Source organism: Paenibacillus sinopodophylli (assembly GCF_005930355.1).
Lineage (GTDB): Bacteria > Bacillota > Bacilli > Paenibacillales > Paenibacillaceae > Pristimantibacillus > Pristimantibacillus sinopodophylli.
This window is the reverse complement of sequence record NZ_VDBO01000001.1, coordinates 1,663,074-1,720,744: the sequence shown is the minus strand read 5'-3', so window position 1 is coordinate 1,720,744 and position 57,671 is coordinate 1,663,074. Positions and strand designations below refer to the sequence as shown.

Annotated in this window: 43 protein-coding genes and 2 pseudogenes (2 of these 45 cut by a window edge); 28 read left to right on the top strand and 17 right to left on the bottom strand. The window is 44.8% G+C overall.

What is annotated here, in order from left to right; translation table 11 throughout:
• From FGT79_RS07860 to FGT79_RS07845, 5 genes are all read left to right on the top strand, one after another.
• Nucleotides 1-2,767: the 3' portion of a glycoside hydrolase family 2 TIM barrel-domain containing protein gene (locus FGT79_RS07860; protein WP_171056117.1), read on the top strand. Its footprint begins 26 nt before the window's first position; the window shows 2,767 of its 2,793 coding nt (coding positions 27-2,793); its start codon lies beyond the left edge, outside the window; its stop codon occupies nt 2,765-2,767.
• A 121-nt stretch (nt 2,768-2,888) separates the two neighbouring features.
• Nucleotides 2,889-4,955: a glycosyl hydrolase 115 family protein gene (locus FGT79_RS07855; protein ID WP_246096209.1), complete on the top strand. Its 2,067-nt coding sequence runs from the start codon at nt 2,889-2,891 to the stop codon at nt 4,953-4,955.
• 450 nt (nt 4,956-5,405) lie between these two features.
• Complete coding sequence (locus tag FGT79_RS07850; RefSeq protein ID WP_138752144.1) at nt 5,406-7,538, top strand: GMC family oxidoreductase; 2,133 nt, start codon at nt 5,406-5,408, stop codon at nt 7,536-7,538.
• Between the two features lie 304 nt (nt 7,539-7,842).
• Nucleotides 7,843-8,013, top strand: coding sequence for a hypothetical protein (locus FGT79_RS31030; protein WP_171056116.1), 171 nt, complete (start codon nt 7,843-7,845; stop codon nt 8,011-8,013).
• A gap of 41 nt (nt 8,014-8,054) precedes the next feature.
• Nucleotides 8,055-8,594 (top strand): imm11 family protein, encoded by a 540-nt coding sequence (locus FGT79_RS07845; RefSeq protein ID WP_138752143.1) that lies wholly within the window; start codon nt 8,055-8,057, stop codon nt 8,592-8,594.
• Nucleotides 8,595-8,611: 17 nt separating this feature from the next.
• Here FGT79_RS07845 and FGT79_RS07840 read toward each other — a convergent pair whose 3' ends face one another.
• Both FGT79_RS07840 and FGT79_RS07835 read right to left on the bottom strand, forming a co-directional pair.
• Nucleotides 8,612-8,800, bottom strand: a complete 189-nt coding sequence (locus FGT79_RS07840) for a helix-turn-helix domain-containing protein (protein ID WP_138752984.1) — start codon at nt 8,798-8,800, stop codon at nt 8,612-8,614.
• A 37-nt stretch (nt 8,801-8,837) separates the two neighbouring features.
• Nucleotides 8,838-9,029, bottom strand: a pseudogene (locus tag FGT79_RS07835) (DUF2975 domain-containing protein); the annotation flags it as partial.
• A gap of 98 nt (nt 9,030-9,127) precedes the next feature.
• Here FGT79_RS07835 and FGT79_RS07830 point away from each other — a divergent pair.
• From FGT79_RS07830 to FGT79_RS07820, 3 genes are all read left to right on the top strand, one after another.
• A complete protein-coding gene (locus FGT79_RS07830) occupies nt 9,128-9,835 on the top strand; it encodes a response regulator transcription factor (RefSeq protein ID WP_138752142.1) in 708 nt (235 codons plus the stop codon).
• On the top strand, nt 9,813-11,285 hold the full coding sequence (locus tag FGT79_RS07825) for a sensor histidine kinase (RefSeq protein ID WP_171056115.1): 1,473 nt from the start codon (nt 9,813-9,815) through the stop codon (nt 11,283-11,285). The genes FGT79_RS07830 and FGT79_RS07825 overlap by 23 nt, the downstream gene beginning before the upstream one ends.
• Before the next feature lie 93 nt (nt 11,286-11,378).
• Nucleotides 11,379-12,494 carry a TolB family protein gene (locus FGT79_RS07820; protein ID WP_138752140.1) on the top strand — a complete coding sequence of 372 codons (1,116 nt, stop codon included), beginning with the start codon at nt 11,379-11,381 and terminating at the stop codon, nt 12,492-12,494.
• Nucleotides 12,495-12,626: 132 nt separating this feature from the next.
• Here the strand turns inward: FGT79_RS07820 and FGT79_RS07815 are convergent, their stop codons facing one another.
• Both FGT79_RS07815 and FGT79_RS07810 read right to left on the bottom strand, forming a co-directional pair.
• Nucleotides 12,627-12,842 carry a helix-turn-helix domain-containing protein gene (locus tag FGT79_RS07815; protein WP_138752139.1) on the bottom strand — a complete coding sequence of 72 codons (216 nt, stop codon included), beginning with the start codon at nt 12,840-12,842 and terminating at the stop codon, nt 12,627-12,629.
• Nucleotides 12,843-12,852: 10 nt separating this feature from the next.
• Nucleotides 12,853-13,335, bottom strand: coding sequence for a DUF2975 domain-containing protein (locus FGT79_RS07810; protein ID WP_138752138.1), 483 nt, complete (start codon nt 13,333-13,335; stop codon nt 12,853-12,855).
• Nucleotides 13,336-13,686: 351 nt separating this feature from the next.
• On the opposite strand from FGT79_RS07810, the gene FGT79_RS07805 reads away from it, so the two are divergent.
• Both FGT79_RS07805 and FGT79_RS07800 read left to right on the top strand, forming a co-directional pair.
• Nucleotides 13,687-14,622, top strand: a complete 936-nt coding sequence (locus FGT79_RS07805) for an NAD(P)/FAD-dependent oxidoreductase (RefSeq protein ID WP_246096327.1) — start codon at nt 13,687-13,689, stop codon at nt 14,620-14,622.
• Between the two features lie 298 nt (nt 14,623-14,920).
• On the top strand, nt 14,921-15,178 hold the full coding sequence (locus tag FGT79_RS07800; protein WP_138752136.1) for a hypothetical protein: 258 nt from the start codon (nt 14,921-14,923) through the stop codon (nt 15,176-15,178).
• A 15-nt stretch (nt 15,179-15,193) separates the two neighbouring features.
• Here FGT79_RS07800 and FGT79_RS07795 read toward each other — a convergent pair whose 3' ends face one another.
• From FGT79_RS07795 to FGT79_RS07785, 3 genes and pseudogenes are all read right to left on the bottom strand, one after another.
• Entirely contained in the window at nt 15,194-15,859 is a 666-nt protein-coding gene (locus FGT79_RS07795) for a helix-turn-helix transcriptional regulator (RefSeq protein WP_246096207.1), read from the bottom strand.
• A gap of 197 nt (nt 15,860-16,056) precedes the next feature.
• Nucleotides 16,057-16,415, bottom strand: a pseudogene (locus FGT79_RS07790) (GNAT family N-acetyltransferase); the annotation flags it as partial.
• Nucleotides 16,416-16,507: 92 nt separating this feature from the next.
• Nucleotides 16,508-17,104: a TetR/AcrR family transcriptional regulator gene (locus FGT79_RS07785; protein ID WP_138752135.1), complete on the bottom strand. Its 597-nt coding sequence runs from the start codon at nt 17,102-17,104 to the stop codon at nt 16,508-16,510.
• Nucleotides 17,105-17,279: 175 nt separating this feature from the next.
• Between FGT79_RS07785 and FGT79_RS07780 the strand changes: the two genes are divergently transcribed.
• A complete protein-coding gene (locus tag FGT79_RS07780; protein ID WP_138752982.1) occupies nt 17,280-18,038 on the top strand; it encodes an SDR family oxidoreductase in 759 nt (252 codons plus the stop codon).
• 105 nt (nt 18,039-18,143) lie between these two features.
• Here FGT79_RS07780 and FGT79_RS07775 read toward each other — a convergent pair whose 3' ends face one another.
• Nucleotides 18,144-19,472, bottom strand: a complete 1,329-nt coding sequence (locus FGT79_RS07775; RefSeq protein WP_138752134.1) for an IS3 family transposase — start codon at nt 19,470-19,472, stop codon at nt 18,144-18,146.
• Nucleotides 19,473-19,639: 167 nt separating this feature from the next.
• On the bottom strand, nt 19,640-21,130 hold the full coding sequence (locus FGT79_RS07770; RefSeq protein WP_138752981.1) for a DHA2 family efflux MFS transporter permease subunit: 1,491 nt from the start codon (nt 21,128-21,130) through the stop codon (nt 19,640-19,642).
• Nucleotides 21,131-21,367: 237 nt separating this feature from the next.
• Between FGT79_RS07770 and FGT79_RS07765 the strand changes: the two genes are divergently transcribed.
• The 3 genes from FGT79_RS07765 (at nt 21,368) to FGT79_RS07755 (ending at nt 23,841) form a co-directional block, all read left to right on the top strand.
• The gene (locus FGT79_RS07765) at nt 21,368-21,964 is read left to right on the top strand and encodes a TetR/AcrR family transcriptional regulator (RefSeq protein WP_138752133.1); all 597 of its coding nucleotides are present in this window, start codon (nt 21,368-21,370) and stop codon (nt 21,962-21,964) included.
• A 19-nt stretch (nt 21,965-21,983) separates the two neighbouring features.
• A complete protein-coding gene (locus FGT79_RS07760) occupies nt 21,984-22,790 on the top strand; it encodes an AraC family transcriptional regulator (protein ID WP_138752132.1) in 807 nt (268 codons plus the stop codon).
• Nucleotides 22,791-22,869: 79 nt separating this feature from the next.
• Nucleotides 22,870-23,841, top strand: coding sequence for a proline dehydrogenase family protein (locus tag FGT79_RS07755; RefSeq protein ID WP_138752131.1), 972 nt, complete (start codon nt 22,870-22,872; stop codon nt 23,839-23,841).
• A gap of 181 nt (nt 23,842-24,022) precedes the next feature.
• Here the strand turns inward: FGT79_RS07755 and FGT79_RS07750 are convergent, their stop codons facing one another.
• Nucleotides 24,023-24,319, bottom strand: a complete 297-nt coding sequence (locus FGT79_RS07750; RefSeq protein WP_138752130.1) for a response regulator transcription factor — start codon at nt 24,317-24,319, stop codon at nt 24,023-24,025.
• Between the two features lie 819 nt (nt 24,320-25,138).
• Between FGT79_RS07750 and FGT79_RS31025 the strand changes: the two genes are divergently transcribed.
• The 6 genes from FGT79_RS31025 (at nt 25,139) to FGT79_RS07720 (ending at nt 37,642) form a co-directional block, all read left to right on the top strand.
• On the top strand, nt 25,139-25,906 hold the full coding sequence (locus tag FGT79_RS31025; RefSeq protein WP_171056114.1) for a sensor histidine kinase: 768 nt from the start codon (nt 25,139-25,141) through the stop codon (nt 25,904-25,906).
• A complete protein-coding gene (locus FGT79_RS07740) occupies nt 25,899-26,588 on the top strand; it encodes a response regulator transcription factor (protein ID WP_171056113.1) in 690 nt (229 codons plus the stop codon). The genes FGT79_RS31025 and FGT79_RS07740 overlap by 8 nt, the downstream gene beginning before the upstream one ends.
• A gap of 38 nt (nt 26,589-26,626) precedes the next feature.
• The gene (locus FGT79_RS07735; protein ID WP_138752127.1) at nt 26,627-27,088 is read left to right on the top strand and encodes a GNAT family N-acetyltransferase; all 462 of its coding nucleotides are present in this window, start codon (nt 26,627-26,629) and stop codon (nt 27,086-27,088) included.
• Between the two features lie 240 nt (nt 27,089-27,328).
• Nucleotides 27,329-34,006, top strand: a complete 6,678-nt coding sequence (locus FGT79_RS07730) for a glycosyl hydrolase 53 family protein (RefSeq protein WP_138752126.1) — start codon at nt 27,329-27,331, stop codon at nt 34,004-34,006.
• Between the two features lie 243 nt (nt 34,007-34,249).
• The gene (locus tag FGT79_RS07725; protein ID WP_138752125.1) at nt 34,250-36,037 is read left to right on the top strand and encodes a cache domain-containing sensor histidine kinase; all 1,788 of its coding nucleotides are present in this window, start codon (nt 34,250-34,252) and stop codon (nt 36,035-36,037) included.
• Between the two features lie 54 nt (nt 36,038-36,091).
• On the top strand, nt 36,092-37,642 hold the full coding sequence (locus tag FGT79_RS07720; RefSeq protein WP_246096205.1) for an ABC transporter substrate-binding protein: 1,551 nt from the start codon (nt 36,092-36,094) through the stop codon (nt 37,640-37,642).
• 78 nt (nt 37,643-37,720) lie between these two features.
• On the opposite strand, the gene FGT79_RS07715 is transcribed toward FGT79_RS07720, so the two are convergent.
• Nucleotides 37,721-39,241, bottom strand: a complete 1,521-nt coding sequence (locus FGT79_RS07715) for a family 43 glycosylhydrolase (RefSeq protein ID WP_138752123.1) — start codon at nt 39,239-39,241, stop codon at nt 37,721-37,723.
• A 308-nt stretch (nt 39,242-39,549) separates the two neighbouring features.
• Here FGT79_RS07715 and FGT79_RS07710 point away from each other — a divergent pair, with 308 nt between their 5' ends.
• From FGT79_RS07710 to FGT79_RS07695, 4 genes are all read left to right on the top strand, one after another.
• Nucleotides 39,550-40,518 carry an ABC transporter permease gene (locus FGT79_RS07710; protein WP_246096203.1) on the top strand — a complete coding sequence of 323 codons (969 nt, stop codon included), beginning with the start codon at nt 39,550-39,552 and terminating at the stop codon, nt 40,516-40,518.
• Nucleotides 40,519-40,551: 33 nt separating this feature from the next.
• The gene (locus FGT79_RS07705) at nt 40,552-41,448 is read left to right on the top strand and encodes a carbohydrate ABC transporter permease (RefSeq protein WP_138752122.1); all 897 of its coding nucleotides are present in this window, start codon (nt 40,552-40,554) and stop codon (nt 41,446-41,448) included.
• A gap of 66 nt (nt 41,449-41,514) precedes the next feature.
• Nucleotides 41,515-43,122: an extracellular solute-binding protein gene (locus FGT79_RS07700; protein WP_138752121.1), complete on the top strand. Its 1,608-nt coding sequence runs from the start codon at nt 41,515-41,517 to the stop codon at nt 43,120-43,122.
• 191 nt (nt 43,123-43,313) lie between these two features.
• Entirely contained in the window at nt 43,314-44,918 is a 1,605-nt protein-coding gene (locus tag FGT79_RS07695; RefSeq protein ID WP_138752120.1) for a helix-turn-helix domain-containing protein, read from the top strand.
• Between the two features lie 76 nt (nt 44,919-44,994).
• Here FGT79_RS07695 and FGT79_RS07690 read toward each other — a convergent pair whose 3' ends face one another.
• The 4 genes from FGT79_RS07690 to FGT79_RS07675 all read right to left on the bottom strand — a co-directional run bounded on the left by FGT79_RS07690 (nt 44,995) and on the right by FGT79_RS07675 (nt 47,459).
• Complete coding sequence (locus FGT79_RS07690; protein ID WP_138752119.1) at nt 44,995-45,291, bottom strand: putative quinol monooxygenase; 297 nt, start codon at nt 45,289-45,291, stop codon at nt 44,995-44,997.
• Nucleotides 45,292-45,318: 27 nt separating this feature from the next.
• A complete protein-coding gene (locus FGT79_RS07685) occupies nt 45,319-45,957 on the bottom strand; it encodes a nitroreductase family protein (protein ID WP_138752118.1) in 639 nt (212 codons plus the stop codon).
• A gap of 51 nt (nt 45,958-46,008) precedes the next feature.
• Nucleotides 46,009-46,428 carry a MarR family winged helix-turn-helix transcriptional regulator gene (locus FGT79_RS07680; protein ID WP_138752979.1) on the bottom strand — a complete coding sequence of 140 codons (420 nt, stop codon included), beginning with the start codon at nt 46,426-46,428 and terminating at the stop codon, nt 46,009-46,011.
• 113 nt (nt 46,429-46,541) lie between these two features.
• Nucleotides 46,542-47,459, bottom strand: coding sequence for a helix-turn-helix domain-containing protein (locus FGT79_RS07675; RefSeq protein ID WP_246096201.1), 918 nt, complete (start codon nt 47,457-47,459; stop codon nt 46,542-46,544).
• 123 nt (nt 47,460-47,582) lie between these two features.
• Between FGT79_RS07675 and FGT79_RS07670 the strand changes: the two genes are divergently transcribed.
• Nucleotides 47,583-48,317, top strand: coding sequence for a ThuA domain-containing protein (locus FGT79_RS07670; RefSeq protein ID WP_138752116.1), 735 nt, complete (start codon nt 47,583-47,585; stop codon nt 48,315-48,317).
• Nucleotides 48,318-48,375: 58 nt separating this feature from the next.
• On the opposite strand, the gene FGT79_RS07665 is transcribed toward FGT79_RS07670, so the two are convergent.
• Together FGT79_RS07665 and FGT79_RS07660 are read right to left on the bottom strand one after the other, a co-directional pair.
• Entirely contained in the window at nt 48,376-48,786 is a 411-nt protein-coding gene (locus FGT79_RS07665) for a hypothetical protein (RefSeq protein ID WP_138752115.1), read from the bottom strand.
• 109 nt (nt 48,787-48,895) lie between these two features.
• A complete protein-coding gene (locus FGT79_RS07660; RefSeq protein ID WP_138752114.1) occupies nt 48,896-49,849 on the bottom strand; it encodes a toprim domain-containing protein in 954 nt (317 codons plus the stop codon).
• 303 nt (nt 49,850-50,152) lie between these two features.
• On the opposite strand from FGT79_RS07660, the gene FGT79_RS07655 reads away from it, so the two are divergent.
• The 3 genes in view from FGT79_RS07655 to FGT79_RS07645 are tightly spaced (at most 35 nt apart) and all read left to right on the top strand, a layout consistent with a single transcriptional unit that may run on beyond the window.
• The gene (locus FGT79_RS07655) at nt 50,153-51,934 is read left to right on the top strand and encodes a vWA domain-containing protein (RefSeq protein ID WP_138752113.1); all 1,782 of its coding nucleotides are present in this window, start codon (nt 50,153-50,155) and stop codon (nt 51,932-51,934) included.
• Between the two features lie 35 nt (nt 51,935-51,969).
• Nucleotides 51,970-55,359, top strand: a complete 3,390-nt coding sequence (locus FGT79_RS07650) for a tubulin-like doman-containing protein (RefSeq protein WP_138752112.1) — start codon at nt 51,970-51,972, stop codon at nt 55,357-55,359.
• Nucleotides 55,360-55,361: 2 nt separating this feature from the next.
• On the top strand, nt 55,362-57,671 hold the 5' portion of the coding sequence (locus FGT79_RS07645) for a transcription initiation factor TFIID (RefSeq protein ID WP_138752978.1). The gene runs 123 nt beyond the window's last position; only the first 2,310 of its 2,433 coding nucleotides appear in the window; the start codon lies at nt 55,362-55,364; the stop codon falls past the right edge of the window.

The window sequence follows — 57,671 nt, the reverse complement described above, 5'->3', positions numbered from 1 at the left end:
ATCCCTGGACGGCATGTGGAAGGGCTTGCTGGAAAGCTGGAGCGAGCCGGGCAGTACAATCGAAAAGGTGATTGTACTGCCCGGAACTCTTGACGAGCATGGATTAGGACCGAAGCCGGATAGCGCGAGCGATCGCTTGAGCCGAGCCTATGCTTACGAAGGAGTGGCGAGTTATGAACGGTCTGTGGATATACCGGAGAGCTGGAGGGGCAAGTCTATCTTCTTCAGAATGGAGCGAACGCGCGAGACGGAGTTGCGGGTTGACGGCATTTTGGTTGGATCCTCCAACTCCTTGTCAACGTCGCAGGTGTATGATGTCAGCCGTTACCTAGATCCAGGTAAACATCTCATTACCGTGATGGTGGACAATCGTTCCGGCATTATGGCGTGGAACAGCATCCGCAACTCACATATGGCGACTGACCACACGCAGACAAACTGGAACGGGATTGTCGGCGCAATCGAATTGTACGCAGTCGATCCCGTTCATATTGAGCATGTTCGCGTACATGCTCAATCGGCAGGAACGGTTCATGGAAAAGCGTTATTGCGTAAACCAGCAGGCAGCTGCGCCGTGGGGCGAATTTTGATTCAAATGAAGGATCTCAACAGCATGGCAATTGTAGAGACGAAAGAAATACCCTTTTCAATGTATTCGGAGATCGTGGAAGCAGAAATCAATTTCACAATTGAGGCAGATGAAACGCTGCGATTATGGGACGAGTTCGATCCGGCGATGTACAGCTTTCATCTCACATTAGATGGGATTATGGGAGAGCATAGATTTGCTGATGAACAGATCGTTCCACTAGGCATTCGCAATTTCATTGCTGGAGGAACCCAATTCGAGGTAAACGGCAAGAAGACGCTGCTGAGGGGCAAACACGATGCATGTGTATTCCCATTGACTGGCTACGCGCCTATGGATGTCGACTCATGGCTGGACGTATTCCGAACGGCCAAGGCATATGGGATCAACCATTATCGCTTCCATTCTTGGTGCCCCCCCGAAGCTGCGTTCGAAGCTGCCGACCGAATCGGTATCTACTTGCAGCCTGAACTCCCGCTATGGAATCCAGGCACAGCGTTCGAGGACGATGAAGAGTGGCAATATTTTTCAGATGAAGCTTTCCGAATTCTGAAGGCATACGGCAATCATCCTTCATTTGTTATGTTTGCCTGGGGCAATGAATTGGCTGGTTCGATCGAGCGTATGGAGCTGCTCGTCGAAGAGGCGCGTAAGTATGATCCAAGCAAACTTTACGCAATTGGCTCCAACAACTTCTTCATACATGCGCGGGCACCGCGTAATTCCGATTATTGGACGACGTTCTGGACCGAAGGCAATTGGAATGTGAAGAAATCCGGCTACGGCGGGAAACATGTGCGCGGGGCTACCCCGCATTCCACGCGTGGATTTATTAACAACAATCCTCCTTCGAGCAGGAAGGATTACCAGGAAGAAATTAAGGATATACCGTTCCCAATCATCGGACATGAGGTGGGGCAATTTCAGATCCATCCGAGCTTTAATGAGATCAATAAGTATAAGGGTGTACTGGAACCGGAACTTCTTACACGTTTCCGGGCTCATGCCGCAGCATCGGGTCTATTAAGTCAAGCGGACGATTTCCAAGCTGCCTCTGGGAGACTCGCTTGTCTTTGCTATCGCGAGGAAATTGAAGCTGTATTGCGAACGCCGGGTATGGCGGGGTTCCAATTGCTGGATTTGCAGGACTTTCCGGGTCAAGGTGGTGCATTCGTTGGAATTTTGGATTCCTTTATGGATTCCAAAGGGATTATTGAACCGGAGGAATGGAGACGGTTCTGCAGTGAAGTCGTTCCTCTTGTACGGATTAAAAGGTATGTATGGTCAGAAGGAGAACGTATAGATGCGCAGATAGAGGTGGCGAATTACGGTCCATCTTCATTAGAGGATAGAGCAGTGACATGGTCGATTATGAACGAAAATGGAAGGCAGGTTGCGGAGGGGAGCTTTCCGAACGTCGTGATTTCGCAAGGGGATGTGGGGTTGGTCGGGACGCTGGAATTCGAGATTCCGCCCATCGCTGAACCGGAGAGATGGAAGCTCTGGATTAAGATCGAGCAGACTACTTACTGCAACGAATACGCGCTTTGGGTGTATCCAAGCAGAGGTGAAGTGTCGATTCCGTCTGCCGTCTTCATCTCCGACGCTTTCGATACATGGACGCAGGAGGCGCTGCACGAGGGCAAGAATGTACTTCTGCTTCCTTCCGCACATCGTTCATTCGGACATGGTCCGCAGGGAACGTTTATCCCCGATTTTTGGTGTTATCCGATGTTTAAGAAATATGATCCGCCTGGAACGCTGGGCATTCTGTGCGATCCTGCTCATCCGGCGTTGTCTGACTTCCCCACTTCATCGCATGCCGAATGGCAATGGTGGCATCTGATGAAAAACTCACGAGCGATGGTACTGGATGAAGCCGGAGCAGATTACAGACCAATTGTACAAGTGATAGACAATGTGGCAAGGCAGCAGAAGCTAGGAATTCTTTTCGAAGCGAAGGTAGGCAAAGGGAAGCTAATGATTTGCTCCATCGATCTTTGGAGCCAGCAGGATCGACCTGAAGCACAGCAATTGCTCCATTCATTGCTGAATTACTGTAAGTCCGACAAGTTTGTTCCTGAAGCGATATGGACGGAAGAATACGTGGAAAAAATATTTGCTAATCAGATGATGTCGGAGGTTATTTCGAATCCGAATGCGGATACTTACGGATAAATGAGAACTACAACAGAACAGCCTGTCGGAGGTAGTGAAGCCGACAGGCATTTTTATCAGGTTAATAGGCATTGGTTAACAAGCATAAGCTGATAGCTTATGAATGAGGAGGACGCTTACATTGACATTTATCATCGATAATAATACGACATACCGCATTCCTAACAATCCGGCTTCGCCAATCCAGCATGCTTGGGAAATGATCAAGCGGGATCATTTAGAGGTTTTTGGCGATGCTCCTGTCATTGCTCTGAGTGAGGAGGAACGGGGCGACGTCGTTTTCCGTTATGCCGTACCTGAGGATGGTTGTCCGGAACGACCGGAGGCATTTTGCTTTCGTTTCATCAAGGTCGGCATGAGAATGGAGCTTCACATTGCTGCAGTAGACGATCTTGGGCTCGTATACGGCATGCTCGAGTACAGTGGTCGATATCTTGGTGTCGACCCGTTCTGGTTCTGGGCGGACCTTCCCCCGAAGAAACGTAGCCAAATTGAGGTTATTGCTGGCGATTATCATTCACCTGAACCAGTGGTTCGCTTCCGCGGCTGGTTCGTGAACGACGAGGTATGCTTAATCGGATGGAAGGAAGCGTACCCGCCGACCCAAGACGTATGGCAGCCTGTCTTCGAAGCTTTGCTGCGCTGCGGAGGTAATATGGTTATACCAGGTACGGATCTCCCTAAGCATGGCATTCATGCTGAGCTGGCGGCAGAAATGGGCTTATGGGTAACACATCACCATGCAGAGCCGCTAGGCGCCGAAATGTTTCTAAGAGCCTATCCCGGAAAAAAAGCAAGCTATCATGAAAATTCGGAGCTGTTCGAAGCCTTGTGGGAAGAAGCGATTGAGAAACAAAAGAACATGAATATTGTTTGGGTACTTTCGTTCCGCGGTCAAGGCGACGAGCCTTTCTGGATACAGGATCCCGCATTCGATACGCCTGCGAAGCGAGGAGAAATGATTAGCCGCGTCGTCCGTAAACAATACGATATGGTCCGCAGCAAGGTCGCTGATCCGAAATGCTGTGTGGCGCTGTACGGTGAGATTTCAGAATTGTATAAAGCAGGGCATATTGATATTTCAAAGGATATTATTAAGGTTTGGGCGGACAACGGTTACGGCAAAATGGTTTCCCGACGAAATGGCAATGAAAATCGGCGTATTCCAGCTTTACCGGAGCTTCAAGACGAAGGCAAGCATGGCATTTACTATCATGTAACGTTTCACGATCTTCAGGCTTCGAATCATTTAACGATGTTTCCAGCTTCGGCCGATTTAATCAAAGGAGAAATAGATGGTGCATTTCGTCTTGGCGCCAAGGATTATCTTCTCGTCAATAGCGGCAACATCCGTCCTCACGTCTATACGCTGGATTTAATACGCGAGCTGTGGATGCATGGTGAAGTGAAGGTGGAGGATCATCTGCAAGGTTTTGTCAGGCGCATGTACTCTGCTGCTAATAAGGAAATCTCCGAACTCTATCGTGATTATGCGCGTAATACGATTTCCTACGGTCCGAACGAAGACGATCGTGCCGGCGATGAGTTTTATCATCATCCAGCTCGCAAAATTGTCGGACATTGGCTTCAAGGGAAAACGGATCATCAGTCGCAGTCCCAGTTGTATTGGGCGACAGGGAATGTTGATTTTCCGGAGCAAGTCGAATGGTTTAGCAGGAAGTGTACCGATGCAGTTCCCGGCTGGCTTGACCTAAAGACGAGAATAGAAAGGCTGCTGCCGGAGCTGGCGGAATCGGAGCGACTTCGGGTGAGGGATCACTTGCAGCTGCACATAGAGCTTCATTTGTCGGGATGCGAAGGGTTTGACAGACTGGGAAAAGCATATTCCGCGTACCTTCATGGGAACTACCCGTTGGCGTTCGTTTATGCTTCTCAGGCCATGTGGAAGTATCAGGAGGGTGTTATTGTTCTGCATGAAGCGGAGCATGGGAAATGGAAGCATTTTTATCAGGCGGATTGGCTAACGAATATTACAAGTACAGTACAGAACATGGACACGCTGCGGCGCTGGCTTCGCATGCATGGCGACAGCCCTGATTTCTTCCTATGGTACAAACAATTTCTGATGCCGGAAACAGAGAAATATATATACTTGGAGAATACGCACCGGAACCCTCTCTCGGATGATGAACTGGCGATAGGATTAGCGGCTAAGTTCGGTGTGTGAGCGGTAATAAGCAATCCGCGTATCAGTCAAGAAATTATGTGCAAGGAATAAGGAGATATGCTGTGGTCACTCGTGATCGGCAGCATTCTCCTTTATTTATATTCTAGTACTGTAGAAGAAACTAGGATTATTGTGAGTATCGCGAAACTCGCAATGATCGAAGTTATTTTGAATCCATAAATAGATCAGCTAAAAACATTTCTTATGTATATTCCAAAAGAATAGATAAGCAATCTGGATCGTACAGTTTCTTATTCATTAAGAGACGGAGAGGACGTTATCTGATATGGGGATTAAAAAAATAACATCGTTACGTCTAATATTGTATGGCTTTCTTTTCTTCACTTAAGTGAAGAAAGAATAGAAAGTACTTGAACAACTCGCTGAAAAGTATAATATAGATATAAATCAATAGGATATCATCAATGGTCATTGTGAGGTGGGAATTAGATGAGGATTAGCGATCAGCATATTTTTTCGAGGGATTTCCGTCACGTTTTGGAAGCGGTTACCGACCGGATGATTCCCGAAGATGAATGGCCGTCAGCAACTGGTGGGGGAGTGCTGTCATACCTAGAACGTCGTGCCGCCGAAGATGCTGCTACCTGGACAGACGTCATAGAGCCTGGGCTTCGTGCATTGGAAGCGGAAGCAATCGAAATTCATGGGCAATCATTCTCGGAATTATCGGCTCATCAGAAAGATAGCTTGCTCCACAAGGTCGAGCAGGACTCTGTTCGAGAATGGCCGATTTCGTCTAAACGATTTTTTGACACGCTGCTAAGCTTGGTTATTGAAGGTTATTATGGAAGTCCTGAAGCGGGCGGGAATCATGGGGGCAAGTCATGGGATATGATGGGGTTTCGTCCAGGACCTGTTCCTGAGAGTAGTGAATCGGCCCCTGAGATCGATCTGCCGCAGAAGACCTTCGATCAGCTTCGAGATCAGTATGATGTCATTATCATAGGAGCTGGGGCAGGAGGCTCGGTAGCTGCAGCGGTATTAGCTGAAGCGGGACTGTACGTTCTTGTCGTTGAGCGCGGAAGCTGGCTTCTATACAGCCAGATAGGCAATGATCATTTGCGCAATCATCGGTTTAGCAAGTACGGACATAACACAGGTCCAGAGCTAGTAGGCAACCCGCGTACGATTGTATTGGCAGGCGGAGAAGAGCGGATTACAGCACCGTTTGACGGCGATTATCATAATAATGCGATGACGGTGGGTGGAGGAACACGGATTTACGGTGCGCAAGCATGGCGATTTCATCCGGATGATTTCCGTATGGCTAGTCGTTATGGGATACCCGAGGGGAGCTCGCTCAGCGATTGGCCAATTGGCTATGACGAGCTCGAGCCTTATTACGCTCGGGCTGAGTGGGAAGTCGGTGTCTCTGGTGATGGGAATGCCCATTCCGGGCGGGGGAAGCGGCAACGCTCCTACCCCATGCCGCCGTTGTCGCGCACGCTGGAAGCAGAACGCCTCGCGCTTGGAGCGGAGAAGCTAGGCTGGGAAGTCGGTTCTGTGCCTCTGCTCATCAACTCCATTGAACGGGATGGTCGACCAGCCTGTGGACGGTGCGGCCAATGTGTCGGATTCGCGTGCCCGACTAATAGTAAGAATGGCGGACACAATACAATGCTGGTGAAGGCTATTGCTACAGGTAATTGTGATCTGATCTGCGATACGACGGTGGAGCGCATCGATACTGAGGGAGGCAGGCATGCCACTGGCGTTCGTCTAGTGCAGCAATTAGGAGATACTATCCAGCGACGTCAAGTGCGGGCGGGGCATGTTGTGGTTGCAGCAGGAGCGATTGAAAGCGCACGTCTCCTTCTTAACTCTTCAACGGATTCAGAACCGAATGGAATAGGCAATCGGAGTGGACAAGTAGGCAGAAGCCTTCAAGGCCATGTCTATTCGGGTGCTTATGGGCTCTTCGATGATCCGATTCAAGACGGTCTTGGTCCGGGCGTTAGTATTGCAACCTTCCGTTTTGACCATCGTGATGAAGGAGGTATTATAGGAGGAGGGTTGCTGGCTAACGAGTTCACTCGGCTGCCGCTCCTCCATTGGTATCGAGCGCTTGCGCCAGGTGCTCCGCGCTGGGGCAGTGCTGGCAAGGAAGTGATGCGTGAGAGTTACTTGCGTACCAGTCAAATTCAAGGACCGATTCAAGAAATACCGAGTCCAGAGTCCAGAGTTCGGTTGTCTAGCACGGTCAAAGATCGCTTCGGCATGCCAGTCGCTCAGCTGTCTGGAAGTGTGCATCCCGAGTCGCTACGCTCGGCTTCCGTATTGGGAGAGCAAGCGGAGAAGTGGCTCTGGGCTGCGGGTGCGCGTGAGGTATGGCGAACGCAGCCTGGTGGAGGGCTAAGTGGTGGTCAGCATCAGGCAGGCACACTACGGATGGGGAATGACCCTGCTACATCTGTCACGGACCCATTAGGCCGCGTTCACGGATATGATAATCTATGGGTGAGCGACGGCTCTGTGCATGTGACGAACGGGGGCGTTAACCCAGTGTTAACGATTCTTGCTCTGGCATTCCGTACAGCAGATCATTTAGTGAAACAAGGATAGTGAATGGATTAATTTCCATTTATGGAAACTTGAACAATGCTGAATGGCGATTACCTTATGGATCGCAGTTCAGAACACTTTTACGCAATAGGCTATTCGTAGTGTCTATCCAGACTTTTCGAATGGTCTTTTGTGTTTTTTCAGAGCTCATTGCAGATGAAGTAATGGGTATTTCGACTGAAGGTAACAATGATAGGTATAAAGCTGCAGATATAGGAGTGCGCTCTAATTGTATTAAGAACACTACCAATATGTGTTAACAACTAACTAAATGTTCATATGGTGGAGATGGGAGGACTGCGTTATGAAAGTTTGGGAATTAGGATACAGTTATAGCGGTAAAGAAACACGAATAGGGTTGAAAAGTAAAGATTTTAAAGATATTCCTTTTACGGGTGAGGTAATCGTCGATCATTCAAAACTAGAGTTTATACGCTTGAAAAAAGGAAGGTATAAAGACTTTCTATCTTCCTAACGTATATTCCAATTGTTTCTGTAAAAGTGATGAATTTTCTATTGCCAATATTAAAAGATAAAGCTCAGTTTGTACCGATTATTTACGATGAACCCTATTATATCCTGAGTGTATTAAATGTAGTTGATGCCTTAGATCATAATAGAACGATTATTACGAATACAACTATTAGGAAAGCATACTTTAAAGAAGATATAGTGAAAAATCAGCTCATATTTCAAGTTCCAGAGGGTAGATCAGGTACTATCTACGTAACAGATGAATTGAAAAATAGGATAGGAAACTCAAAGTTTAAGGGGCATGAGTTTACTGAAGTATGGAACTCAGAAGATACGATAGAAGCTGAGCTCGAATCGAAACTGCTTTTTGACAAAAAAATAAAGGAAATAGAAAACTCTAATGTGCTTCCCATGAAATGGGGAATTGCTTATAGCTTGGTTGAGTCTGGAAAAGCAGTCGCAAGTGGTAAGTGGAAGATTCAAAAAAGCATTAATGGTAACATATTACTTGGTCAATTGACTAATGATCTAGCATACGAATGGACAGACCCGTCATATTGGCCTCCCATTCTAATTGCCTAAAAAATGAACCACATAACTCATGTGTTCTCTTCGATTTTGTATTCTAAAATATCTCCAGGCTGACATTCTAATGCTTTGCAAATCGCCTCCAAAGTGGAGATTCGAATGGCTTTTGTCTTTCTATTTTTCAATATAGAAAGGTTAGCCATCGGTATTCCAACCCTCTCGGAAAGCTCGGTTACACCCATTTTCCTTTTAGCTAACATCACATCAATATTGATTATTATAGCCGTGTTATTCACCTCAGAAAATTATGTCGTTTTCTGATTTTATATCGACAGCCTCTTTCAACAGCCTTTGGAGAACAGAAGCAAAAACGGAAATGACCATAGATGCAAAAACCATGACCAGCCCGATTACGATAATGCCCGGTGCATCGTCTTTTTCTGCGATGAGATAAAAGAGAGGCAAGCCTAATACAAACAAGCTGCCGATTAGAGTGCCCGTTAGCCCCGGTTTTGATAGGAGAGCCTATTGTGTTAGATTTAAGAAAGATAGACTGGTTATATATAGTAAGAAGGATTGGTGAATTCATGAACGAAAAAATTATGGTCATTGAAGATGAAAGAAAAATTGCGGACGCCATTGCCTACGCTTTAAGACGAGAAGGATATGTAATCGAGATTGTTGATCATGGATCAGCAGCTATGGATCGTATTTATGCGTTTCGTCCGGATGCCATCATTCTGGATGTAATGCTTCCTGGTATGGATGGCTATGATATTCTAAAGAACCTTCAAGCTAAAGGACGTATCGGCGTAATCATGCTAACGGCCAAAGAAGATATCGTTAACAAAATTCTAGGACTCGAACTGGGAGCAGACGATTATATCACGAAGCCTTTCGATATGCGGGAGCTGCTTGCGCGATTAAAGTCATTATTGAGAAGAATACAGGCCGCAGGTGAAAAACAAGAGGTAAACGAGATTCGGCTGGGTGAAATTATGCTGCATATAAGTAAACGAACGGCTATGGCTGGCGATAAAAAGCTGGATTTGACACCTAAAGAATATGATCTGCTCGCTCTCTTAGCATCCAGTCCAGATAGGGTTTATACAAGGGAGCAGCTTTTGGATTTGGTCTGGGGAATGGATTATATAGGCGGTACGCGTACCGTGGATATTCATGTACAAAGGGTGAGAAAAAAGCTGGGGCCGGAAATCAGCGAAATGATACAAACCGTTCATGGTATCGGTTATAAAGTATTGGGAGGTTACAGTGAGAATCAGCATAAAAATTAAATTCAGTATATTTTTGGCGGCCCTTTTGCTTCTTACTGTATTCGTACTAAGCGTGCTCGTACTGGAAGGCATTAAAAAAAACCAGCAGGTAGAGATTGAGCAGTATTTGGCCCAGCAAGCGACAACGGCAAACGTATATTTTATCCAGACTCTAATGTCCGAGTCCAATAAGGTGCCTCAAACTTTTTTGGCATTGAAAGGCAAGGAGTTTGCAGCGCAACTGGAATTGATTAGTGGACAATCGGTCGTGTTGTATGATCAGCAAGGAGCAATCGTTAATAAAGAAAGAGCGAGTATGACATCCGATGGGATTAAAAAAACGTTAGCATTCGCGTTAAATAATAAAACAGCTTTTTTGACGGCAGAAGAATCGTTGTATTATATGACTCCATTACGAACAGGAAATGAGCAAGTAGGCGTTGTACAGTTCAACTACTCTCTGTCGAATAACCTTGCCTTTTATAATCAGATTAAACAAATGTTTGTTTATATAGGCACGGGCGTATTTATGCTCAGCTTTATTTTGGCTTATTTTTATTTCAATTCGTTTGCCACTGGCATCATCAGGCTTAATGGTACGGTGGACAGGATTCGGGAAGGACATTTTGAGACAAATACGCTCAGACGAAAGGATGAGATTGGTGAATTAAGTGAAGGTATTCGCGTGATGAGCGAGCAAATGATGAAGACGTTGCAGGATAAGGATCAAGAACGAGAAAAACTAACACAGGCGGTTCATAAATTATCTCTGCTTGATCAGCAGCAAAAGCAGTTTATAGGCAACGTAACTCACGAATTTAAAACACCGTTAACTTCAATCAAAGCCTATATCGATTTGCTCGAAATGTATCCGGATGATGAGAAGCTATTGGAAACGGCAAAAATAAATATCCAAAGTGAAACGCAGCGGTTATATGAAATGGTTGAAAAGGTTTTGCAATTGGCTGCTCTGGACAAATATGATTTTGAATATAACAAGGAAAAGGTCGATATAGAGCAGACTATCCGATGGGTGTTGAATAGCTTAAAAGGTAAAATGGATAAGTTCGGTATACAACTAGAAACGGATTTAATTGAAGCCTATGTGGAAGCTGACAAAGACTGTATAGCCATTGTTCTTATTAACCTGATGGATAATGCTATTAAGTATAACAAAGCAAGGGGACATATTTTTGTGAAAAATGACTTGAAGGACGGTCAGGTTATCATTGAAATTTCCAATACAGGTATTGGCATTCCCGAAGAAGTAGTCCACAAAATTTTTGACCCGTTCTATACCGTTGATAAAAACAGATCCCGTGAAAATGGCGGGGCAGGGCTTGGACTTTCACTAGCTAAACAGTATGCAGAAACACAAGGAGGTTCTATCGCTCTTGTGAGCACAGATGAGGCAGGAACCGTATTCAGAATTACTTTTCCAACATATGAGCCAACAGAAATGAGATCTTAATGAACAATTTCGATGCTTTTGTTTACATCTTGGAAACATTCGTTTGTATTTCTGGAACAATTTCTTGATATTGTAGGTATCGAGGAGGCGAACATGATGAAGAAAACAAAAATAGCAGTTATATGTTTTGTTACAGCGTTGCTTATATTCATTACAGCATGCAGCGAAGAAGAGAATGTTAACAGAGTGATCATCAAAGAGCCGGGAGAAACGATAACGGTCATTGATGATGCAGCTACGGAGGCGGGGGAGCCTATTGTATCCGTAGAAAAAATGGATGTTTACGAAAATATGGAGATTACCGACTGGTTGGACGAGGAAACGGTTATCGTTTCGAAAGAAAATACGTCGCTAGACAAAATGAAGCTGGAAGAATTGTCGGATTCTTATCCTAGAAGCCTGTATTTGTACAACCTTACGACCAAACAATATAAGCTGCTAAAAGAACAGGATAATGTGTTTTTGGGAGGCGCGGCGTTGTCTCCTGATAAAAAGCATTTACTTTACCATGAATTCGATTTAGGTGATCCTGTCTATTATGTGTTGAACCTGGATACGCTCCATTCATTCGGCATTATCGGCAATCATATTGGCGGAGCCCTTAGTGCCAAGTGGGCTGATGAAGGAACGATTATTGGTGCAGCTTACAGCGGTGGCGCATATACGGCAAGTACCACAGGGAGCATCGCGCGATTAGCCGAATTAAATGAGGAAGCATTGGTTATCGTTGAAAAAATGAAGGATAAGGTTTATTACAATACGAATTCCGATGAGTCCTTACATGTTCTGAATCTGATGAACAAGGAAAAGGCTAGATTGAATATCGACCATGTTCACGGCGTGGCCCCCTCGCCAGATCGGAACCAAATGCTGGTGATGCAATCTACCGGCTCCAAAAGTGTTGTGATATTATGTGACGCGGATGGGGGGAATCAAAAAACGATTGCAGAAGGTACGGAGCTTGGCGGAGTTTCTTGGTCGCCTGATCAGCGGATGATCGCATACAGCAAGAAGGCTGATGTGAACGGAGTTACCGTGAATGGGATCTATCTTTACGATATGTTAACCGGCAAGACTACTCAGTTAGCGGTAGATGTCCAGCATGCAATAACTGCTTGGAGTCCTTCCGGCAAAACACTAGTGTATACAGAATGGAACGGCAAGCAATACAATAGCAATATCGTCTCCTTGAGCTACTCGATACAGTAACGATGAGTCATTTGGTGGAAATCATTCGTACAGTCGCCATTAGGCGGACATAAATAAAATAAACAGCGGCAATCCTGGGCGAATAGAAAGTCCGGGGTCGTCGCTGTTTGAACAATCTTTACTTTTGTATTCTTAGCTATCCACTTCGCTCTTATATTCTAAAATATCTCCAGGCTGACAGTCTAAAGCTTTGCAAATCGCCTCCAAGGTGGAGATTCGAATGGCTTTTGCCTTTCCATTTTTTAAGATAGAAAGGTTAGCCATCGTAATGCCAACCCTCTCCGAAAGCTCGGTTACGCTCATCTTCCGTTTAGCCAGCATCACATCTATGTTTATTATAATGGCCATATCATTCACCTCAGACGATTAAGTCGTTTTCAGATTTGATGTCGACAGCCTCTTTTAACAGCCTCTGAAGAACAGCGGCGAACACGGCAATCACCATAGAAGCAAAAACCATAACCAACCCAATGACGATAATGCCTGGAGCGTCGTCTTTCTCCGCAATGAGATAAAACAGAGGCAAGCCTAGCACGAACAAGCTGCTGAATCCAATTGCACAGTATTTAATTTTTTTCAAAGCACGCACGGACAATTCTGAGAAGGCGACGTTCTTATCAATGTAGCTTAACACTTTAAAGGCTTGATACAGCGCAAGGTAAAAGGGTATTGCCGTTGCATACAAGTCAATATAGATCAAATATTTCAGATAAGCCATATCAGGATACAGCTCATGTGCGAAATTACCGATCTCCGGCATCAAAAAGATGTACAGCGCAAGAGCTGGGATTCCAATAATTATAACAGCCAGCTTTAAAAAAAGTGTGGTTCCTCGTTTCATGATAAAGCACCTCTCTTCGTTATTTTCATTTTGATTCTAACCTATAATTTATCGTTTTACAATATGTAGTTATTGATTTTAAATATATTATTGTTGAATCATAGTATTGTAAATAGAAAGGCACGTCGTATGCATGCTTTGATTATTCACATAGTCTGCATAACATTCGGGGGGGATTTCTCACCTGATTATGCGCTGCTTGCTTTCGGGACGCTAGAGATTTTTCTGGTAATTATATTTATTATACATTAATATATAATAAATATAATAAAGGAAGGAGCGAGCAATTTGTCGTCAGAGCATACAGAATCATATACAGATATTACAATCATCGGTGGGGGACCAGCGGGAATGTTCGCAGCTTTCTATGCGGGTATGCGCCAAGCTAGTGTGAAAATAATCGACAGTATGCCGCAATTAGGTGGTCAGCCGCTCGCGCTGTATCCTGAAAAGTATATTTATGATGTAGCGGGTTTTCCGAAAATTACGGCAGCGCAGCTTACGCAAAATGTAATGGAGCAGATGAAGCTGTTTCCGACAGATATTTGTTTGGAGGAAAAAGTCCAGCAAGTTGTAAAAAAGGGAGAGCGACAATTCGAGATTAGAACGGACAAGTCCGTTCACTACAGCAAGTCCGTCATTGTTACGGCTGGAATCGGGGCATTCGAGCCGCGTCGATTGGATGTTGAGAATGCGCGTAACTATGAGCAATCCAATCTCTATTATTTTATAAAAGACTTAAAGCAGTTCACCAACCAGCGAGTTGTCATTAATGGAGGCGGAGATTCCGCTGTAGATTGGGCACTTATGCTTGAACCGATCGCCAAAGAGGTGATTCTGATTCACAGAAGAGACAAATTCCGTGCTCATGAGCATAGTGTTGAGAAGCTGATGGCCTCCAAGGTTGTTATCGTAACACCAGCTGAAATTATCGGGCTGCATGGCGAGGATCGAATTATGGAAGTTACGATTACATTCGATAAATCTGGAGAAACCAAATCGATTGCATGTGATGCGCTTATCGTAAACTTTGGCTTCATTTCGTCTCTTGGGCCTATCGATCAATGGGGGCTGGAGGTTAAGAACGGTTCAATTGCGGTTGATACACGCATGGAAACGAATATACCGGGGATATTTGCCGCGGGTGATATTACCTCTTATCCTGGAAAAGTAAAACTGATAGCGGTAGGCTTCGGAGAAGCTCCAACCGCGATCAATAACGCTAAAGTATATATTGATCCGACAGCCAGACTGTCACCAGGTCATAGCAGCAATATGAAGCTATAAAACTTGATTTAAGCGGGAGTCGATCATGAGGAGTGTTCGTCATGAGCTCGAATAGTCGACAAGAAGGAATCGAATCATCTATTTACGGCCTGAAATAACTCATTGCCCGCATTGTGAGAAAAAACTTAATGAACAGGGGATTCCGATTATAGCTATAGTATTGGAGGGTGATTACAGGCTTCGACTAGCCTTTCAAGACTTGCTTCAAGGCTTGCCTTATCGCTATAGTCCTTATCGATATTTCAATACACCAGTAAAGAAGGATGGTCGCGAGCTGAGGAAATGTTGGAGAAAGAAAATGCGGTTCATACGTATTGTTGACAGGAAAATCATACATTTGGAACAGCGCATAAATAAGCAGCTAGATGAAGCTTCTGCTTTATCTAGCGAGCTGCTTGAGCTATCTTTGGCCAAGAAGTGTGTTGCAGCATCTAAGGCTCTGTTGATAGAGAAGGGAGGCCGCCCTTTCAATCTTCCTGGGATGTTGAGCTACGATCAAGCACAAGCCATTCAAGCCTCGGTTCATCAATACTTGAATAGCTCAGCGACCCGCTGAATTCAGCAGCTAAGCTTAAGATTCAGCAGGCTCTTGTTTTCTATTCTTTTTGATTGAGTAAGTGCACCGCTGACCTCCGTCGGCTAAGCATTCCTTCCTCGTCACATCGGCATCTGTTAGTAGCGATCTGAACATTTTTAATTCGCATTGACAAGCATTTTTATATTGTAGAGCCACATTCTCAATGGGACAGTTGTGTTCTATCAATACATATTCCTCATCGTTAACGGTTTCCAGTTCGACCATATAGCCGTTTTCGTTTTGAATTTTTGCTAGCATTTCGACTTGCTCGCTGATGTCCTTGTCTTTCATGCTTTCGTAGTATTTCTTAATCAATTTATTTTTTCGGCCTTCAAATAACGTATCAACGGCCTCTTTACCAAAATGATCCTCCAGCTCCACTAGCAAATCAAGTGTCAATGCATGATAGTTATTGGGGAAAAAGCTTTTTGATTGATCCGTCAAGCAGTATACCGCTGTTGGCCTTCCCAGTGATTGCCGCAGCATTTTGGAAGTAATAAGACTGTCGCGTTCAAGTGACTGGATATGACGGCGGACACCCATAATCGTTATACCCAGCTCAACTGTAAGCTGCTTAATACTCATATTGCCTTTCGTTTTAAGAAGCTGCAGAATGACTTCTCTAGTTGGAAGCTGCTGCATCAGGTCTGGATTAGTCATCTATCGTCACTCCCTTAAATCAGGTTCATATCCATAATAGCATGTTCAAACAATGCGTGTACCTTAAGAGGATGCAATCTAATTGTATACTATTATATATATTATATATAATAAGTTCAAATCAATTCATTATTTCCATATTAATATGAGGAGCGATTGAAATGATAGAAATTAAAGAGAAGGCTGAACAGGCGATTTCACACACGTTCATATTGATTTTTAAGCATGGAATAGACATAGGTATCGTGCGGTTCCCCATTCTGATACATATAGTCTCTTAGTATGCCTTCTCTTTGAAATCCAGCTTTATCTAGCAGGTGATTGGAGGCGTGATTATTTAAAAACACACTGCCCCAATTCGGGTTAGCCCCAGTTCATCAAACCCATATTGCACGACTTTAGCTAGTGCTTCGGAGGTGTAGCCTTTTCTCCAATAGTCAGGATGGATTTCATACCCAATTTCTGCACGTTTATGCTTGGGAGACCAGAGATTAAATCCAATCGTACCTATAATATTTTGCTCTCCTCGTGGCATGATTCCCCATCGCAGCCCTCTCACTTGTGATTTCTCTGAGCAGCAATCATGCTGTCTCCAAGCTCGGGAACATATGGCTATCACCTTGCCTTATTAGTAGTATGTCGCACGGATTAGGATTTAACAGACAGCTTCGTCGTTGTTGGACGCTGGTTTATAATTTTGACAAGCTGCTCCTGCATATAGAAAGGAGAATGGACAAACCCGCTGTCAATCCAGTGAAAGATCAGCCCGAGAAGCGCATGAAGGGAATAGACGGCTAGCAGCTCCTGATCAACATCATCAACCTCGAAAACTAATTCTTCTCTTATTATTTGTTTCAAGGAAATAAACATTTTTTCTCTAAGCATAGGGAGCACATCGCTTCTGGCAAGAACGCTATAGTTGTTAGAGTGCTGGGCAATATGTTCAAAGATCATAATCGAGTGTGCATGCAGCTCATGCGGGGATAATGTTTTTTCTTGCTCATAGGGTGCACGGAAGGATTGAAGCAAATCCTTGATCAAAGCTGTAATAATATCATCTAACAGATCATCCTTATTAACATAATTAGCATAAAAGGTTCCTCTATTGTAACCAGCAAGCTTGACAATATCTGTTATCGAGATAGAAGCAAATGATTGTTTGTCCATGAGATGGAGCAAGGCTTCTCTTAAGGCTGCTTTGCTTCGGATGATTCTGGGATCAGTGTGAGTGACAGGTATATCCATAATAAAAAACCTCCACATAAACTTAATTTACAAAACCCATTCTATTTGTTGTTTAGTCAGCAATTTTATGTTTTTTAATGATTGATAACATTTCTATTGAACTTTATAGTAAACCTAACAGATGTTTATTAGTGAACATGTGTTCATTCTATCACATAATATGGAGGCATGAATGATGAAACTTTCCGGAAAAGTAGCGGTAGTGACAGGAGCAGCATCGGGGATGGGGAAGGCTATTGCGGAACTCTTTGCTCAAGAAGGAGCAAAGGTCGTTCTATCCGATCTTAATCTAGAGAACGCAAGCAAAGTGGTACAAGGTATCCAGGAAAAAGGCGGCACTGCCATTGCGGTTGTTTCCAATGTTGCTGTTGAGGCGGATGTTCAAAATTTGATCGATACTGCGGTCAACGAATTTGGAACGGTGGATATTTTGGTCAACAACGCCGGAATTATGGATAATTTCGTTCCAGCTGGAGATATTACGGATGAGCTTTGGGAGAGAGTATTTGCCGTAAATACGACTGGACCTATGCGCACCACACGCAAGGTGCTGCCAATCTTCTTGGAGAAGCAAGGGGGTAGCATTGTGAATATTGCATCGAACGGAGGACTATTCGGTTCTCGCGCGGGAGCGGCGTATACGGCTTCGAAACATGCCGTTATCGGGTTTACAAAAAATGTTGGCTTTCAGTATGCTAAGCTAGGCATTCGTTGTAACGCCATTGCACCGGGTGCTGTGAAAACAAATATAAGCGCATCCATTACGGAGCCGAATCCGTTTGGTGCAGAGCGTTCAATGAGCGGAATGGGCATTAACCCTCGTTTGGGTGAGCCGGAAGAGGTTGCCAAAATTGCTTTGTTCCTCGCTTCCGATGAGTCCAGCTTTGTTAATGGGACTACAATTGTTGCAGATGCTGGTTGGTCGTCCTACTAATAATCAGTAATCCATTTATGCAGACTATGCCAACATAGGATAATAAAACAAGACTACGCACCTTGATCTGGACCCCTTGTCAAGGACACTTGAAAAAGAGAAGACTTAGGCAGCAGACAATAGATGATTCCTGTACTGAACAGGGGTCATCTTTTTTAATCCCCATTGATACCTGTGATGGTTGTAATATCTAATATAGCGGTCTATTTCGTCTTGCAACTCTTGAAACGAAATGCAACCGCGATTATCTACATGGTCTTTCATATGGCCAAAAAATGACTCCTGCGGAGCGTTGTCCCAACAGTTTCCGCGTCTGGACATGGACTGACCTAAACCTTTCTGCTTCAATAGTTTTTGGTACGTGGGGCTTGTATAATGGCTTCCCTGATCGGAATGAATGAAAACCGCTTTATGCAATTTCACGCGTCTTTGTTTCATGAGTTTATCTATGGTTTGAGTGGCAATGGATAAGTCGATTCGCTTCGAAAGGTGATAGGCGAGCAGTTCCCCGCTGGAAGCATCCAAGATAGTTGACAAATACCCTACCTCCGTGCGGTTGTAGGGAAGATATGTAATGTCAGTAAGCAAGACGAGCCCTGGAATACCCTTCTTGAAATCCCTCTGTAACTTATTAGGAAGGGTGCGATGCTCTAAGGTTGCTTTAGCCATACGTATATAAGGATTTGGTTTTCTGTGCGGGCACACAAGGTTTAGTTTTTTCATAAGCCGGCGGATTCTCTTTAGGTTATAGATGATTCCAAATTTATTCTGAAGAACCATCTTTATGGAGCGTGAGCCTTTTTTGAACCCTTTCCAATAAAATGCTTTCTTAATCCATTCACCTGCCACGACATCGAGTCTCGCACGTTCTAAGCGGGCGTCAGCGGCCTTTACATAGTTGTAGTATCCCGAACGAGATACGTCAAGGAGCTCACAAAGATAGCGGGTCATACGCCCAAGTCCTTGGTCTACGGCTTCTGCAATTAACTCGAATAATTTACTTTTTCGCAGATTCATTCCTTTTGCTACCAGCAACCTTTCGTTCGAGTCTAGCTTTTTTAGTAATTCAAGTTGGGACTCTAGGAGTTTGATCCGAACATCCTGCTTGGCAATGACCTCTTCTTGCGTCATTTCCCGCTGCAAGGGACGCCCAGAGCTACCTTTACGCGAATCGGTTAAGCCAACAATCCCATCGCGTTTATATGCCCTCCTCCAACGATCAGCACACTGTTTTACACGACTCATCCCTATAACGTTTACATCAAATCCATTGGCCTCAAAAATCTCCCTAGGCGTTTTTTGTAACATATTTTGATCGATGAATAGCTGCTTAAATTCATCTGAATAGGTGATAGCTTTTTCACTTACGTTCACCACGAACTTGTTTCGTAACAGGATCTCACAGTCCTTTTCGGTAAATCTCTTCTTACTCATGCCATTCCCTCCGATACTTACTCCAGTATACAAAAAGGTACCCACAGCCTAAACACCTTTTTTTCAAAGTGTCCAGACTATGGGTACCAGTTTACCTTTTAGAATTAGGCGTGTAGTCTTGTTTTTGGTAAGACATAGAACGATTGCATATCGTTACAAATGATTCATCAAACTTCTTTAACTACCTTTAGTTTCACCGCGGACGTGGAAGTGGACTCCTCCACAGCGGGTTGATCAGCACGCTTGATAAAGAAGGAAAGCAGCAAGCCGATTACGCCAATGCCAACGATAACGAGATAGGCGTCATTGATTCCATTGATGGAAGCAGCGGTAACCATTTCTGCTTGAGTTGCTCCTTCAGTTCCGCCTGATGTCATAAGCTCTTGCATATGAGTTGTGGTACGACTTGTCATGATGGTCACGAGCAGCGAAGTTCCTACAGCACCTGCTACTTGTTTGATGGTGTTGGAAATGGCTGTACCATGTGCGTTAAGCCTAGCTGGAAGCTGGTTTAAGCCTGCTGTAGTGATTGGCATTAGCAGCATGGCCATACCGAAGCGACGACCTGTAGACATAAGAACGAGATAGGTATAGCTTGTTGTGTCTGTTAAGTTAATAAAGCCTAAGGTGGTGATAATGGTAATCGCCATTCCAATGATGGAAAGCCATTTGGCACCGTACTTATCGAATAGCTTACCTGTAATAGGCATCATAACACCCATAAGCAGCGAGCCTGGGAACATCAATAAGCCAGATTCCAGCGCTGTGAACCCTCGGGAGTTTTGCAAATAAAGAGGAAGCAGCATCATATCCGCATACATGACCATAGTCACTGCGATATTAATAACGGTGGTGAGTGAGAACATATTGTATTTGAAAGCACGTAGATCTAAGAGCGGGCTGTCAGATTTTAACTGCCGCCAAGTAAACAGAACTAGTGAAAGGATTCCCACTATAAGAAACGTGATGACTTCGGCACTCGACCAACCCAATTTGCCAGCGCGGCTGAAGCCGTACATAACCGCACCGAATCCAACGGTAGAGAGAATGACACTGAGTACGTCAATTTTTGCATGAATCCGCTCCGAAACATTCCTTAGATAAATAAATCCGCAAATAATGACAATCGCAACTAACGGAATCATGCCATAGAACATCGTTTCCCATCGGTAGTTTTCCAAGATGTAGCCAGCAAGCGTTGGCCCAATAGCTGGGGCGAAAATAATAGCGAATCCAACCATCCCCATTGCGGCTCCCCGCTTATTCGGAGGAAAGAGCGTTAATATAACCGTCATAAGCAGCGGCATAATAATGCCCGCGCCGGCTGCCTGAATCAAACGGCCTGTTAACAGAACTGGAAAGCTAGAAGCGAGCGCCGATACAATCGTTCCTGTGAGAAAGATAAACATAGAAGCCTGGAAAAGCTCACGTGTCGTAAATCGCTGCATCAAATAAGCTGTGATCGGAATCAATACACCATTTACCAACATATACCCTGTAGTCAACCACTGAGCAGTTGCAGCCGAAATGTTAAAATCAATCATTAATTCCGGGGTAGCAACGCTCATAATGGTTTGATTCAGCGTCGCAAGAAAGGCACCCAAAATCATCACAAACAAAATCGGTCCTTTTTTTATCGAACTGCTGTTTTCTGCCATACTTTTACTCAACCTACTCCATCCTTTCAATACTTATCTCTGTGTGTACTTAATTTACACTGTGTTATATAATAAACAATGTATAAATTAGATTATAAGCAGAATTGTTCGGTTTACAAGCGACAGTAATGAGTGAAAGTGTAAATTAGTTTACAACTAAAGGATATGTGTTGATTATGTATTAGAAGTTATACGAAATGGCTGGAAGTGTAGTTTGTACAAAGAAAGGAGCAGAATATGAATCATGCAACGCCGCGAACAGATCCTCGTATCTTACGAACGCGACAATTGCTTAGAGATGCCTTTATTGAGCTGCTGCAGGAAATAGATATTGAGAAAATTTCGGTCAATCGGCTGGCCGAACGCGCCACGATAAACCGTGTTACCTTTTATCTGCACTACCGGGATATTCCAGATATGCTGGAGAAGATGGCGGATGATATGGTGGTAGATATTCAGAAGGTTTTGGACGGAACCCCGCCGCATCCGGATGCGAAAGAAGGGGAGTCTTGGCCGAAGCTCGTGAGCCTGCTTGAGCATCTTGCCAAACATGAGAAGTTCTATAAAGTCATTCTAGCGACGCATCGAATGACAATTTTCTCTGACCGTCTGCTGAAGCTGCTTGCGAAACTAGTAAGCGAAAGAATAGAAACAAGGGAAAGCGATCCAGATCGTTCATCAGCCGTGATTCAGAAGGATATTGCCATCTGGTATAGCTCATCTGCCTTGATCGGTACGATTATTTCATGGCTCCGTTATGATATGCCGTATACGCCGCTCTTTCTCGCTAAACAATTTGCTCTGATTTCTTCAAGAACAAACGATAAAGCTTAAAGACATAGGAGGCCTCAGCATGTCGGCAGTAGCCTTTCACCGGAATCCATTGCTGCCTTTCTTGGAAGCCAAACAATGTGTAAGCAATGAACTTGCCTATCATAAGCATTTTCATGAGGAATATTCGATTGGACTAATTGACAGGGGCGTAACTGATGCTTGGTGTGATGGGAAATCGCTTCAAGTAGAAGCGGGAAGGATAATCAGCTTTCCGCCTGCAATGATTCATGCTTGCCGCCCTCAAGAGGATATGCAGTGGCAGTATAAGATGCTGTATATCAAGCCTGAATGGTTTCAAGGCCTTAAACAACGAGAGATTGACCAGCTTTATATCCCTTATTTATTGGAAGATGGTAAAAATAAAGCTTGTCGTTTGCGATTAAACGAAACGATGGATGCGATCTCTAGAAAAAGTACCCCCCTTGAGATTGAAACGGCTTTAATCGAGCTCGTGCAAGCCCTCGTAAGCGAGAATACCTCCGATCTTGAGCATGAAGGACCAAGTAATCAGGATCAGAAGTATGTCATAGGCATCAAGGAATATCTGCATGCACATTTTGCTGAATCTATTACGCTTCAGCAGCTTGAGATTGAAACGGGAATTAGCAAGTTTCATCTCGTACGGCTTTTTAAGAAGTGGAGTCATATTCCTCCTCATGCTTACCAAATCCTGCTGCGAATCAATCATGCGAAGATCGAGCTGGCGAAGCAGCGGCCAATTGCAGATATAGCGGCAGAATTAGGCTTTTATGATCAAAGTCACTTCACGAAGGCATTCTTGAGGATAGTGGGGGCAACTCCACATAAATATGCGTTATCGATTTGAGATGGAGCAATATTTTACAATACCGATTTCGTTCTAGCCTGTAAACTTGATTTACTTGATAGAAGGAGAGGTAAGAACGATGCATCTAGAATCAGATTTGGAGAAACCATTCGCAGCAGCTCTTAAAACAATCGCTCGCCGTGCAGATCTAAAGTCTTTTGTGGAGAATACCCCACATCTAAAGCACATGCTGCAGCTTGCGGCTGCGCGGTATGTTGCAGGAGAAACACGTCAAGACGGACTCGAAGCAGCACAGAAGCTTATAGCTAGAGGTTACGCAACATCTCTTGAGTATATCGGAGAAAATACGAGCCTCGTCTCGGAATGCGAGGCAGCAGCTGTTGAGCTGTTAGCTTTGATTCATGAAGCTGGACGGAGCAGTATCTCATCACGAGTGTCATTCGATCTATCGCATATTGGGCTATTGCTGGATACCGAACTTGCTTATTCGCACCTGATGAATCTAGCCGCCCACGCACAGAAGCTCGGTGTTCAGTTATTCATCAGTATGGAAGAGTCCGCCAAGACGGATAGGATTCTCTCTATATATCATCGAGCCGTTGCCAAGTATTCGAATATCGGCATTACGCTGCAGGCCCAGTTGAATAGAACACCTAAGGATTTGGCTGCATTATGTGATTCACCTGGTCGTATCCGCATCGTCAAAGGAGCTTATCAAGAGCCCGATGACTGTATGATTCCTCGTTCATCAGAGCTTAATCTTCGATATCTTGAACTTGTCGAATCCGCCATTCGTCAAGGACATCATGTGTCCATTGCAACTCATGATGAATCGATTATTGAGGAGCTGCTTGGTCGACCATTGCAAAACAATGCAAGTGTAGAATTCGAAATGTTGTATGGCATACGTCCAGATTTGAGCAGTAAACTCAGGGCAGAGGGATTTCCCGTACGGATTTATGTTACGTATGGACATGAATGGTATTTGTATTTATGCCACCGCATTGCGGAGTACCCACCGAATCTGTTTCAAGCAGTGATTGACACGGTGAGCAATGAGAAAGTGGAGTCTGTGCAGGCGTATACGTGATATTTCAACAGTTTTAAAAAAAGAAGCCTTCCTTGCACATGTTGGTTGTACTTACATGTGAACGAGGAAAGGCTTCTTTAACGTGGAATCCCTGAACAACAGCGAGCGGAGAAACATTCTACTGCGCAGTGTATGCTGTAACCTATGAATGTCTGTCCGCTTTAACATCGCAATTAATTGTTTAGGAAGATAGCGTATAGCGGAGTAGAACGGAGAACAATTGCCGCATCGAGTGAACACCGATTTTGTTCATTAGATTGGCGAGATGATTTTTGACCGTTTTTTCACTTATGATACATAACTCGGAAATTTCACGATTGGAATAACCATTAACAACGGATAGGAACAGCATCTCTGATTCACGCTGAGTAAGTTGGTAGAGGGTTGAGAAATCTACCATAGCAGACTTCATTCTTTGAGAGAGGAGTGGATCCAACGCTTCTTGAGATCGTTTCCTGTCTTCATAGGTCAGTTTCATCTAGTTATTCTTACTTCCCATCATTAGACGAATGGAGAAAAACAAACTTGCGGCAAGTAGGAAGCAACCCAATACGTTCCAAAGTATCCATAGCATGTTGATTGGTCTCCCTTGAAGTTTTATTCTCATCTGCAGAAGATAAGTGAATCGAGTCTATCATTGTTATTCATGAATCGTTTCTGATTCTTTTGGCTTATATCAAATGTGTTGATTTTTAATTAATTGGTACTTTTGGCTTATGTAACCTAACTTATCTCATTATAATTAATGAGTAACACTTATACTAGATGAAGAAGCTCACTAAAAATAAAAGTGTTTGTGTCATTTTTCAGCAAAATCCTCTAATACGTATGACTAAAGTCATGTTTGTGATAAAATAATGGTAAATCTATCATGTCATGCGAGGACGTAATTATGGATGCACCAATAAACCAAAAAATGATGCACACCTTGTTCGTTATCATAATAGGAGCGACGATCTGCTTATTGTTACATACCAATCAGTTTTCTCTGGGATTATTATTATTAATATGCACGTATATCATTGTCGTCTGCATTCGGTATTACATGATCAAGATCAAGCTGCAGGGACTATCAGGCATATTATGCCTCACTTTTCAACTAGCATTAGCTTCTATGATTTCAATCATGTCGGAAAGCTTTTTTGCACAAATTTATATTTTGGTTCTTGTTGGCGAGTTCAGCTTACATCACAGCCGAAATCATTCTTTGATCTTTACTATAGTGAGCTACTTGAGCTGTGTGCTGGGCCTTATGATTTATCGTCAGTTTCCACCATTTGAAGAGATATTTTATCTAGTGCCTCGAATAATTGAGTACTTTGCTATATGCGCAATAAGCCTGCTTGCAAAAACGGCCTTTCAGCAAAAGAATCAGCTGGCAAGAGACAATGAGCAGCTGCAAATCGCATCTATTGAATTAGCGAAAAAAGCCCAGTTACAGGAGCGAACCAGAATATCACGTGAAATTCATGATTCGGTTGGGCATACGCTGACAGCAGCATTAACCGGTTTGCAAACAGCAGCGCATGCGATAGAGAAAAATAATTATCCCATTGCTAAAGACATGATCGATAGAACGAAAGATTATATTCTCAGAGGTTTGGATGATGTTCGCAGTTCGGTGCACTTACTGCATGAAAATAGACTGGAACAGTCGTTTCTACCTGAGCTTATCAGGCTGATTGATGAGACCAAGAAACAAACACAAATACAAATTTCATACGAAATAGACAAGGCTATGCCTGAGCTGTTGCCCATGATTGAGTTAACCCTATACCGCGCGTTGCAAGAAGGTTTAACAAATGGTATTCGGCACGGCTCCAGTACCTTTTTTCACTTCGTGTTGAATTATCATGCAGGGCATATACAGTTTTTATTATCCAATAATGGCAAAGCGCCTTCGGAGCTTGTTCTTGGCTTTGGTCTGAAAGCGATGAACGAGAGAGTGAAGGAAATCGGCGGAGTGCTGAAGATTAGGAATGATGCCTCAGGGAGCGGTTTAACGCTGGATATATGTATCCCATTTCCGATGACAATGATAGAGCGGAGTGATCCATTTGTCTAAAAGAACAATTCTAATAGCAGACGATCAACCATTGATTCGTGACGGTTTGGCAGCTATCCTCAACATGGAGGATGACTTTGCCGTAGTGGCTACTACCGGCGATGGACTCTCGACAATTGCCCAGGTACGGGCGCATCGTCCAGAGCTCGTGCTGATGGACATTCATATGCCTAAGCTGGACGGCTTGGAAGCAACCAAACAGATTCAAGCAGAGTTTCCGGATACGAAAGTGTTGATACTGACAACATTCGAGGATGAAGAGTACATTTGGGAAGCGATACGTCATGGCGCTAGCGGGTTTTTAGTTAAAGGTGTAGAGACGCAGAAGCTGTTCGCTATTGTGAAGGACTGTCTAGAGGGGAGAATCAACTATCCTTCCCGTATTCAGTCCCGTCTTGTACAAGCTCTCCATTCCTCCGAACAATATAAACAACAATCGTTGCAAGAAATAATCGATTCTAATAACCCCGAATCACAGTATGATGACAGATTGAATGTTTTGTCCGCACAGGAACGGAACATTATGACGAAATTGAAACAAGGGAAATCGAATCAAGTCATTGCTGCTGAATTGTTTCTAACAACAGGTACAGTGAAAAACTATTTAAGTTCGATTTATAAAAAGCTAAACGTTGCAAGTCGAACAGAAGCGATTGCTTATCTCCATGATGTAAGGTCCTAATTGTCCGATTGATTAATTCGTATATTCGGAGGTGCAAGATGCTACTCAGAATTGAGAATGTTGCTAATAGACAGAATGATATAGCTATCATTAGAAATTGGATCAGTGTTTCTCCAGCAGACGAAGCATTGTCCAACTATTTGAAGCATATAACGGAGAACGATGTTAATAAATATGCTGTTCCGATGATGCTAATTGCACTTTTGGATGAGGAGCCAGTTGGCGTCATATCACTGATGAACGAGAATGGATGTATGGATAGCAGCTTTACCCCATGGATTGCTCATTTTTTTGTTGTAGAGGAGCAAAGAAGTAGAGGAATTGGGACTTATATGCACAACTATTTGTTAGAAGAGGCATTAACTATGGGGTATGAGAAGGTATATATAGCCGTTGACCAAGCTGATTATTTGGAAGAACGGGGTTGGAACTACTTGGAATCGAAAAAAACGAAAAATGGAAGTACGATGTTGATTTACGTGAAGGAAATCGAAGTATAGTGGGTTTATCTTGGTTTTAAACTTCTGAGTACTGTTAATATAAAGAAGAAAAAGCTGATTTTCGGAGTACTCCGAATCAGCTTTTTTTTGTCGGCTTCACTGAATAATAGTCAAAAAATAAAAAGATTAAGCTAAGATTATCAAAGCTAATAGAAAGTTTTCACCGTATGATTTCGTATTCTCCTGCCCTAGAATCAAAGGGTATAGCACAGATAATGAACAAAAAGAGGAGGGTATTAAATGATTAAGACGACAAACCGAAAGAAAATAGCAGTCCTATTGAGCTTTATGCTGCTAACCAGCTTACTAGCTTATTTAGGGCCCAATAACCAAACGGTATTCGGGGCGGTATCCAATCTGGCAGTGAATGCCGGTTTTGAACAGGATGGTGCTGTAACGACTACACCTGCTGGATGGCAGGTTAATCAATCCGATGGCACTGTAACGACGCAGAACGGTGGAAGCGAAGGTAATTACTCAGCGAAGTTGACATCAACCAAGCGAACGGGCAGTTTCTCTGCTCCAAGCACAGGTATTTATCAGATACACACGAATTTGGTGCAAGGAACCTATACGTTATCAGCTAAGATACGTACTTCTACACCGAATCCATCGAATGCAACGCAGCAGCAAGCAGCATTCCTTGAAGCAAAGGACACAGGCAGCCCAGAGATGCGCGCATTCGTCAATCTGTTCGCAATGAGTTCTGGCGAGTGGGCCCATGTGGTCCTGCGAAATGTACTTGTATACAACGGTCAAGCAACGATCGGCATTTACTTACAGAATGCGGATGTTGGCGCAACGCTTGAAGTCGATGACGTTTCATTTTACTTGGAGCATTCAGATCATAATCCGTTAAAGAACTGGAGTTTTGAAAGCGGAAACATTTCGGATTGGACAAAAACAGGAGCAGCTGAAGCTGAAGCGGTAACGGGTCATGCCGATGCAGGTTCCTATGCCCTAAGACTAGGAAGAGGAGCAAAGGTAACTCAGACGGTTGCTGTGAAGCCAAACACAGATTACATTGTTTCCGCAAGAGCGAAAGTAGAGAGCAGCAATGATCGCATTCACATCGGCGTTGAAGGTATTGAGGAGAGTCGCTATGCACCTTCTGCGACAACGAATTATACGCTTCTGCCGCTTTCTTTCCGCACAGGGCCTGCTGAAACGACTGCGTCAATCTATGTAGAGCGGAGCCTTGATGGAACAGGCTATGGATATGCGGACAGTCTTGATTTGTTCGAGATCGACAACACCATTGTGAAAGGTGTTGATGTCTCGTTCTTGAAGGTCGTTGAAGACTATGGCGGCACCTATAAGGCAAACGGTGTTACTCAAGATTTTTTCGACATTATTCGGAATAGAGGGGTCAATGCCGTTACCTCGATGTTTTTTGTAGAAGCAGGCAATTACATTTATGATGAGCAGCAATGGAAAGATTATCAGGCTGGTATTCGAGAGGATCTGCCTAAACAAACGTATGACATCACTTATGTGAATGACCTTGCTCATTTGGGTACGGTATCCGCTCCACTACAGATGATTCCGGGCTATTTCGGCAAGGATCAAGCTTTGGAAATAGGCAAACGCGCGAAGCAGAATCATATGAAATTTGAAGTATCGTTACATTACAGCGATAACTGGATGAGTCAAGCCAAGGCTTGGAAGCCGCTGGCATGGTTTAATCAGAATTTACAGCAGCTGCAAACGACAATGTACAACTATACGTATGATTTTATCAAAACACTTGCCGATGAAGGAGTGGCTCCTCACTCTGTCAAGCTGGGCAATGAAGAAAACTCAGGCATCGTTTGGCCTGAAGGGAGACTCTATTCTAATGATCGTGTAGGTTTTGGGAAATTAGTAAACGCTTCCTATCAAGCTGTGAAGGATGCATCGCCAACTACACAAGGCTTTCTCCATCTAAACAATGGCTATGATGTGGATTATACGAATACTTGGTATGACCGTAATGAGCAAAATAATATTACATGGGATGGCGAGGCGTATTCGCTGTACGGCGGGCGAGAGATTGGCAGTATTATTAGCATGCTGAACAATAACCTCAATCGCTGGAAGGGTAAGGCTGTTATATTCTCAGAAACAGCGCTTGCACATACAAGAGAAAATATTTCTCCGGTTGCCAATGGCTCCGCGATGAGCAATAAATATTACGAGGTTTCGCAGCGAGGACAATACAACTGGCTTATCGAATATATGCAGGCATTCCGAGATGTTCCTAATCCATACAGCTCTGAGATCGGCTTTTTCTATTGGGCCGCTGAGTGGATAAGCAAAGGAGAAGGACATAGTGAATGGTACAGCCCTTGGATACCAGGCGGCAGTACATCTGAGTATGGGAATACAATCGACAAAAGGACGTTATTCACTTATGACGGACATGCATCTGACGGATTATATGCGTACTTGTGGCGTGGGAAGGCAGCAGCGAAACCTTTGACAGGCAAGCTGTCACATAGCGGCGTATCCGATACTTATGCAGTTGAGCCGACACCAGTAAGCGGTATTGAGCTTGCGGCGGAAGATTTGCTGCTAACGGCTGGAAAGAGTGGGAAGATGATTCCTACAGTGAAGCCGATTAATCAATTTGCTTATACGAACATCACCTGGACATCAAGTGATGCCTCGGTAGCTGTCGTGGATAAATCGGGTATAGTTACCGCGTTGAAAGCAGGCGAAGCCACGATAACTGCTGTAACAAAAGATGGTGGTTTTGCAGCCACACGAAAGGTTGTTGTTTCCGCACCTACACTTGCGGGCAGTATCAACATTGCTGCTCCTAGCCTATCTGGAAATACGCCCTTGGCTGCGATTGTCGGTGAACGTATTAAAATACAAGCGGGTTTAACGAATAGCCCTTCCGATAACAGACTGATCTATACATCATCTAATCCGTCTGTTGCAAGCTTCCTCGGTGAGGCAGCAGAGAAACAGCATTCGGGGGTATTAATTCAACAGCTGGGTGTCACAACGGATGTAACCTTAATGGTGCATCAGGATGGCGAATCTACGATTACCATTGCTTCTGCTGATGGAGAGTCTGTACGAACATTCGTACTTAGTTCGACCAAAATTGCAGTTACAGGCGTACAAATTCAATCTAATGATAGTGAGCTTGGAGTTGGACGTTCCAAGCTGCTGGAGTCTGTCGTATTGCCTCAGAATGCCTCATTCCCGGGCGTTACTTGGAAGTCCAGCGACAATGCGATCGCTAAAGTAGATGAGAAAGGTCTTGTAACCGCTATAGGTGAAGGAACAGCCGTTATAACGGTGACGACGGATGAAGGTAGTCTTACGGATACAGTGAATGTGACCGTTGTTCCGGTGAAGTCGGAATCGTTGAAGCTCAATACCTCACTGATTCGTCTTCGTGCAGGCGACATTCAGACCATTACTGCAAGTGTCCTGCCGCTTGATGCAGCAGATAAGTCGGTAAGTTGGCAATCAAGCGATCCATCTGTTTTTACAGTGACAGGTGGCACGGTTACAGCGGTTGCTGACGGTGAAGCTATCCTAACGGCAAGCACTTCGGATGGCGGAGCATCAATCTCTGTAGACGTAATTGTGGCAGATAACCTTCCTGTAACCGCAATTGAACTAGATCATGCGGCAATCACGGTCACAGCTGGTGAATATGCGAAACTGGAGACACAGATTAAGCCGGCAGCAGCGGATAATCAAGGCGTATCTTGGACATCTTCGGATGAAAGTGTTGCAACGGTAACCGGGATTGGTGAAGTTATCGCGCATAAGCAGGGGAGTGCTGTTATTACTGTAATAACCGATGATGGCGGCTTTACAGCACAAGCTACGATAACAGTTGATGATCGTCTTCAACTTGGCAAGACAACGGGTGCGAGCCGACTCCGAGCAGCTAATCCTGTAGAGTTTGCTATTGATGGGTTGTCTAATACAGCTTGGTCACCTGGAGCTGGACGGGTTAATCAATCCGATTCTTGGTGGATTAATTTAGGGAAGTCAGCTGTCGTTAATCAGATTGATGTGGAGTTCTGGGGGGCTTCCAAATATGTGATTGAGGTATCTCAGGATGGCATTTCCTATCAATCTGTTATTAATCAAACGCAAAGCTTTAGCGCAACTAACAAAGTATCGCATGTGCTGCCTGAAGGCACGCAGGCTAAATTCGTGAGAGTAGTCATTTATGAAACTTCTCAAGCAGCCGGTACAACTTGGCCAGGCATTGTAGAATTTAATGCTAGAGGCAAATTTGTCGAACAAGCAAAGGAAATTGTACTAAGCGAAACAAGCAAAACGGTCATTATGTCAGATCAATTAAATCTAACAGCATCGTTAAAGCCTTCTTTCATTAACGAACCAATTACATGGACTTCTAGCGACACTAATTTGGCTGAGGTAGTTGCGGTTGGAAATTCGGCTCAAGTGACGACGAAGGTGCATAACGGAGAAGGCGGGGAAGTCAAGCAAGCTACGATTACAGCGAAAACGGCTAGCGGTCTATCAGCGAGCGCAGTAATTGGTATTAAGGTGCCTATTATTGTAGAAGCCATTGAAATGTACCGTAAAGATTCGATCAGCATCCCTAATGATGGGAAGATTGATTTAGTTGAAGGAGCAGGCTTGGCACTTGGAGTTAGCGTATTTCAAGGCGATGCCGATTACAGGCCGATAACATGGGTGAGCAACACACCTGAAGTAGCGTCGGTTGATTCTGTAACGGGACAAGTGACGGCACATCAGCCAGGAATTGCGGAGATTACCGTCATTGTAGATTCCTATGGAAATCTAGCGGGAGGCTTTTCCTTTACTCAAACGATAGAACTAACCGTCAAGAGTAAACCGGTCATTCCAGCAATACCGGATGGTGTTGCAGCAGTTGCAAGCGGTTTAGCAATTGCGGTTAGCTGGTCTCACGTAGAGGGAGCAGACGGTTATCATGTATTCCGAAGCGGCGAGGATGGGGAATACGTGCAAGTAACCCAGACACCAATTGTGAGGAGCAGCTATCAGGATACAGAACTTGCAGCCGGCACGACATATTCATACGTCGTTACTGCTATAAACAGTGCAGGGGAGTCTGCTGGCTCGTCACCTGTATCAGCAACAACCGAATTAGTAGAGGTGATTCCTGCCATTCCGGATGGAATAGCTGCAAACAGTAAAGGAAGCAACGCGATCGAAGTAACTTGGAACGCGGTTCCTGGTGCTTCTTATTATCAAGTATATCGTTCAGATGCGGAGGAAGGTCCGTTCGTTCAGCTTGATCCAACGGAAGTACGGGATACGGTTTTGTTTGATTCCGAGTTGCCACCTGCAACGACATTCTACTACAAGGTCAGTGCAAGAAATGGTGCAGGTCAATCCGATCAATCACCTGCTGTATATGCTGCTACTTTGCCAGAAGTCATAGCGAATCCGCCGGCTGCTCCTGCTTTGCTTACGGCAAGCACAGGTCTAACAAATTCAATTTCAGTTCAATGGAAATCGGTTGAGGAAGCGGATAACTATCAGGTTTACCGGTCTGACTCCATTGATGGGTCATACGTGAAGCTATCATCCTCGCCTATAACAGGAACGCAATATACGAATGACAGCTTGGCATCTGGAAAAACTTATTTCTATAAGGTGACAGCATGGAATGCAGGTGGAGAGTCGGAGAAATCCGATGCTGTTGAAGGAAGAACAGTATCTGTAACCCCAACCCCAGGCCCTACGACTACTCCGGTTACGGAAGTCAAACCAGACAACCGGTCAACGGAGCTTACGATCAGCGATGGCAAGCTGGAGCTAAAAGCTGAGCAGAATGAACGTGGAGTCGTCGAAGTTAAGCTAACGCAAAAAGATATTGAAGATGCTCTAGCCAAAACGACAGGCAATATCCTACAGATTCATGTAATACCGAATAAAGAAGGGGCAGAGAGTGTCGCATTCCAACTGCCTGTAAATAAGCTGACGGAACAATCCTCACAAGTTGACAAGGTTATATTTGAGGTTAATGGGACAGTATGGATTTTAGACCAGTCCGTGCTTCGTCAATTGGTCGGCAATCGGGATCTCCTTACGCTGAATATAGCGCTAACTTCAACTGCAGAGCTTCCATCTGCGGTACAGGAAGCAATTGGTGATCGTACTGTATACGAGTATGAGGCGGCAATCGATGGGCAAGTTTTCTCATCAGCAGAGGTACAGAAGTTGGCACAGATCGGTTTGCCTTACGCCTTGAGCGGAGATGAAAAAAGCCATCAGGTCGTTGTTTATCAGATCACACAAGATGGTAAACTAGAAGTTGTTAAAAAAGCGAAATATGATGTTGGAACTAATCTCATTAGCTTCGCGCCGACTAAAATCGGCCGTTATGTTGCGGTTAATGTGGAGATTTCATTCGCAGATCTGAGTCAAGCAGCTTGGGCTAGAGATGTGATCGAATCACTGGCTGCCAGACAAATTGTGAATGGAACAGGGAACGGTTTGTTTGAGCCCAATCATTCGGTTACAAGGGCCCAGTTTATTCAGATGCTAATGAATTCATTTGATCTCCCTAATCAGACCTCCGAAAGCACATTTACGGATGTCACCGGCGATGCATGGTATGCAAACGCTGTTGCGGCAGCTGAAAGCTTAGGTATTCTTACGGGAAGAGCAGATGGAAAGTTTGACGGTCAAGCTACCATAACGAGGGAAGAAATGGCTGCCTTGGTCTATCGCGCAGCAAGCAAGCTTCAATTATTGCATGGAACGAATGAAAGCCAGTCCTTCTCTGATGCATCTGCCATCTCCGGTTATGCCCTAGAAGCTGTAAAAGCTATGCAGTCACATGGCTTAATAAAAGGAATGGGTGATGGACGCTTCCAGCCAAAAAGTGTTGCCACAAGGACACAAGCAGCCCAAATCATTTATACCTTCTTATCGCTAGACTAACTCGCACTAATAGACTAGGGGCTGTTTATGGATCGGTACATCCATAAACAGCCTTTACTATTTCATAAATCGCCATTCGAATTAGGCATTTTCTGAACGTATCTATTGCCAATACCGATGATCATTTATTAGTGATATAATTCCTATTGAAAACCGGATGAGCTCAAGTGAAAATCAAATGGCGTTATTCATGAAGGCGCTCTCAGACGAGTAGTAATAGTGGAATTGGAAGGGAAGGGTCGAATGAGTCGAAAAAAAAACTGGTTCTCCAATTTAAGCATTCGTTATAAGCTGTTTGCCTCCTATGTGCTGGTCATCATGATTCCATTTATGCTTCTTCTCATTATTCATATTAACCTCACACAGAACGAGAACAAGGATTCGGCGGTATACGCCTCACATAAGATGCTTGACGAGTCGAAATCCTATTTGGAGTACAAGGCACAGGCCATAACTGAGGTGCTTAACTTCATTGGATTCAACTCCTTAGTGCAAGCGGGAGTTACGGCTGATTCCTTGCCCTATGAGGACATTAACCATTGGCACCAGGATGCACTCCAATTATCGCGGCTAATTAATCAATTCCGATATAACGAAGATATTGATACGATTCAAATTTATATGAGGCAAGGTCTTGCAGGAGCAACAGAGAGTACTGAGTTTTTGAATATTGGCAAGGTGGAGTCCATGAAGTGGTTTAAAGACTTCGCGGCTTCGAAATCCGTATTCGCCTGGCTTCCTTCGACGTTATTAGAAGCGGGTGCAGATCCAAGAGAGCTGACGGTACTGCGCAAAGTGCCTAATGCTCACAACATTCAACAATTTGACGGAATCGTGCGTGCACGTGTGAAGCCGAGTGCGATGCAATCCGTGTTGGATCATGCCATTCTGTTTCCTGAGGCAGCTTCTCTAATGTTTAATGACAGAGGAGATGTTCTCAGTCAATCCGATCAGTTCCCCTATGGGACGGACTTGGTGAGGGAAGTGCGGGATTTATTTTATGAATCGTCTGATGGAGTCAGTTATTTCGATGATAACTACAGCATGGATGGAAAACGATATTTGCTCGGCGTAATGGCGATTCCAAGTACTGAGATGAAGCTTGCCTTAATCGTTCCTTATTCGGATATATTGCTGTCCAGTACGAAGGCTCGTAATCGAATTGTTTCGATCTTCCTGTTAGTGGTGCCTTTCATGCTTCCTTTGTCGTTTTTTGTCGCGGCAACGGCAACGAAACGCATTCGGCGTCTGATCGTCCATGTCCGTAAGGTGAAGCACGGCCAATTCCAGATTGCGCTGCTTCCTGCGAGTGAGGATGAGATAGGCGAGCTTACACACAATTTCAATGTGATGGTCCAGAATATTTCGGGCTTAATGGATGAAACGTACACATTAGGACGAGAAGTGAAAAATAAGGAGCTGGTAGCGCTCCAGGCCCAGATTAACCCTCATTTCTTGTATAATACGCTTGAGCTGATCAATGTAATGGCCATCGAGTCAGGCTCTACCGATATAAAGCGGGTTGTGGATGAACTGGCTGTCTTTTATAAGCTAAGTCTATCTAATGGTAAGGAATTTGTAACGCTAGAGAGCGAGTTGCAGCATATCGAAGCTTACGTTCGGATACAGAACATGAGATTTGGAAATCCCATAACATTGGAGCTCGAAGTCTCGCGGGAGCTATTCTCATGTGAGCTTCCCAAAATCCTTTTGCAGCCGCTTGTAGAAAACGCCATTTTGCATGGTATATTGGAGAAAGATAGTGAGAGAGGTGTGATCCGAGTTTCAGCGTGTGTGGTGAAAGCGGATGTTGTCATAGAGGTGTTTGATGATGGCGTCGGTATGGATGAAGGGAAATTGAATACGATACTCACTGGACAAAATGTAAGCAGCAAGGGCGGAGGTTATGGTGTGCGAAATATTAATGAGCGCTTGCAGCTTTGTTATGGGCCCTTGTACGGTTTGAAATATGAAAGCACAAATGGCGAAGGCACAAGAGTACTCATGCGTGTTCCATTAAGGAAAATATAACGCGATACGGATGAGACAATGTATGAAACGGCGGATGGATAAGGAGGAATGGCATTGGATTTCGTAAGAAGAAACGTGGTTATGTTAATCACACTTACACTGTTTCTAGCAGCTTGTTCTAATCAGGTCACGGAGTCAGATAATAAGGAGGGCAAGGATAAATACGCTCATGAAGTGAAAATTAAAGGATATTTGATCGGCGAGGCTCCAAGCGGCATGTCCAAAGTGCTGCAAGCGCTTAATGAAAAGCTGAAGCATGACATCAATGCGACACTTGAGCTGAACTATATAGGCTGGGGGGATCTCGCAACGAAATATCCCTTTATTCTGTCTTCTGGAAAAGAGATCGATTTTGTATTCGCGGCGGACTGGAACTTTTATGTTTCGGAATCGGCGAAAGGAACATTTCTCCCTCTTGATCCGGATTTGCTCAGAAAGCATATGCCTGTACATATGAATAATATGTCGCCAGAAGCGCTGGAAGCAGCTTACGTGAATGGCATGCCTTATATGATTCCAACCTCTACACCTGATCGGAAGGTCAGCATGGCCCTGTTCCGGAAAGACCTGATGGAGCAGGCGGGTATGACCGAGATTACGAAGTTTTCCGATATCGAGCCTTATTTGGCAGCGGCAAAAATGTTTAGTCCTACCATGATTCCACTTAACCTAGACTCTCAATTCGATCTACCATCTCCTTATATGTATTTATTATCAGAGAAATTTGCATTCGGAGGAGCACCTATCGACTCTGGAGATCCGATGGCGCAGGGGGTAACAACCGACAACGAGGACCCGGCGGGTCAAATTATGAGCATGATTGAAGAGCCTGTTCTCAGCAGTCAAAAGTATGCAGCCAGCATGATGAAGAGTTGGTATGACAAAGGTTATGTCAATCGCAATCCCTTCTCGAACAAAGTTCGCTCCAAGGATGTTTTCTGCGAGGGGCAATCAGCCGTAGCATTCGGAAATTCGTATGATATGATTTCTGTGTTTGATGCCTGTGAACGAAAGGGAATTGAAGTTTATCCATTTCCGTTATTGTTTCCTTCAGGTAAAGTTACGCAGACAAGCTGGCTGAACAACGGCATCGCGATAGCTGCCAATTCTAAAAACCCAGAGCGTACGATGGAAGCACTGGATTTAATAATGGAAGACCCTGATTACGTCAATCTGACCTACTATGGCATAGAAGGCGAGCATTATAAGTTGACAGCTGATGGAACAGTTGCACAGCTAAACTCAGCGCTTCCAGAGGAAGACAGTTATCCGCCGGATGCTTCTGGTTTTTGGTTCGTCAATAAAGACCAATTAAAGCCGATGTCCACATGGACAGATTCCTATATTAATCTGAAAGATCGGATCGACGATTATTTGGAGCCTTCGACCTATTTGGGTTTCTCGTTTAACCCAAGTGAGGTGAAGGAGGAGGTAGCTGCGCTGAAGGCTGCTTCTATGCTCTATGCTCAGCCTCTCTATATTGGGGCAGTGGATGACATAGACGCCTCATTCGAGCAATTAATAAGCAACTTAAAGGCTGCAGGTATCGACACGGTGAAGCAGGAAGTGGAGAAGCAGACTGCGGAGTATCGTGCCAGGCAATAAACCTATACGTTTTACTGAAATAGAAGCCTGCCTGACGTGATTTGTCTGAGCAGGCTTCTATATCGTGCTTAGTAAATATTAATTTTTAATCAACGTCCAATCGTCTACTTTCACCCAATTATTCGCATTTGCCACGGAATAAACACCTACCTGTGCTGTTCCATTTGTTACGACGATATTAGGAATTGTTATTTGCGTCCAACTGCTGAGCGTACTGTTGATTGAATAAATTTTCTCTGCACCGCCGAAGTTTTTCACGAAAATTTGAGCGATTGATTGGCCTCCGCTGCTTTGAACCCAAACCTTCAATGTATAGGTTCCGTTCGGGATATTGTTTACATTCTGGTAGCGGCTGGCGCTATAGGCTGAGGTAGCGTATTGCTGAGCCGCCCATCTGCCTGTACGGCCTCCTGTTATATTGCTATTAGGGTCAGTGGTTGTATTCTTCCAAGTGGACCAGCCGGCTAATGGAATCTGTGAAATACGATCCGCTTCGTAGCTTGGATTAAGAATATAATTATTGCCGCTGCCTACGCTCCAAGTACCCGCTGCAGCATCTAGATTGAATTGACTTAATGAGTTCAGAGTCGGTGTTGTTCCGTTGAATGAGAGAGGCATCCATTGATTGTAACCAATACCATTCCCCGCGAAATTGCTCCATCGATCCCCAGCAAACAAGATCGTCGTTCCGCTGGAGCCCTGAACCGGTATCATCATCCCTGTCTGCGTAACATGAGAGAAATCATTATCTGTTCCTGGCATAACCTGTTCGGCGGAATACGGACCGAACAAACTTGTAGACGTCATATAGTAGGAATGGGAAGCGTTCCAGCCATGCAGATCAGAGGAACAAAAGTAATAAACACCATTGTATTTGAACATGACATTGCCTTCGCGTCCGCCTATCGTACTCCGGTGTATCCGCGTTGCTGGCTCGACATTCAAATAGTCTGAGGACCGCAGCGGTGCAATATACAAATTGTTTCGTCCACTGGTATTGCTAAATACCAAGTAAGCTTTGCCGTCATCATCAATAAATACCGTCTGATCTCCGGACATATTGTTCACAACGTTCGTAATGGCAGTTTGTACATGATGAAAGGTAAACGGTCCAGTAGGTGTACTGCTGGTTGCGAATGCAATTCCGCTTCCTTCTGGCCCTACATATTGAGTGATGAGTACATATTGATTCGTATTGCTGTTATAAGCAACACCGAGCCTGCCCAGCCAATCCGCGTCCCATGTTGATCCATCAGTAGCCCCGGTTATGACGTTTCCTTCGAACGTCCAGTTCACCAGATCCGTAGAGGAATAAGCGGTGACTGCATTAAAGCTCGTATCACTGTTTTTGGAAGTGGGATTGTTGTAGTAGGTTACAGCTCCGTTATATTTGACCCCATACCAATAGTACTTATTCCCAACCTTTAGAATGCCCCCTCCTTGAGAATAGATCGGATTGTTCGAGGTGTCCTTCCAGAATACATCATTCGTAATCGTTTGGCTTGCCGCGCTTGCTGTCGTTGCACCAAAGAGAATAGCCGAAGCAAAAATAAGAAAAAAGCAGTTCATCAGCATGAGAATCCGAGTTGCGGTTTTCATTTACAACATCCTCTCAATATGGGATAGCGGATAAAACGGAACCTTTCTAAACTTCAATCCCTTTCTTATTAATGGCAAAGCGCAGTGCAGGTGCAGTTTTATTGTAAAGCGCTTACATAATTGTGGTAAGCCAATAAACTTATCATTTCCTTTCAAAAGTTATGATTTAAATGAGACAAGTTCGATATTTAACGTTTCTAAGGTTTTCAAAGGTTATCATAACTTTTGCTCGTATCGAGAGGTTCTTAAATTAATTAGGATAGAAATATAAACAACAGCAGAATTAATCGAAACGGAAGGTGATGTAGTTGAACACAGACGTCCAAAAGGGAGATTTGACGAAGGCTCTTCAGAAGAAAAAAACATGGGGTCTTATTAAAGATATAAGCACAAATAAGGTGCTGTATCTTATGTTTGCTCCAATAGCGATCTACTTTATTATCTTCTCCTATATCCCGATGACGGGTATCGTGATGGCATTCCAATCCTATACCGTCAAAGGGGGACTATTCTCTAGTCCTTGGGTGGGACTCGATAACTTTCAATATTTCTTTAACTCAGGCAAAGCGTGGATTGTTACACGAAATACAATTGTCTACAATGTCATTTTTCTTGGCTGCTACACGTTTTTCTCGATTTTAGCAGCGGTGTTCATATCTGAGATTCAGAAGAAATGGTACAAAAAGCTGTCTCAAACCTTAATGTTTCTGCCTTATTTCATTTCATGGGTAACCGTATCGGCATTTGTGTACAATTTCTTGAACTATGAGTATGGCATTGTAAACAAAATTTTAGAAAATTTCCATATGGAAGCGCTAGATATTTACTCAAACTCAGGCTACTGGTATTTGATTCTTCCTTTCATGTACGTATGGAAATGGGTCGGTTACGGCAGCGTGCTCTACTTGGCGGCAATCGTAGGCATCGATCAGGAAATTTATGAAGCGGCAACGATCGACGGTGCTAATCGTTTCCAGAAGATCACCAAAATCACGCTCCCATTGCTCAAGCCTACAATGGTCATATTGCTGCTGCTTGGATTGGGACGGATTATGCGAGGAGAATTCGATATGTTCTATCAGTTGATCGGAAACAATGGTCTTCTTATGGATGCTACGGATATCATTGATACACTCGCTTTCCGATCATTAATGGGAACCGCAGACTTTGGCATGGCCTCGTCTGTGGGCTTATACCAATCGGTACTTACTTTAATCATCATTCTGACAGCGAATTGGCTCGTCCGCAAATATGACCGAGATCAGGCGTTGTTTTAAACATTCAATTCTAACGACAAGAAGGTGAACGCTATGAGCAGTCTAGGTGTCAAAAGTAAAAAAGATTCAACTCCGGTCTATAGCACTATTGCGTATGCCGTGGTTACGATTATTGCTCTTGTATGTGTACTACCTTTTATCGTATTGCTGGCCGGAGCCTTTTCATCGGAAAGCTCCGTTCTCAAGGATGGTTATTGGTTCTGGCCGAGGGAATTTTCACTTGAAGCTTTTCAATTTATTTTCCGTTTTCCTGAGGATGTCCTGTCTGCCTATAGAGTGTCCATTCTGATTACTGTTATTGGAACGGTTGTATCTCTATTTATCTCAACGATGGCTGCTTATGTACTGTGCAGGAAAGAGCTCAGATATCGGAATGCACTGTCATTCTTTCTGTTCTTCACGACGCTTTTTAGCGGAGGCTTAGCGCCTTATTACATCTGGCTGAGTCGCTATTTGCATCTATCGAACACGTATTATGTGCTCATTCTAGGTCCGATGTTCAATGTTATGTATATCTTGATTTTGCGCAGCTTCATCAAAGGTTCCGTTCCAGAGCCGCTGATTGAATCCGGTAAAATAGATGGGGCAGGAGATTTACGTATATTCCTGCAGCTGGTTATTCCGTTATCCAAGCCAGCACTTGCTTCCATAGGCGTGTTCACAGCGCTGGCTTACTGGAATGACTGGTGGACAGCGATGATGTTTACCAGCAAGGATCAACTGATTCCGCTGCAATATTTGCTTTATAAGATGCTCTCAGCCATTAACTTATCTGCTGCGATGTCTGAGCATGTGTCCAGCGTCAACACGCCGAAAGAAACATTCAAGCTGGCCATGACTGTTATTGCGACAGGGCCGATCGTAGTGGTATTCCCTTTCGTACAGCGGTACTTCGTTAGTGGCATTACAATTGGTGCTGTCAAGGGTTGATATGGATTCCGAGTTCCTCGGAATGTATATAAATAGAGCTTGTCCATAATAAAGGGAGGTTTTCAGATGAAAGGATTTAGAAAAAGCAAACTTTCGGTACTCGTTCTTGCAGTCATGCTTGTACTTGCTGCTTGCAGCGGAAATAATGCTAAAGAAACACCAAGTAATTCGCCAGCCAGCACGGATACATCGACGGAGCCGGCAGCTACCAATGAAGGTAAGCCGGATAACTCCAAAGAAGCGAAGCTTGTAGGCTATGTACTTGGGGAAGCTCCAAAAGGTATGCCGGAAGTATTGAAATCGTTGAATGAAAAACTGAAAGCAGATATTAATGCAACGCTAGAGCTGAATTACATTGGTTGGGGAGATGTTGCCTCCAAGTATCCGCTAGTTCTTGCTTCTGGACAAGATGTTGATTTCGTATTCGCAGCAGATTGGAATTTTTATATCTCTGAGGCAAACAAGGGCTCATTCCTGCCATTGGATGAGAGCATGTTGAAAACCTTCATGCCGAAATATTACGCTAAACAGGACCCAGCTGCCTATAAATCTGCTGAAGTTAACGGAAAGCAGTACATGATTCCGACAACAACACCAGACCGTAAAGTAGGCGTAGTTGTTCTTCGCAAAGATATTCTAGATCAAGTTGGATTGTCGAATCCTACTAAAATATCGGAATTGGAGCCTTATTTTGCAGCCATCAAAAAAGACTTCCCAGATATGACACCGCTTAACTTGGATTCGCAGTATGATCTGCCTGCACCTTTCGGTGCGTTGGTTCAAGAGAAGTTCTCATATGCGGGTGCACCAATTGATTCGGGGGATCCTTCAGGCGTAGGCGTGTATACCGATCAGGAAGACGCAAGTGGAAAAATTGTTACGATTACAGATGAACCGATCCAAGGCTCATTCAAATATGCAGCTGAAACGATGAAAAAATGGTATGATGCAGGTTACGTGAATAAAAATCCTTATTCCAACAAAATTCGCTCTAAGGATAATTTCTGTGAAGGCAAATCAGGCGTAGCTTTTGCTAACTCGATCGATGTTCAATCGATGCTTGCAAGCTGCCAAGATAAAGGAATCGAGACGTACATTATGCCGGTACTGTCACCAACAGGTCATGCTCCTTCAAACAGCTGGCTGAACAACGGTGTAGCCTTGGCCGCTAATACGAAAAACGCAGATCGCACATTGCAAGCTCTTGATCTAATTATGCAGGATGAGTCTTATGTATACTTGATGTACTACGGAATTGAAGGTAAAAACTATGCGATTACGGCTGACGATAAATTGACGCTTCCAGAAGGCGTAACGTCAGAGAACAATAGTTACCCAGCAGATGCAGCTGGCTTCTGGTTCGTAGATAAAGATTTGTTCAAGCCGAATGCCGATTGGACGGATTCATACGTCGAGTTGAACGGCAAGATTAAAGATTATCTGCTTCCTGCCACTTATCTCGGCTTCACGTTCAACTCGGAAAGTGTCAAATCGGAAATTGCGAACTTGAAAAACGTTTCATCGCAATACTTCCTGCCGATCGCAATCGGAGCAGTTAAGGATGTTAACGAGTCATTCGATACGCTGGTATCCAAGATGAACGCAGCGGGTATCGAAAAGGTGAAGACGGAAGTAGAAACACAAGCGTCAGCATTCCTGGCTAGCAAAGGCTAAAAGATTAATATCATAGAGGAAAGCCGTTCCCTAATTGAGGGCGCGGCTTTTTATCTACGTATATAAATGTTGTAATGAGATAACAGTATAGTCGAAATAAAAGAAGAAATATCGACAGATACACACTTCATCAGTAATAATAAAGAAAATCTGATACCGTTTGAAGATTTACAGCAAGGGGGTCACAGCGGGTGAAGCTTTTAATCGTCGACGACGAGGAAAGAACAAGAGAGCTATTGAAAAATTATATTCCATGGGCTGAACTGGGCATTGATCAGGTGTTTACAGCTCGTAATGGCATTATGGCTTTGGAGTTGGGTAGAGAAGTGAGACCGGACATCGTGCTCTGTGATGTTCGGATGCCTAAGATGAACGGAATTGAGTTCGCCCAGCAATACCAGACCATTGACCAGACTTCGATATTCATATTTCTAAGCGGATTCTCAGATAAGGAATATTTGAAAGCGGCGATTCATTTGAAAGCTTTGAATTATATTGAGAAGCCCGTTAATCTAGATGAAGTGAAATCTGTCGTTTCAACCGCCATCCAATTGAAACGCGAAGAACGTAAGAAACAATCCGAGGATGAGCAATTGAAGGCTGGATTTGATCATGGTCTTCCTTATTTGAGACAGGAGATGGTACGTAAGCTTATTGCCTTCCCTACATCTGTACATGTTCGACCGGCTTTGCAAAGCAGAGAAACATTTTTATTGCCATCAGAAGGACCATATACGGTGCTTTCTGCCTTGTTGTATTGGAGTCCTATCTATTTGCCTGAAGATCCCGTTATCGTTCAGGAGCAGCTATTGTTTAAACTGAATATGCAGCCGCAATTGGACAAATATCGGGCGTTGTTCGGCTTTGATTCCAATCATTTTTTAATTATCGTTCTAGCCGGAGCCTATAGAAGCTCGTTCCGGGATAATCGAGAAGTTATTGATTCGCTATATGCAGATTTGAAAGCGATTGCTGGGCAAAATATCGAAGTAAGACTTGGGATCGGGACTGTTGTGCAGGATATTGATGAAATTCCGATATCGTATCATGCTGCCCGCCAAGCTGGTTTTATGCAATTTTATGTCGAGGGCTTGAAACCCATATTTGCGAATGAAGTAAGCACGGCTCATTCACCGCTTGAAACGAATTGGGAAGATGTTCGCCTAACGAGAGACGAGCTGCGAAAGGGAAATCTGGATGCCGTCAAACAATCCATAGACCAGTTAACGGAACGTGCACGGCAGCATATGGATATGGATATTGTTCGAGTGAAGGACACGTTCTTCCAGTTGCTGCTTGCGATTCTAGAAGTAGCTGTTCAGCAAGGATTGAAAGAGCTGACGCATGATGCAGAGCGGCGATATATTTGGAAAGAGATTGACAGGATTTCGAACCTAAACCACTTAAGAAGATATTTGCTTTCGTTTCTGCAGCTGTTCTACGAGGCGAAATCAGGCCATGCGGAGCAAGGGCTGAGCAAAATGAGAGAAATCATTCGTTACATCCATTCCCATTTTCATGAAAATGGCTTTAATATTCAACAGATTGCCGATCACGTCAATCTTAGCGAAACCTACTTATGTTCTTACTTTAAGAAGCAGCGCGGAGAGACGATTAAGGAATTCATTACGCATACAAGAGTGGAGAAGGCGAAAGAGCTCCTGCTGGATCGCGAGGTTAAATTGTACGAGGTTGCTATTGCGCTTGGATTTACGGATGCTAACTATTTTTCTACCTTTTTCAAACGATATGCTGGAGTATCGCCCTCTGAATACAGGGAAAGAACGCAGAGCTGATAAGCTCCTAATTGAACATATATACAGAGAGAGGTGAGGGGCACTAATGCCCCTCACCTCTTCCTGTGCTCACATGTTAATAATTGACTTGCTCCCCATTGAACACTCTCAGATCCATTGGAGCAGCAAGGAAAGCTTGTGCACGCTGAACGAAAGCTGTGAAGTGGGCACTTGTGTTATGAATAGTCGTTGCCTCAACGTCTTTCCACAATTCGACCATCGTATATTGTTGTTCTTTTTCTGTAGCCTTCATGAGCTCATAGCTTATATTTCCTTCTTCAGCACGCGTCGCTGCAACAAGCACTTTGGCAGCCTCTAGAAAAGCTTGCTCTTGCTCAGGTTTCACTGTGAGAGTGGCATGAATAATAATCATAGTTGTTCACCGTCCTTTATATTTTCATTATTTCCAAGTTGTAATGGTATCGACAGGCAGTCTATAGGAGGGACGTCCTTCATAATCTTGCTTTCCAATGGAAATCAGCATCACAGGTACATAACGATCCTTGTCCAGGCCGAAGGCTTCGGCAATTTGATCTCTCTCAAAGCCGCCGATTGGATTCGTATCATAGCCATGGGCGCGAGCGACAAGCATGAGCTGCATAGAAACAAGTCCTGCATCAACCATCATGACATCACGCAGGTCAGCATCCGATATATTTTCGTAATAAGGGGTAAAAGCTTTTAGTTGCATATCTTTGATTTCCTGAGGCATATAACCGAGTTCTACAGATTTACCGAAGATTTCCTCCGAATATTGAAAGTGATCCTTGTCGCCGAACACGGCAATTACCGCTGCTGAAGTACTCACTTGATTTTGATTGAATCTGGCGAGTGGAGCGAGCGTTGCTTTGCCTTCGTCACTCTCAATGACGACGAAACGCCAAGGCTGCATGTTAACGGAAGAGGGAGCCGTTGTCGCCTCTGCCAAAATTTCAGTAAGCTCTTCACGGCTGATTTTGACACTAGCATCATATTTTTTAACGGAGCGACGTCCGTATACCACTTCATTGAAATCATTTGTTTTTTGAAATTTACTCATGTTGTTGTAATCTCCTTTATGATGTGAATAGATTGATGATCCTAGCAGGATTTATATATTATTTTGCATACGGTTTAGCAAGTCATCAAGTGTAGCGAGTTCCTCATCTGTGAAATCATTCATCATTTTGCTGACAAAATTAGCTTTTTCTACTTTATACCCAATTATTCGTTCTCTGCCTTCTTGGGTAAGTCTCACGAAAGTAATTCGGTTGTCCGCAGGGTTTCTACGTCTTGAAACCATTCCATCTGCTTCGAGCTGCTTGAGGTGGCGTGTAATAGCTGCGCTGTCAATATTGATCATCTTCTGCAAGGTGGATTGGTTGATCTCATTCGCCTCATAAAGCTCGCATAGAAGCTCATAACGCGAGGAGCTAATACCAGTACAACGTTCAAACTTGGGACTAAGCTTATTGTTAAGTCCTTGGAGCAGATATAGAATGCGCTCTTCCTTCGATTTAAATCGTGTGATAAGCATTTCCTCCCTCCGGAATCATCTGACCCCTCAATGATTGATGCCTCAATCAATATAACATTTCTTTTTTTGAATATCAAGTGGCTGCAATCAAGTCAAGTTGCAGTTGTTCATCTGGACTCGCTTCGCATGAGCAGCTTGAATTCCCGAGGCGAGCATTGGTTATGCCGTTTGAACAGCTTATAGAACTGCGCCATGTTGGATATACCTACCTCAAGGCTCACTTCCATAATACTAAGCTCACTCGTCAGCAATAATAGCTCAGCCTGCTTGATTCTCTTATAGTTGACATATTCAACGAAGGAGATGCCCATTGTTTTCTTAAAATACTTAATGAAATAATGATAACTCAGATTAAGCAGGGCACAGGCGTCCTCGATGCAGAGCTTTTCATTGAAACGGGCATCAATATAATCAAGTACTGGCCGTAATCGATTTAATTCGGCTTCCACAGCATAACGGAGAACATTCCGGCTATCGTTCCTTAACAATAGCAGCAGCATTCTCTTAATCGTGGAGCTAATCGCCATCTCGTAGCCTTTCATTCTCAATTGCGATTCATGGAATACGTCGAGAATGAAGGCAAAACACTCTTGTCTGGCCGATTGATTCGTCTGAAAGATATAGTTAAGCTGATCAAGCGGCTCTGTGAGCTCGGAGAAGCAGTTAAGATAAGGCAAGGTGCTCTGGTCGAAATGCTTGCCCAAATCGATCTGGAACACGATGTAGTGCAGTGTCCCTGTCATTGGTTTATGGGTATGATGAGGCTGTGAAGCGCCTAGAACCATGACATCGCCAGGTCCGAGCATGATATAATCATGCTTGCTTTGTACGCCTAGCTGGCCTTCTAGAATCGCAAGAAATTCAACCTCTTTGTGGAAATGCCAAGGATACTTCTCTAGATTGCTGGTTGTATGAGCTTCAGCAGCAATTTCCCATATTTTCAAAAACAGTAGCGGGTTTTGGTAGATGACCTCTTCATTAATTGCTTCGGAATGGGTATCTGCAAAGGATTTTATGTATGGCAAATGCATGACCTCCTGTTTGGAGTATAACACTTTTGAATACAAAGTCAGCATGATTTACTATTTCGCTGGAAGCTTGAATTTCCTATACTTGGACTATCAATCTCAGTAAGGGGTGTTCTTCAAATGGTCAAGGTAACGGTCTGGAACGAGAATCGTCATGAGAAACAAAATCCGTTAGTCGGCGAAATATATCCGGCAGGTATTCATGGCGCGATTGCTGGTTTTTTGGAGGAAGCAGGTTATACAGCCGGAACGGCAACGCTGGACGAGCCGGAGCACGGTTTAACAGAAGACGTATTGAACCATACGGATGTATTAATATGGTGGGGACATCTTGCACATGGGGATGTGTCAGATGAGGTCGTTCAGAAAGTCAAGCAGCGCGTGCTTGATGGTATGGGTCTTATTGTCCTCCACTCGGGTCATTTCTCGAAAATTTTCAAGCTGCTTATGGGTACGAGCTGTGATCTGAAATGGCGTGAAGCGGACGAGAAAGAGCGTCTATGGGTCGTAGCGCCAAGCCATCCTATCGTGGAAGGCATCGGTGAGTATATCGAGCTGGAGAGAGAAGAGATGTACGGTGAGCATTTCGATATTCCTGCGCCAGATGAACTCATCTTCACCAGTTGGTTTGAGGGTGGGGAAATATTTCGCAGCGGATGTACCTTCACACGCGGGAATGGCAAAGTGTTTTATTTCCGCCCGGGGCATGAAACGTATCCAACGTATTACAACAAAGACATTCAACGTGTTATAGTGAATGCGGTGAAGTGGGCAAAGCAAGTTGACCGCAAACGTCCGCTTTACGGAAACGCCCAGCCACTGGAGACAATTTCGGCAAAAGGAAACGAAGCATAGTGAACCATTAAAAAAGGCTGCATGCACCCATTTGGGGTTTCATGCAGCCTTTTTGCGGTTACGCCTTCTTAGTATGCGGGGCTTGGCATGTCTTTCTTTTCGTAGAAACATGCAGAACAGCTTTATGGCTTGATGAGCGCTTCTGGGCTTTAGCGGCTTTCGGCTTAATCCTGCTGACCGGGATGCCTGACACCAATGCTTTAGGTCCGAGAAGGGAGCCAACCATTCGGAAAGCGGGACGAATTTGTTGGAATATACCGAAAAACTGTTGAACTTTGCCCATCATGGAAAACATGCTGTCGAGTCCTCCGAGCCCCCCAAGCCTGGCGAACGAAGGGCTTTCACGCTCTGGCAGAGACGTGACTGGCAGAGATGTGACTGGCGAGTCAGTAGACAGCGCAACATCAATCAGAGATTCACTCGTAACAGGCAGAATCGCATTGATACGAGCACGTTTTTTTCGTTTCAATGGGCATCAAATTCCTTTCATGATAGATTGCCTGCACTATCATATGCTGGAGCTTCATGCTAGGATTGGATGTTTGTTACCGAGACTTTTATTCTACGTGATTGGCCCGCTAGAAGCGGCGCTGCTTACTAGCTTGCTGGAAATCTTCATCCCATTTGTATTTCTCGTTATAAATACTCGTAACCTCATCATACAGTGGACCAAAGTTCCCTTTGGGGTCCGTTTGAACCAGTGAGTACAGTCTTAGAAAACGGTCCTTCGGAAGCTTTCGCGCATACCGCATAAGCAAATACGGATAAAGCGTAACGTAGCGTTTCATTCGGACAGCGGCACCGGCAACAGCGATGAGAATACTTTCACCGTGCTCCATTTTCAAAATTCGAGCCTCATGCAGCAGGATGTAACGGAATGTATTTTCCTTCAGCAGGTCGCGTCTAATCTTAGCAAGCTCGCCAATATATTCAACAAGATCAGCATGAAATGCGTTCATCAGCAGCGGATCGAGCATCAGGTCCATGTCCTTGCGAAGGACGAAGGATTGGAGCAGCAGAATTTGTTCAATCCGCAGCTGGTCGGTATGAACGAGCGCTCCGATTTCTCGCAGCATCTCGTAAGCCAGCGGTTTATCGCCATCATGGAACACTTTAATGGCTGTTTCTCGGTCATTAGCAAGTCCAGTAATGAGAGGATAGGCCTCTTCACGAAATAATTTCTCAAGCTCTATGCGCAAAAGTGCAGGGGCCGAGCGTCTCTGCATCGTCCATAATAGAGCGAGTAGCGTCGTGCCCCCTATTGCGGCTATCACGGTATGCAGCGGTGACTCGCTCATCGCAATGCCAACTGCGATCAATATCATGGCGATTAGACGTGATCCCCACAATGATTTCTTAAGGGCTGCTAATGCCCGTTTTTCTACAGGCTGCAAGGCGGATTTACTGCAAACGGGGCATTCTGATTCGCCAAGTACAGTAAAGTGGTTGCAGCGGCGGCAAATTTTAAGCTTATTGTAAGGATAGCGTGTTTTAATATAAGGGGTGAGAAGTACAGGTCGTTTTTTTATCATTCGCGATCACGCTGCCCGCTGCTTTTTAGAATAGATAAGACTAACTTATTAATCTGCTCCGGAGATAGGGCTCGTCTCCGCCTTGAGCGATAACGAAAGAAGCTGATCAAGACAAAAAGAAACAATAGCCCGAGACATACGTATGTAATCATGTGCTGTTCCTCTCTTACAGTAAAAGTGATTTCTGGAAATCTATCTTGTATACTTTATTTACAGTATACCATTACAAGGAGAGCTGTGACTAACAGTGACAGCAGGGCTAGCTGATAAGCAACTATTGTCCCATTACAAAGGAGTACAAATATGAACCGACGACTTAAACGATTATCACGACAGCTTCTATTCGCTTCCGCCTTGCTTTTATTGCCATTTGGCAGCTTCTATACCGCGAACGCAGCGCAGGGATCTTCTCAGATCGATGCGGTTCTGGTTCTCGACGTAAGCAACTCCATGAGCACAAGTGATCCAGGTAAAATCGGCAACGAAGCGATGAAAATGTTCATCGATATGCTGTCAACTAAGGGTGACCGAGTTGGCATCGTTGCCTATACCGATGAGATTCAACGCGAGAAAGCGCTGCTTGAAATTCAATCTGCTTCGGATAAAACGAACCTAAAGGGATTTATTGATCAATTGAACCGCGGTGCGTATACCGACGTTTCTGTCGGTGTGACGGAAGCTGTGCAAATTTTGAGTGATGGTGCGGAGCCAGGCCATGAGCCGATGATTATATTGCTTGCGGATGGCAATAACGATTTCAATGATTCGTCCGGTAGAACGCAGGCGGAGTCGGATGCGGACATGGACAAGGCGGTCAAAGAAGCGAATGACAGCGGGGTACCGATTTATACCATCGGGCTGAACGCAGACGGAAAGCTGAATAAGGATGCGCTTGCCGAGCTCTCTGAATTGACCGGAGGCAAATCATTCTCCACCAATTCGGCAGATGATCTGCCGCAAATTTTAAGTGAAATATTCGCAAGCCATCTTGATCTAAACGTAGTTCCAGTCGATTCGATCACTGCCGATGGAAGCTATCAGAACGTCAATATTTCCGTTCCCAACGCCAACGTGCTGGAAGCAAATATATCAATCATGTCTTCAAAGCCAGTGGAGACTAAGCTTATTGATCCATCCGGCAATGAAGTAACGATTCCATCCGATGATATTCTGCTGTCGAAGTCGAAGAGCTATTCCTTGATCAAGCTGCTCTCACCGCTTGAAGGGGATTGGACGCTGCAGGTTAAGGGCGTGAGCCGCGATAAAATCGATATTAATCTGATTTTCAACTACGATCTAACCTTGGCGATGGACCCGCTTGCGAAGTCAGCCTATTCGAAAGGCGACACGGTCAAATTCAGCTCTTATCTGGTAAGCGGGGGACAAAAGCTGAAGGATGACGGGCAGTACAGCAACATGAGCGCGGTTTTGCTCGTTAAAGATGTGGATACCGGTTCGACCAAAGAAATGGCTATGGCGAATGCTGGCGACCATTTCGAAGGGACGTATAAGATTGAAGACGCTCACGACTATGAGATTATGGTGAGGGCAGAGGAGGAGAGCTTCTTCCGTGAAACAGACCCGGTCGCGATTACAGCTAAGTCAGGGGGAGCGGGTCAGACTGCGCCATCGCAGCCAGACGGTGAAGCGAGTAAGCCGTTCCCTGTGGTCCCAGTTGTGCTTGGTGCGTTAGCGCTTGCTGCAGTGCTTGCTGCGGCATTCTTCCTTACACGGCTTATGAAAAAGGCGAATCGTGGTTTTGTCGGCCAGCTTGTCATTGAAATACGTGATGAGAATACGGGTGACAAATCATCTCCGCAATATAAGAAGCTGTCCGCCTTCAAAGGCAAGCTGCTGCTTCATCAGTTGCTGCAGCTGGCGCCTGAGCTGAAAGAAACGGAGAAGGTCATCTTCAAGCCTGGCAGCAATGACCGCATTCTGCTTCAGAATGGCTCAGATTGTACCATCGAGAAGTCAGGAAGGGCAATCGATGCAGCACGTGAATTCGAAATGAAAAGTGGTGACCGCATTACGTTGTCGCTCAAGCAAGTAGACAAAACGATATTCATTGAATATCTCGTATAAATTTCGTACAAATAGAGCTTTGGAGGGAATACCCTATGAAACCGATCGTAAGAGAACATATACAGCAGCTAGACGTTTCGCTTGGCGGAGGCATTGTCAGCGAGAAAATTAGAGTAGACACCATCGACAATCCGATTCTCATTATCGGACTCGGCGGTACAGGCATAGACGCGCTCCTGAGATTGAAATATCAGATTAACCGCCGCTTCAAGCTGCCGGAGGATACTGCTTCCAAGCGCAAGCGGGACAAACCGGACAATGTGGAGTTTCTTGCATTCGAAACGAATGAACAGGATCGCAATAAGAAATATAAAGGCATAGGACTCGATCCGATTAATGAGTTCGTGCTCCTGTCCAATGCGGAGGTAGGAGGGCTGCTGCAGAATCGCAGCATTCTGGAGCCTTACATTACTGATTGGCTGTCACCTGAGCTTAGCATTACAGACGGTATGAATGGCGCAGCAGGCGTACGTCAAGCAGGGCGGCTGCTACTGTTCACCAAGATCAATCAAGTCGTGCAGAGTATAGATAAGAAGATTAAGACGTTGTCTGTTGGCACAAACAAGAAGCTGATGGTATTCCTGCTGACGGGTTTATCCGGTGGTACAGGCAGCGGATGTTTCCTTGATATCTCGTATATCGTTAGAGGAATCATTGAACGCGATCACGGCTCTGCGGGTATTGACCGAGTCAATACGCTCGGCTACTTGTTCACGCCGGACATCAACCTGGCGAATAAAAGCTTGAGTGATCATACGCGCGAATACATTAAGAAAAACGGCTATGCTGCGCTAAAAGAACTGGATTACTGGATGAATGTCGACAGTCGGGGAGAGCGGTTCAAGCAGCAATACGGCAGCATCTTATCGGTTAATTCACCGCTTCCGCCGTTTAATCTCTGTCATCTGATTTCCGCTACGAATGCGGAAGGCAAGCTGCTTGAGAATGCCTACGACTACTGCATGAACGTGACGGCTGAGAATATCACCAACTTTATATCGAGTGAAGAGAAGCAGTCTGGCGAAGAATTCGCTATTCATGACTACATTAGCAATATTCGGACGAATATCGCGCAGATGAATAAGCTGTATCCGGCCAATTACGATTACAATATTATTGGCGCCTCCTCAGCGGTGCTGCCAATCGAGGAAATGACGACATATTTGGCATATCGGTTGTTTAATAAAATGGATAAAATGTTCCAGAAGGCGCCTAGCCAGGATGACGTGGAGAAGTTCGCACGGAAGCTTGGAATCGACCTCGAAACGATGATGAAGACGTTCGATTCGCGTGTACCGGAGCCGCTTCCAGGCTTTGAGAATAGCGAACGCCTTAGCTACAATAACGTCATTAAGCTGCAAGCCGTTAGTATGGATACGGAGCTGGAGCAGAACTTCCTGGCACGTGCTCGTGAAGAATATATTAAAGCAAAAAAACAGCTTCCAGGTGAAATTGCAGGTCAGTTCACTGAACAAATTCGCCGCAGCTTCCTGCATCCGGAGCAGGGGCCGTTCTATGTATCGCGCCTCCTCTACACGGAGAAGGGTTTCTGCTTGCTGAAGATGCTTCTCTCGTACATCGAGACGCTGCGCGAAGGATTGCTGAGGCTGCCGCGTGAAATTGAAACGGCAAGAGAGCAGGCCGAGGAGCGTATGGGCGATGCCAAAAGCGCGTTCGTATCGAAAGATAAGAAGAAAAACAATTATATCGAAGCAAAAATCAATGAATATTGGCTCCATGCAGACGTGGAGCGAATGGAGCAGTTAATCGAATTTTATGAGGATCTGCACCAACTGCTTAGTAACGAGAATAATCGGATCTATAACGTTTTTACTGAAATTTTAAATGTGCTCAATTCGATTTTCACCAAAAATGGCGATCTTCTCATGAATGGGGAGGAGCAAGCCGACCATAAAGGCAATAAAACCTATTATTGGAACCTTGTTGGCGTGCCGGATATTTCGGATGTGATCAGTCGTATGATGGACAAGAAGGATGGCGACGATCTCATCCGCGACTTTACGCAGGAGCTGCTGGATCATTCGAACTTGTGGGTGAAGGAGCAGGAGATTGATATTGTCAGCTCGATCTCGGAGTTTCTAACCGACAAATTCGGCGACCTCATCATGAAGTCGATGGAGGAGTTTCTCGTTATGAAATACGGGAACGACGAGTCGATCGAGAAGTTTGTCGAGAGACATATCGCGAGCAAGCTGGACGAGGAGGCCGTACCGGTATTCCATCTCAGCAACAGCTCAGGCAATTTGCATGTGCCGTCATGGGGCTTCGTATCAGTGCCGGTACAAGCGCCTAGCATACTGCGTGGTATTCGCAACTATCAGAACAACTCGATCGGCAAATCCCATTTCACGATTAAGGAAAGCGAAGTGAAAAATAGAATATTTTGGCTGAATACGAGGAACGGTGTGCCGCTCTTCGTTTATACACCGCTCAAGGTATATGAGGAAAGCTATGAACGCACGATTCTAGACAAGGAAGGCATCGGCCGGCATTTGGTTCAGACTGAACAGAGCAATTGGACCTACTTGCCATCCCCTATTCCGGAGAAGTCATGGGGCGATACGTACGTTAACCCGCGTGTTCAAAGCTATAATGCTAGAGTCCGCGCGGAATTCATTAAAGCCGAGGGCTTCCAGATTATTGCCGAGAAGGGTATCGATCATAACACTAGCAATCGCTATTCGGTTCGATTCACAAAACCATTCCAGCTGTCAGAGCATTTGAAAGGTTTTAACATGCAGTTGGATGCAGCGAAGCCTAATTTGGGAGAAGTAAAACGGGCTTTGAACGAGCTGAAGCGACTGTTGTCTGAAGGGCTGGAGCTGGAAACGACGAAGGATATATTCGGCAGCTTCTCGCTAGAGCTGGCACAAGAGAACCTTATCCGGTCACCAGAGCAGTTAAAACGAGTTCGCGACGAGTTAGCGAAATATGAGCAGATTGAAGTGAAGGCAGTTGAACTCGAGCAGCTGCTTCTTACCCATCAAGGTGAGGAGAAGTGGTTCGATCAATTCATCGAGGCTTTGTACACGGATACGATAGCCAAAAAAGGCGCTCTTTACGTGTATGACCGTGATCCAGAGGAGGATGCGTGGACGCCGTTCGCCAATCTCATGAAAAGCAGCAGCTATGTGGAGCATGAAGTGTTCGGGAGCTTCCGGAGCTTGGATGAGAAAAGCCGCAGCACGCTCATGCGCAAAGCTGCCCGCAGAGTGACAGAACTCACAGCGACAGAGGATACGAAGCTGCTGCTTCATAAGCTGGATGAGCTGTTCGGTCAGTTTCTTGATGCGCGTGAGCGACTAGAGTACGAGAAGGTGGAGCTGGCGAATGGGGAAGAGCTGCATCTTTTCTATAAAGAAATGACTTCCAAACTAAATGAAATTCGCAGAAAGTTGAAATAGTGATGAGAGAAATGTTGAATCGCTTCGCGGCCGAATATTCGGCTGTGGAGCATAAATTAAAAGGTCTTGAAGATGATCAAAGCAGCATTCATTACCCAACTGTTTTCTTATTCGTGGGAGATGAAGCGAGGCAAGCGATAGAGCCGATGATGCGATCCAATGAGCTGAAATGGGATAACAATGCCGGCGTCATTTATTTGCATATATCATCAGGTGAGAATACGGCAAGCAGGGGGACGGGGCTGCTAGCTGGTTCTGGGAAATTAGGGAAGCAGGACTCAGTCGATCATGACCGACGTCTTCCTAAGATTTGGCATGCCGCTCTAACGAATCTCGTGCTCGACCAAAGCGATAAGAAGTCAATACGCAAAAAAATAGGTAAAAGCTTCTATGAAGGTGGGGGCCATCTGTCCTTGCTCAATCAAACGCTGCGCCAGGCAAGCGATGCGATAGCAGATTACGGACGCTTGTATGCGTCCTTCGATCGTCTTCATCTTGCGGTAATTACGCGGGTGGATGATCCGATGAACGTGCTTATTCCAGAAGTTTCACTGCTTGCGCAATCGATCTTCCAGCAAATGTTCAAATCGGTTCAAATGGATTTGTACACCTTAATAAGCGAGCGAGAGCAGACGGAAACGTTCGGCTACTCCGGTGCGGCGGGCATTAGCTTTCTCCGCGAGCTGGAGGGGATGCAGCAGCAGGACTATTCGTTCTCTGCCAAGCTGCAGGTTACTGGAGATGGACTAGCCATTCCTGTAGAGCATAACCATGCTCCGTTATTTGATCTTGTCTATTTATTGTCAGATCGTAATGAGCGCGGAATGACGACATCACACGGCATGCAGGATAACTATGAGATTATTTGTCGAATTCTGCTGCTGAAGAACAGGAAGCGTAAGGAAGTGATTGACCAATCGGATAGCGGAAGCTATAACAACTCATCATTTCGGAACAGTCTAGTAGCAGAATCAGGCAGGCAGGGTTACGTTTCGGCTGGGCTAGCTACAGTGATGCGTCCAACCTATTCCATTGCTTTGACCGTCCTTTACCATGTATTCGACCATATAGCTGCGCGGCTGCAAAGAACTCCGGAGCTTGGCAGCAAAGAGAAGCTTGCTTATTTCGGTCTTGATGCCGCCAGTATGGAGGCAAGAGTGAATCAAACGGTTCCCGGTGAAGAAAAGCTGGCAGATATGGCGGGTCTGTTGACCAGCGGGATTCGGTATGATCAACTGCGCCGCATGACACTGCGTGAGGCTGAAGGGGCTTTGTTCGGAGATGGCTGCGACGGCTTCTTCCACAAGCATTTTGTCGAGATGGCGGATATTCGATTAAGCGAGATGAATGCAGCGGAGGAGATGCGCCTTACTGTGTCGCGCCATATGAAGGAACAGCCGCATATATGTTTCTATCAAGTATCGGAGTGGACCGACGAGAATGCAGAAGGCAATGTAGTGAGCGCCATTCGCTCGCGTATGCGTGATTTGGCGAGAGAAATAACGATGGCCGGCGAGGAGCTTGCCGTCATTCGTGAAATGCGTGTCGAGGATTTGAAGTTCCAGCGTTTACCGTTCATGGATAAACAGAATCTTCGTGCTTTCATCCGTACTTTCTTCGATACGGTCTATCGCCAGCAATGGCAGCTATTCCGTTTGGAGACGGAGCTCGCGCTATACCGAAGGCTAATCATCGAGCTTGAGCTGCTCCATGAAAGATTTCATTTGCGAGTGCTGCAAATGAATGGGCTGGAGTTTGAGCTCAAAGAAGCTGCACTTACGAGTATTCGGCTCGCTGACGATTACATCGGACAGAACGTATTCGACTATTACGAACGCGTTACTCATGGCGTTATGCTGGAGCTGGAAGAAAAGCGCGGTGCTTCATTCCTATTCGAGGAGCGATTTATTGGGAATGTAACGGAGCTGCTCGGGCAAGGAGAAGAACGGCTTATAGAGCGATTAATAGAAGTATGCCGGAAACAAATTCTTCGCGCGGAGCCTTTTCATCAGCCCTTCGAGGAGGAGCTGCTGCTGCGAGCTAACGTTTCTGTTGCCTACACGAACCGCAAAGCGTTGTCCAGGGGCGAGCTGTTTGAACGGCTATATCGGACGCTGGAGGATCAAGCATCTATTAATATTCGGCTGTTGGATTATACCCATGAGCATCGTTATGAAGAGAAGTATTTGCTTGGAGACCTTGAAAGTGAGTTTATTCGTTACGCACTTAGCGTTGATGTAAAGACACGTATCTACAAACTAGGCTGCGTGCATGAGAAACGGAGCAGCGGCGTGGAGAAATTGAATCTTATG

Excerpts from the sequence above, each read along its gene's own strand:
- FGT79_RS07735 (WP_138752127.1), top strand. The coding sequence starts at position 26,627 with ATGCTACTCAGAATTGAGAATGTTGCTAATAGACAGAATGATATAGCT.
- FGT79_RS07705 (WP_138752122.1), top strand. The coding sequence starts at position 40,552 with ATGAGCAGTCTAGGTGTCAAAAGTAAAAAAGATTCAACTCCGGTCTAT.
- FGT79_RS07795 (WP_246096207.1), bottom strand. The coding sequence starts at position 15,859 with ATGACTAATCCAGACCTGATGCAGCAGCTTCCAACTAGAGAAGTCATT.
- FGT79_RS07670 (WP_138752116.1), top strand. The coding sequence starts at position 47,583 with ATGGTCAAGGTAACGGTCTGGAACGAGAATCGTCATGAGAAACAAAAT.
- FGT79_RS07830 (WP_138752142.1), top strand. The coding sequence starts at position 9,128 with ATGAACGAAAAAATTATGGTCATTGAAGATGAAAGAAAAATTGCGGAC.
- FGT79_RS07810 (WP_138752138.1), bottom strand. The coding sequence starts at position 13,335 with ATGAAACGAGGAACCACACTTTTTTTAAAGCTGGCTGTTATAATTATT.
- FGT79_RS07850 (WP_138752144.1), top strand. The coding sequence starts at position 5,406 with ATGAGGATTAGCGATCAGCATATTTTTTCGAGGGATTTCCGTCACGTT.
- FGT79_RS07755 (WP_138752131.1), top strand. The coding sequence starts at position 22,870 with ATGCATCTAGAATCAGATTTGGAGAAACCATTCGCAGCAGCTCTTAAA.
- FGT79_RS07840 (WP_138752984.1), bottom strand. The coding sequence starts at position 8,800 with ATGTTAGCTAAAAGGAAAATGGGTGTAACCGAGCTTTCCGAGAGGGTT.
- FGT79_RS07690 (WP_138752119.1), bottom strand. The coding sequence starts at position 45,291 with ATGATTATTATTCATGCCACTCTCACAGTGAAACCTGAGCAAGAGCAA.
- FGT79_RS31030 (WP_171056116.1), top strand. The coding sequence starts at position 7,843 with ATGAAAGTTTGGGAATTAGGATACAGTTATAGCGGTAAAGAAACACGA.
- FGT79_RS07820 (WP_138752140.1), top strand. The coding sequence starts at position 11,379 with ATGATGAAGAAAACAAAAATAGCAGTTATATGTTTTGTTACAGCGTTG.
- FGT79_RS07650 (WP_138752112.1), top strand. The coding sequence starts at position 51,970 with ATGAAACCGATCGTAAGAGAACATATACAGCAGCTAGACGTTTCGCTT.
- FGT79_RS07765 (WP_138752133.1), top strand. The coding sequence starts at position 21,368 with ATGAATCATGCAACGCCGCGAACAGATCCTCGTATCTTACGAACGCGA.
- FGT79_RS07700 (WP_138752121.1), top strand. The coding sequence starts at position 41,515 with ATGAAAGGATTTAGAAAAAGCAAACTTTCGGTACTCGTTCTTGCAGTC.
- FGT79_RS07805 (WP_246096327.1), top strand. The coding sequence starts at position 13,687 with ATGTTCGCAGCTTTCTATGCGGGTATGCGCCAAGCTAGTGTGAAAATA.
- FGT79_RS07750 (WP_138752130.1), bottom strand. The coding sequence starts at position 24,319 with ATGAAACTGACCTATGAAGACAGGAAACGATCTCAAGAAGCGTTGGAT.
- FGT79_RS07785 (WP_138752135.1), bottom strand. The coding sequence starts at position 17,104 with ATGGATATACCTGTCACTCACACTGATCCCAGAATCATCCGAAGCAAA.
- FGT79_RS07815 (WP_138752139.1), bottom strand. The coding sequence starts at position 12,842 with ATGGCCATTATAATAAACATAGATGTGATGCTGGCTAAACGGAAGATG.
- FGT79_RS07730 (WP_138752126.1), top strand. The coding sequence starts at position 27,329 with ATGATTAAGACGACAAACCGAAAGAAAATAGCAGTCCTATTGAGCTTT.
- FGT79_RS07800 (WP_138752136.1), top strand. The coding sequence starts at position 14,921 with ATGCGGTTCATACGTATTGTTGACAGGAAAATCATACATTTGGAACAG.
- FGT79_RS07725 (WP_138752125.1), top strand. The coding sequence starts at position 34,250 with ATGAGTCGAAAAAAAAACTGGTTCTCCAATTTAAGCATTCGTTATAAG.
- FGT79_RS07775 (WP_138752134.1), bottom strand. The coding sequence starts at position 19,472 with ATGAGTAAGAAGAGATTTACCGAAAAGGACTGTGAGATCCTGTTACGA.
- FGT79_RS07685 (WP_138752118.1), bottom strand. The coding sequence starts at position 45,957 with ATGAGTAAATTTCAAAAAACAAATGATTTCAATGAAGTGGTATACGGA.
- FGT79_RS07760 (WP_138752132.1), top strand. The coding sequence starts at position 21,984 with ATGTCGGCAGTAGCCTTTCACCGGAATCCATTGCTGCCTTTCTTGGAA.
- FGT79_RS07715 (WP_138752123.1), bottom strand. The coding sequence starts at position 39,241 with ATGAAAACCGCAACTCGGATTCTCATGCTGATGAACTGCTTTTTTCTT.
- FGT79_RS07770 (WP_138752981.1), bottom strand. The coding sequence starts at position 21,130 with ATGGCAGAAAACAGCAGTTCGATAAAAAAAGGACCGATTTTGTTTGTG.
- FGT79_RS07660 (WP_138752114.1), bottom strand. The coding sequence starts at position 49,849 with ATGATAAAAAAACGACCTGTACTTCTCACCCCTTATATTAAAACACGC.
- FGT79_RS07655 (WP_138752113.1), top strand. The coding sequence starts at position 50,153 with ATGAACCGACGACTTAAACGATTATCACGACAGCTTCTATTCGCTTCC.
- FGT79_RS07780 (WP_138752982.1), top strand. The coding sequence starts at position 17,280 with ATGAAACTTTCCGGAAAAGTAGCGGTAGTGACAGGAGCAGCATCGGGG.